Source organism: Klebsiella sp. HMSC25G12 (assembly GCF_001807705.1).
In the GTDB taxonomy this organism is placed as follows: domain Bacteria; phylum Pseudomonadota; class Gammaproteobacteria; order Enterobacterales; family Enterobacteriaceae; genus Klebsiella; species Klebsiella variicola.
This window is the reverse complement of sequence record NZ_KV789900.1, coordinates 46472-100015: the sequence shown is the minus strand read 5'-3', so window position 1 is coordinate 100015 and position 53544 is coordinate 46472. Positions and strand designations below refer to the sequence as shown.

General features: G+C 57.1%; 53 protein-coding genes, 1 tRNA gene and 2 pseudogenes. 31 read left to right on the top strand and 25 right to left on the bottom strand.

Annotated features, from left to right (window positions below; translation table 11 throughout):
- Nucleotides 1–62: 62 nt before the first annotated feature.
- A tRNA-Leu gene (locus HMPREF3096_RS17030) sits at nt 63–149 on the top strand.
- Between the two features lie 21 nt (nt 150–170).
- Here the strand turns inward: HMPREF3096_RS17030 and HMPREF3096_RS17025 are convergent.
- Nucleotides 171–410: a DUF1435 domain-containing protein gene (locus HMPREF3096_RS17025; protein WP_012542928.1), complete on the bottom strand. Its 240-nt coding sequence runs from the start codon at nt 408–410 to the stop codon at nt 171–173.
- A 70-nt stretch (nt 411–480) separates the two neighbouring features.
- Here HMPREF3096_RS17025 and HMPREF3096_RS30950 point away from each other — a divergent pair, with 70 nt between their 5' ends.
- The 3 genes from HMPREF3096_RS30950 to fhuF all read left to right on the top strand — a co-directional run bounded on the left by HMPREF3096_RS30950 (nt 481) and on the right by fhuF (nt 2621).
- Nucleotides 481–651, top strand: coding sequence for a hypothetical protein (locus HMPREF3096_RS30950; protein WP_012542929.1), 171 nt, complete (start codon nt 481–483; stop codon nt 649–651).
- A gap of 23 nt (nt 652–674) precedes the next feature.
- Nucleotides 675–1721, top strand: a complete 1047-nt coding sequence (locus HMPREF3096_RS17020; RefSeq protein ID WP_008807534.1) for a GGDEF domain-containing protein — start codon at nt 675–677, stop codon at nt 1719–1721.
- Between the two features lie 111 nt (nt 1722–1832).
- Nucleotides 1833–2621, top strand: coding sequence for a siderophore-iron reductase FhuF (gene fhuF / locus HMPREF3096_RS17015; protein ID WP_032731594.1), 789 nt, complete (start codon nt 1833–1835; stop codon nt 2619–2621).
- 48 nt (nt 2622–2669) lie between these two features.
- Here the strand turns inward: fhuF and HMPREF3096_RS17010 are convergent, their stop codons facing one another.
- Nucleotides 2670–4013, bottom strand: coding sequence for a PTS cellobiose transporter subunit IIC (locus HMPREF3096_RS17010; RefSeq protein WP_008807536.1), 1344 nt, complete (start codon nt 4011–4013; stop codon nt 2670–2672).
- A 333-nt stretch (nt 4014–4346) separates the two neighbouring features.
- Here HMPREF3096_RS17010 and HMPREF3096_RS17005 point away from each other — a divergent pair, with 333 nt between their 5' ends.
- The gene (locus tag HMPREF3096_RS17005) at nt 4347–4805 is read left to right on the top strand and encodes a YbaK/EbsC family protein (protein WP_008807537.1); all 459 of its coding nucleotides are present in this window, start codon (nt 4347–4349) and stop codon (nt 4803–4805) included.
- Between the two features lie 5 nt (nt 4806–4810).
- On the opposite strand, the gene bglJ is transcribed toward HMPREF3096_RS17005, so the two are convergent.
- From bglJ to pobA, 4 genes are all read right to left on the bottom strand, one after another.
- The gene (gene bglJ / locus HMPREF3096_RS17000) at nt 4811–5485 is read right to left on the bottom strand and encodes a DNA-binding transcriptional activator BglJ (protein WP_022065583.1); all 675 of its coding nucleotides are present in this window, start codon (nt 5483–5485) and stop codon (nt 4811–4813) included.
- Nucleotides 5446–6168, bottom strand: coding sequence for a helix-turn-helix transcriptional regulator (locus tag HMPREF3096_RS16995; protein ID WP_008807539.1), 723 nt, complete (start codon nt 6166–6168; stop codon nt 5446–5448). The genes bglJ and HMPREF3096_RS16995 overlap by 40 nt, the downstream gene beginning before the upstream one ends.
- 264 nt (nt 6169–6432) lie before the next feature.
- Complete coding sequence (locus HMPREF3096_RS16990; protein ID WP_023339552.1) at nt 6433–7314, bottom strand: helix-turn-helix domain-containing protein; 882 nt, start codon at nt 7312–7314, stop codon at nt 6433–6435.
- Nucleotides 7315–7330: 16 nt separating this feature from the next.
- Complete coding sequence (pobA, locus tag HMPREF3096_RS16985) at nt 7331–8515, bottom strand: 4-hydroxybenzoate 3-monooxygenase (RefSeq protein WP_022065581.1); 1185 nt, start codon at nt 8513–8515, stop codon at nt 7331–7333.
- Nucleotides 8516–8796: 281 nt separating this feature from the next.
- Between pobA and HMPREF3096_RS16980 the strand changes: the two genes are divergently transcribed.
- From HMPREF3096_RS16980 to opgB, 6 genes are all read left to right on the top strand, one after another.
- Entirely contained in the window at nt 8797–9573 is a 777-nt protein-coding gene (locus HMPREF3096_RS16980; RefSeq protein ID WP_032731593.1) for a threonine/serine exporter family protein, read from the top strand.
- Entirely contained in the window at nt 9564–10037 is a 474-nt protein-coding gene (locus HMPREF3096_RS16975) for a threonine/serine exporter (RefSeq protein ID WP_012542936.1), read from the top strand. Before HMPREF3096_RS16980 ends, HMPREF3096_RS16975 begins: the two co-directional genes overlap by 10 nt.
- Before the next feature lie 103 nt (nt 10038–10140).
- Nucleotides 10141–10680 (top strand): primosomal protein DnaT, encoded by a 540-nt coding sequence (gene dnaT / locus HMPREF3096_RS16970; protein ID WP_008807544.1) that lies wholly within the window; start codon nt 10141–10143, stop codon nt 10678–10680.
- Nucleotides 10681–10682: 2 nt separating this feature from the next.
- Nucleotides 10683–11420 (top strand): DNA replication protein DnaC, encoded by a 738-nt coding sequence (dnaC, locus tag HMPREF3096_RS16965; protein ID WP_008807545.1) that lies wholly within the window; start codon nt 10683–10685, stop codon nt 11418–11420.
- A gap of 65 nt (nt 11421–11485) precedes the next feature.
- Complete coding sequence (locus HMPREF3096_RS16960; protein WP_023297029.1) at nt 11486–11980, top strand: YjjA family protein; 495 nt, start codon at nt 11486–11488, stop codon at nt 11978–11980.
- Nucleotides 11981–12237: 257 nt separating this feature from the next.
- Nucleotides 12238–14529: a phosphatidylglycerol--membrane-oligosaccharide glycerophosphotransferase gene (opgB, locus tag HMPREF3096_RS16955; protein WP_032731592.1), complete on the top strand. Its 2292-nt coding sequence runs from the start codon at nt 12238–12240 to the stop codon at nt 14527–14529.
- 60 nt (nt 14530–14589) lie between these two features.
- Here the strand turns inward: opgB and HMPREF3096_RS16950 are convergent.
- The 10 genes and pseudogenes from HMPREF3096_RS16950 to HMPREF3096_RS16905 all read right to left on the bottom strand — a co-directional run.
- A pseudogene (locus HMPREF3096_RS16950) lies at nt 14590–15096 on the bottom strand (Rpn family recombination-promoting nuclease/putative transposase); the annotation flags it as partial.
- 199 nt (nt 15097–15295) lie between these two features.
- Nucleotides 15296–16306 (bottom strand): SIS domain-containing protein, encoded by a 1011-nt coding sequence (locus tag HMPREF3096_RS16945; protein ID WP_008807549.1) that lies wholly within the window; start codon nt 16304–16306, stop codon nt 15296–15298.
- Between the two features lie 17 nt (nt 16307–16323).
- Complete coding sequence (locus HMPREF3096_RS16940) at nt 16324–17385, bottom strand: SIS domain-containing protein (RefSeq protein WP_032731591.1); 1062 nt, start codon at nt 17383–17385, stop codon at nt 16324–16326.
- A 12-nt stretch (nt 17386–17397) separates the two neighbouring features.
- Nucleotides 17398–18249, bottom strand: a complete 852-nt coding sequence (locus tag HMPREF3096_RS16935) for a PTS system mannose/fructose/sorbose family transporter subunit IID (RefSeq protein ID WP_012542940.1) — start codon at nt 18247–18249, stop codon at nt 17398–17400.
- On the bottom strand, nt 18227–19006 hold the full coding sequence (locus HMPREF3096_RS16930) for a PTS mannose/fructose/sorbose/N-acetylgalactosamine transporter subunit IIC (protein ID WP_008807552.1): 780 nt from the start codon (nt 19004–19006) through the stop codon (nt 18227–18229). The genes HMPREF3096_RS16935 and HMPREF3096_RS16930 overlap by 23 nt, the downstream gene beginning before the upstream one ends.
- 16 nt (nt 19007–19022) lie before the next feature.
- On the bottom strand, nt 19023–19493 hold the full coding sequence (locus HMPREF3096_RS16925; protein ID WP_012968994.1) for a PTS sugar transporter subunit IIB: 471 nt from the start codon (nt 19491–19493) through the stop codon (nt 19023–19025).
- A 14-nt stretch (nt 19494–19507) separates the two neighbouring features.
- The gene (locus tag HMPREF3096_RS16920) at nt 19508–19930 is read right to left on the bottom strand and encodes a PTS sugar transporter subunit IIA (RefSeq protein ID WP_012542942.1); all 423 of its coding nucleotides are present in this window, start codon (nt 19928–19930) and stop codon (nt 19508–19510) included.
- A gap of 99 nt (nt 19931–20029) precedes the next feature.
- Nucleotides 20030–22795: a sigma 54-interacting transcriptional regulator gene (locus HMPREF3096_RS16915; protein WP_032731590.1), complete on the bottom strand. Its 2766-nt coding sequence runs from the start codon at nt 22793–22795 to the stop codon at nt 20030–20032.
- A 134-nt stretch (nt 22796–22929) separates the two neighbouring features.
- The gene (locus HMPREF3096_RS16910) at nt 22930–24375 is read right to left on the bottom strand and encodes a tagaturonate reductase (protein WP_008807556.1); all 1446 of its coding nucleotides are present in this window, start codon (nt 24373–24375) and stop codon (nt 22930–22932) included.
- 11 nt (nt 24376–24386) lie between these two features.
- A complete protein-coding gene (locus tag HMPREF3096_RS16905; RefSeq protein ID WP_032731589.1) occupies nt 24387–25409 on the bottom strand; it encodes a zinc-binding alcohol dehydrogenase family protein in 1023 nt (340 codons plus the stop codon).
- 136 nt (nt 25410–25545) lie between these two features.
- On the opposite strand from HMPREF3096_RS16905, the gene HMPREF3096_RS16900 reads away from it, so the two are divergent.
- Both HMPREF3096_RS16900 and HMPREF3096_RS16895 read left to right on the top strand, forming a co-directional pair.
- Nucleotides 25546–26460, top strand: a complete 915-nt coding sequence (locus HMPREF3096_RS16900; RefSeq protein WP_008807558.1) for a GntR family transcriptional regulator — start codon at nt 25546–25548, stop codon at nt 26458–26460.
- A gap of 179 nt (nt 26461–26639) precedes the next feature.
- Nucleotides 26640–28001 carry an MFS transporter gene (locus HMPREF3096_RS16895; protein WP_032731588.1) on the top strand — a complete coding sequence of 454 codons (1362 nt, stop codon included), beginning with the start codon at nt 26640–26642 and terminating at the stop codon, nt 27999–28001.
- Between the two features lie 3 nt (nt 28002–28004).
- On the opposite strand, the gene HMPREF3096_RS16890 is transcribed toward HMPREF3096_RS16895, so the two are convergent.
- Nucleotides 28005–28841 carry a GNAT family N-acetyltransferase gene (locus HMPREF3096_RS16890; RefSeq protein WP_032731587.1) on the bottom strand — a complete coding sequence of 279 codons (837 nt, stop codon included), beginning with the start codon at nt 28839–28841 and terminating at the stop codon, nt 28005–28007.
- Between the two features lie 32 nt (nt 28842–28873).
- On the opposite strand from HMPREF3096_RS16890, the gene HMPREF3096_RS16885 reads away from it, so the two are divergent.
- Nucleotides 28874–29407 carry a GNAT family N-acetyltransferase gene (locus HMPREF3096_RS16885; RefSeq protein ID WP_023297021.1) on the top strand — a complete coding sequence of 178 codons (534 nt, stop codon included), beginning with the start codon at nt 28874–28876 and terminating at the stop codon, nt 29405–29407.
- Nucleotides 29408–29435: 28 nt separating this feature from the next.
- Here HMPREF3096_RS16885 and HMPREF3096_RS16880 read toward each other — a convergent pair whose 3' ends face one another.
- From HMPREF3096_RS16880 to HMPREF3096_RS16860, 5 genes are all read right to left on the bottom strand, one after another.
- Nucleotides 29436–30446 (bottom strand): Ldh family oxidoreductase, encoded by a 1011-nt coding sequence (locus HMPREF3096_RS16880; protein WP_032731586.1) that lies wholly within the window; start codon nt 30444–30446, stop codon nt 29436–29438.
- Between the two features lie 11 nt (nt 30447–30457).
- The gene (locus tag HMPREF3096_RS16875) at nt 30458–32059 is read right to left on the bottom strand and encodes an APC family permease (protein ID WP_012542949.1); all 1602 of its coding nucleotides are present in this window, start codon (nt 32057–32059) and stop codon (nt 30458–30460) included.
- 15 nt (nt 32060–32074) lie between these two features.
- Nucleotides 32075–33679 (bottom strand): aldehyde dehydrogenase (NADP(+)), encoded by a 1605-nt coding sequence (locus HMPREF3096_RS16870; protein ID WP_032731585.1) that lies wholly within the window; start codon nt 33677–33679, stop codon nt 32075–32077.
- Between the two features lie 14 nt (nt 33680–33693).
- Entirely contained in the window at nt 33694–34614 is a 921-nt protein-coding gene (locus HMPREF3096_RS16865; RefSeq protein WP_008807565.1) for a dihydrodipicolinate synthase family protein, read from the bottom strand.
- 151 nt (nt 34615–34765) lie between these two features.
- Complete coding sequence (locus HMPREF3096_RS16860) at nt 34766–35590, bottom strand: helix-turn-helix domain-containing protein (protein ID WP_008807566.1); 825 nt, start codon at nt 35588–35590, stop codon at nt 34766–34768.
- A 310-nt stretch (nt 35591–35900) separates the two neighbouring features.
- Here HMPREF3096_RS16860 and HMPREF3096_RS16855 point away from each other — a divergent pair, with 310 nt between their 5' ends.
- The 4 genes from HMPREF3096_RS16855 to HMPREF3096_RS16840 are packed head-to-tail and all read left to right on the top strand — an operon-like array spanning nt 35901 to nt 39457.
- The gene (locus HMPREF3096_RS16855) at nt 35901–36848 is read left to right on the top strand and encodes a 4-hydroxyproline epimerase (RefSeq protein WP_023297019.1); all 948 of its coding nucleotides are present in this window, start codon (nt 35901–35903) and stop codon (nt 36846–36848) included.
- Nucleotides 36845–37954 (top strand): NAD(P)/FAD-dependent oxidoreductase, encoded by a 1110-nt coding sequence (locus HMPREF3096_RS16850; RefSeq protein ID WP_008807568.1) that lies wholly within the window; start codon nt 36845–36847, stop codon nt 37952–37954. Before HMPREF3096_RS16855 ends, HMPREF3096_RS16850 begins: the two co-directional genes overlap by 4 nt.
- Entirely contained in the window at nt 37951–38214 is a 264-nt protein-coding gene (locus HMPREF3096_RS16845) for a (2Fe-2S)-binding protein (RefSeq protein ID WP_023322030.1), read from the top strand. Before HMPREF3096_RS16850 ends, HMPREF3096_RS16845 begins: the two co-directional genes overlap by 4 nt.
- Nucleotides 38195–39457, top strand: a complete 1263-nt coding sequence (locus tag HMPREF3096_RS16840; RefSeq protein ID WP_023322029.1) for an FAD-dependent oxidoreductase — start codon at nt 38195–38197, stop codon at nt 39455–39457. The genes HMPREF3096_RS16845 and HMPREF3096_RS16840 overlap by 20 nt, the downstream gene beginning before the upstream one ends.
- Before the next feature lie 3 nt (nt 39458–39460).
- Here HMPREF3096_RS16840 and hpaR read toward each other — a convergent pair whose 3' ends face one another.
- Nucleotides 39461–39901, bottom strand: a complete 441-nt coding sequence (hpaR, locus tag HMPREF3096_RS16835) for a homoprotocatechuate degradation operon regulator HpaR (RefSeq protein ID WP_002887503.1) — start codon at nt 39899–39901, stop codon at nt 39461–39463.
- 64 nt (nt 39902–39965) lie between these two features.
- Between hpaR and HMPREF3096_RS30945 the strand changes: the two are divergent.
- The 12 genes and pseudogenes from HMPREF3096_RS30945 (at nt 39966) to HMPREF3096_RS16780 (ending at nt 50614) form a co-directional block, all read left to right on the top strand.
- A pseudogene (locus HMPREF3096_RS30945) lies at nt 39966–40130 on the top strand (hypothetical protein).
- 58 nt (nt 40131–40188) lie between these two features.
- On the top strand, nt 40189–40821 hold the full coding sequence (locus HMPREF3096_RS16830; protein ID WP_012969003.1) for a fumarylacetoacetate hydrolase family protein: 633 nt from the start codon (nt 40189–40191) through the stop codon (nt 40819–40821).
- Nucleotides 40818–41582 (top strand): fumarylacetoacetate hydrolase family protein, encoded by a 765-nt coding sequence (locus HMPREF3096_RS16825; RefSeq protein ID WP_008807571.1) that lies wholly within the window; start codon nt 40818–40820, stop codon nt 41580–41582. Before HMPREF3096_RS16830 ends, HMPREF3096_RS16825 begins: the two co-directional genes overlap by 4 nt.
- Nucleotides 41579–43045, top strand: coding sequence for a 5-carboxymethyl-2-hydroxymuconate semialdehyde dehydrogenase (hpaE, locus tag HMPREF3096_RS16820; protein WP_023297017.1), 1467 nt, complete (start codon nt 41579–41581; stop codon nt 43043–43045). The genes HMPREF3096_RS16825 and hpaE overlap by 4 nt, the downstream gene beginning before the upstream one ends.
- A 1-nt stretch (nt 43046) precedes the next feature.
- On the top strand, nt 43047–43904 hold the full coding sequence (gene hpaD, locus HMPREF3096_RS16815) for a 3,4-dihydroxyphenylacetate 2,3-dioxygenase (protein ID WP_002887492.1): 858 nt from the start codon (nt 43047–43049) through the stop codon (nt 43902–43904).
- A 9-nt stretch (nt 43905–43913) separates the two neighbouring features.
- A complete protein-coding gene (locus tag HMPREF3096_RS16810; protein ID WP_008807573.1) occupies nt 43914–44294 on the top strand; it encodes a 5-carboxymethyl-2-hydroxymuconate Delta-isomerase in 381 nt (126 codons plus the stop codon).
- 108 nt (nt 44295–44402) lie between these two features.
- On the top strand, nt 44403–45206 hold the full coding sequence (hpaH, locus tag HMPREF3096_RS16805) for a 2-oxo-hept-4-ene-1,7-dioate hydratase (RefSeq protein ID WP_002887487.1): 804 nt from the start codon (nt 44403–44405) through the stop codon (nt 45204–45206).
- Between the two features lie 10 nt (nt 45207–45216).
- Entirely contained in the window at nt 45217–46014 is a 798-nt protein-coding gene (gene hpaI / locus HMPREF3096_RS16800) for a 4-hydroxy-2-oxoheptanedioate aldolase (protein ID WP_032731584.1), read from the top strand.
- 21 nt (nt 46015–46035) lie between these two features.
- The gene (gene hpaX / locus HMPREF3096_RS16795) at nt 46036–47394 is read left to right on the top strand and encodes a 4-hydroxyphenylacetate permease (RefSeq protein ID WP_004222447.1); all 1359 of its coding nucleotides are present in this window, start codon (nt 46036–46038) and stop codon (nt 47392–47394) included.
- A gap of 9 nt (nt 47395–47403) precedes the next feature.
- A complete protein-coding gene (hpaA, locus tag HMPREF3096_RS16790) occupies nt 47404–48294 on the top strand; it encodes a 4-hydroxyphenylacetate catabolism regulatory protein HpaA (RefSeq protein WP_032731583.1) in 891 nt (296 codons plus the stop codon).
- A gap of 225 nt (nt 48295–48519) precedes the next feature.
- Nucleotides 48520–50082, top strand: a complete 1563-nt coding sequence (gene hpaB / locus HMPREF3096_RS16785) for a 4-hydroxyphenylacetate 3-monooxygenase, oxygenase component (protein WP_002887473.1) — start codon at nt 48520–48522, stop codon at nt 50080–50082.
- A 19-nt stretch (nt 50083–50101) separates the two neighbouring features.
- Nucleotides 50102–50614 carry a 4-hydroxyphenylacetate 3-monooxygenase reductase subunit gene (locus tag HMPREF3096_RS16780; RefSeq protein WP_012542962.1) on the top strand — a complete coding sequence of 171 codons (513 nt, stop codon included), beginning with the start codon at nt 50102–50104 and terminating at the stop codon, nt 50612–50614.
- A 74-nt stretch (nt 50615–50688) separates the two neighbouring features.
- Here the strand turns inward: HMPREF3096_RS16780 and HMPREF3096_RS16775 are convergent, their stop codons facing one another.
- Nucleotides 50689–51399 (bottom strand): transcriptional regulator, encoded by a 711-nt coding sequence (locus HMPREF3096_RS16775; RefSeq protein ID WP_139593048.1) that lies wholly within the window; start codon nt 51397–51399, stop codon nt 50689–50691.
- A 127-nt stretch (nt 51400–51526) separates the two neighbouring features.
- Entirely contained in the window at nt 51527–52150 is a 624-nt protein-coding gene (locus tag HMPREF3096_RS16770; RefSeq protein ID WP_008807579.1) for a hypothetical protein, read from the bottom strand.
- 384 nt (nt 52151–52534) lie between these two features.
- Between HMPREF3096_RS16770 and HMPREF3096_RS31500 the strand changes: the two genes are divergently transcribed.
- On the top strand, nt 52535–53544 hold a 1010-nt coding region (locus HMPREF3096_RS31500), incomplete at its 3' end, for a carbon starvation CstA family protein (RefSeq protein WP_048963796.1).

The window sequence follows — 53544 nt, the reverse complement described above, 5'->3', positions numbered from 1 at the left end:
CGTGGGGGTTCAAGTCCCCCCCCTCGCACCAACGAGGCAATATCCTAAAGAAAGAATACTGTGCGAAGGTGGCGGAATTGGTAGACGCGCTAGCTTCAGGTGTTAGTGTCCTTACGGACGTGGGGGTTCAAGTCCCCCCCCTCGCACCAATATTCTTTTCTCTTCCGGCATTATCCCCCTAGTTTAAAATCCAGAATCATCAGCATTATTCCACCAATCAATGCAACGCAAGATGGCAGCAGGATAAAATGGCGCAGTTGACGATGCCATATCATCGCTGCGGACATCAGCATGCCCACCGTGACCAGCGCCCGCCACACATCGGCCGAGACTCCGGCATACCCGAGAGCGGCAATCAGCACGCCGGGAACCACCACACCCCAACCACTCCCTAATGCCCGCTGCAACATGGTTTCACCTCTTAAAACGATAATGATAACCAATATCATATGATAACATTTATCATTTGTCATTTGCGATGTGCTTTGCGTCTTTTTCTTTACGTTCGCGGTAATGACATACATTCATGAAGGTGATAAATTAAGCGGATTATCGATATATATTAAATATTTTGCTTATTTTGCAAATAACCTTTTTTTGCACATTGTTATCAGACTCTTCATTTTTGGCTTTCATCATTTTGAAATTTAACTACTAATAATGATTCTTCCGATATGACTGCACAAACCTGGCGAGCACACTACGCACAAAAATATCAATATTCCTTACGGCTTTTTTTACTGCTTAATTTCATTTCCTCCTCTCTGTCGCTGGTCAGCCCACTATTTACGGTAGTTCGTTTTACGCTGCCCTGCGCCCTGATCGTGGCCTGCAGCGGGCTGTTGCTGCTCTGGCACTGGAAATGGCCGCAAGCGAAAATAAATATTCCGGCTATCTCGTTGTTATTTGGCATGCTCTGGGCATGGCACGTGGTGGCAAAAGCGATGCTATTGACACCGCCGCATTTTAACTATCTGGTAATCGCCCTATTAAGCATTCTGTTTATCGGCACCATCGCTTTTTCCAATAATATCACTGCCTTTACCCTTCACTCTTTACCGACTTTCCTTATCTGCCTGATAATGTCAGAGGGGGAACAATGGTTGCGCATGACCTACTGTTTTGTGCTGCCTATTGCCGGTATTACCCTGCAAAATATTATCCAGAAGCGCAACGATGCCTTCACGCAAGGATTAATGGATAAACTGATGCAGGAACGCAACACGCTCAACGATCTCAGTATGCTGGATCCCCTGACCGGTTTGTATAATCGCCGCGGGCTGCAGAACCGCCTCGACACCCTGCTGGCGCTGGACGGCGACAACCACTTTGTGCTGCTCCTCGATATCGATCACTTTAAAGCCTATAACGACCACTATGGCCATATGATGGGCGACCAGGCGCTGATTCGCGTCTCTGCCGCGATCCGCAACGCCGTGCGCTCACGCGATATTGTCGCTCGTTTTGGTGGGGAAGAGTTTATGGTCCTGCTGACCAACAGCAGCGAGGAAACCGCCTGGCAGGCTGCCGAACGCATTCGCCAGCGGGTCTATGATCTGAAGATCCCGCATATGTTTAATGAAAGTGTCGCCACCAACGTGACCATCAGCATTGGCCTGACGCCGCTCATTGATGACAACATTGAGCAAGCGCTGGCACGAGCCGATGGCGCACTGTATGAGGCCAAAAATAAAGGACGCAATATTATTCTTGCCAGTTAGCTTTTCCTTCGCGCGCCGCGGTATCGCGGCGCCGACAAACTCCTTGCCATGCCGCCTGCAAACAACTAATATCAGGAATCATTATCATTTAGATTTGTATCTGGAAATCAAATGGCCTGGCGCTCCCTTTCTCTTAGCGACGAACTCATCTGGCGGGCTCCCTTCCCGACGGCTGAACGCGCGCTGGCGGAGAGTCTTCGGGCAAAAATCACTGCCCTGCGCCCTCATCTGCTGGATTTCCTGCGTCTTGATGAGCCTGCCCCGCCGCATGCGTTAACGCTCGCCGAGTGGTCGCAACCCATCGCGTTACGCACCCTGCTGGCCACCTGGTCCGATCATATCTATCGTCATCAGCCCACGCAGCCGCGTGAACAGAAGCCCCTGCTCTCGCTCTGGGCCCAGTGGTATATCGGCCTGCTGGTGCCGCCGCTGATGCTGGCGCTGCTTAATGAACCGCAGGGACTCAGCCTGGCGCCAGAACATTTCCATGTCGAATTTCACGAGAGCGGTCGGGCTGCCTGCTTCTGGATTGATGTGCATAACGATGCCAGGATAGCAGCGCTTCCACCGCAGGCGCGGATAGATGCCCTGGTGATTCGTACCCTGCAGCCGGTTGTTGAGGCGCTGGAAGCGACGGGCGAGATCAATGGCAAACTTATCTGGAGTAATACCGGCTATCTGATCAACTGGTATTTAGGTGAAATGCGCACACTGCTGGGCGATGAGCAGGTCGCCGCTCTGCGTCAGCACTGCTTCTTTGAAAAACAGCTCGCCGATGGTCAGGATAACCCGCTGTGGCGAACGGTGGTGCTGCGTGAAGGGCTGTTAGTCCGACGCACCTGCTGCCAGCGCTATCGCCTGCCGGATGTCCAACAGTGCGGCGACTGCACGCTGAAATAACGCCCCCTACCTCAAAATTAACGGGCGGCCCTTGCCGCCCGTTGCTATTTATGCGGTCTGTTGACTCTCCTGCTCTGCTCGCTCGGCCTCTTCCGCTTCCTGAGCAAGCAGCTGTTTCTCATACACCTTAAAGAACGGGAAGTAGATAATCGCCGACACGCAGGCCAGAACGATCACCAGAACCGCCGCCCGAAAATCCCAGCCCAGCGCCCAGGCGCCGCCAATCGGTGCTGGCGCCGTCCACGGTACCACCGAGATAACGCGGCCAATCAGATCCAGCTTCATTGCTGCCCAGGCCAGCACCGCGTTCACCATTGGCGCCAGCAGGAACGGAATAAAGAACACCGGATTCATGACGATAGGCGTCCCAAAGATAACCGGCTCGTTAATGTTAAACAGGCTTGGCACCACGCTCAGACGGCCAATGGAGCGCAAATGCGCTGAGCGGCTACGCAGATAACAGAACACCAGCCCCATGGTCGCCCCGGAACCACCAACCACTATGAAGAATGTCCAGAACGCCTCCATGAAGATATGCGGCAGAGGCGCCCCCTGGGCCAGCGCCTGCTGGTTCATACCGAGGTTGGTCAGCCAGAACATCTGCAGCATCCCGGACACAATCGCGGCACCGTGGATCCCGGCGAACCACAACAGGTGGCCAATAAGCACCGCCAGCAGAATTGCCGGCAGAGAGTCGGCTGCCGAAACCAGCGGTTTGAAGATGGCCATAATGGCCTGCGGGATCAGCATGTCAAAATGGTGCTGGATAAACAGACTCAGCGGATACAGCGTCAGCACGACCACCAGCACCGGGATCAACAGATCAAAGGAGTTTTTGATCATCGGCGGAACCTGGTCCGGCAAGCGGATCCCAATGTTGTGCGCTTTCAAAAAACGCATCATTTCCACGCAATAGATCGCCACCAGAATTGCGGTAAAGATCCCGGTCCCCCCGAGGCTATCCACCGGCAGCGTGCCATTGGTCTTCGGCGCGGCAATCAGCAAAAAGGCCATGATCGACAGCATTGCGCACATGAAGGGATCGAGCTGATTGGATTTCTCGTAGTGCTTACCGAGGTTATAGGAGATCGCCGCGCAGATGTAGATCGACATGATCCCCATCGTCATATCAAAGGGGGTCAGAATACGCCCCTCAAACTCTTTTGCCAGATCCAGCCAGGCGCGGGCAAAACCCCAGGTGGTATCCGGTGAGAAAGGTGGATAAGCAAACACCAGCAGGAACGATCCGACGATCATAAATGGCATCGCTGAGATAAAACCGTCACGGATAGCCATGACGTGGCGCTGCGATGAGATCCGCCCTGCTATGGGGCTTATGTAATTTTCTACAAAGCGAAATATCAAATTAAACGCAGCATGGTTAGCAGACATAGTAGCCCTCCTGACAGGCTATTGATACTGGCCCAACAACGATTACCCTGCCGTTACGATGACCGCTTTTTGATGCAGCAGGCCGCTGATGGATTACCGGCTATACTGCTCATGACGCAACGATTCATACACGGCTCTTATGTTATAAATAAAGTGAGAAGTGACTGTTCCAGTATTCATCTCTACGCGCACAACCGCAACCGGTTACAGTAACCGGTTACGGTGAATGTGAAGGAGATCGACAAAATAGAAGGAATCTGGATTGTCCGCGCTGTTATTTACACTCCGCCAGGCTTGTGACAGATTTAACCAGGCTTAAATCAGGAGAATCCAATGAGTCTGCAGTCTGTACGGCAGTTTTTTGCCGAACACGCCCCCGATATCGAAATTATTGAGTTAAACCAGAGTACCGCCACCGTCGCGCTCGCCGCTGCCGCACACAACGTTGAGCCTGGACAAATCGCCAAAACGCTGTCGCTCAAGATCAAGGATAAGATTGTTCTGATCGTCGCCAGGGGCGATGCGCGGCTGGATAACAAAAAGCTGAAAGAGACCTTTGGTGCGAAAGCCAGAATGTTAAGCAGCGATGAGGTGGTGACCTGGACCGGTCATCCGGTAGGCGGCGTGTGCCCTTTTGGTCTGGAAAATCCGCTGGCCGTCTATTGCGACGTCTCGCTCAGGCACTATCAGGAGGTGCTACCCGCAGCGGGAGCCATTCACAGCGCCGTTCGTATTGAACCAGAACGATTGGCGCAGCTCACCGATGCGACATGGGTAGACGTGTGTTTATAGCCGCGTTACGCCACCTGTTTAACGGCGTTGTTCGCGCCGCTCATCGGTAAATGCAGCAAGATATCCGCCGCGTTTAATAAACCGATGTCTGAGCGAACCCCGAGCTTGGTCATGGCGTTAAATTTATGCGCGCGGATAGTTTTAATGTTCCGGTTCAGCTGTATCGCAATATCAGAAAGCGAATATCCCCACGACATATACCGAAGGATGGCGTGCTCCGTTGGACTTAGCGGATCGTTGCACGCCTCTCTGTCGCAAAATTGTTCGCTGCCGCTGAGGTGATGATTATCCAGCAACTGTAACAAACGCTCCTGTAACCCGCGTCGCGGCGCGGATTTATTCAGTATGCCATGCAGACAAGCCGGCATAAGATGGCCGATCAGATGCATTTCACTTTCATTATTAGCCAGAATAATTGCCTGGACTTCCGGCCGACACCGCGCCATTTCATGAACAAAAAGCAGACTCTCAGCTCGTGAAGAACGGCTTCCCGAAAGAGAAAAGATAATGGCCGACCAGGAAAACGATGTTTCCGCCGCCCTGAGCATACTGACATTTTTAAACAGATGAATATGATATCGGCTATTATCTTCACGACTAAAGATATAGCGCCAGGCCATTTCCGTCATCACACATTTTTCTACGATGGCGACATGGCGGGTTGTGCTATTTTTTTCCATTCCATTTGCTCCCCGTAAGCTGAATTGATATTCAGCTCTTGCATTCCCTGCACGCTGTTGATCCAGGCATACATTTCAGCATTGCTTCGCAGTGATAAGCGTCGCATTGCGCTATTTTTCTGCGCACTGATGGTTTTATTGCTCTTTTTCAACAGCGCAGCGATCTGATTGATTCCCCATCCCTTTGCCAGAAGACGCAAAACCTTGCGTTCCGAAAGGGTCAGCATCGCCGCAGAGTGGTAGCTTGCGAAATCGCTATCCTCGTCTCCGGTGAACAACGTCCGGCTAATTTGCTCAGCGGCACGACTGCCGGCGCAAATCACCTCAATCAACCGGTTAACCGGCTCACTCTCCGAGATCAGCGAACTTTCAGGGCGAATTAAAAGCTCAACGGCCAATGGATAGAGGCTGTCACTGACCATAAAAACCCAGTGAATATCACGATACTGCGTCATCAGAGAGTAATACCGCTCGCAGACGGCACGGGGATGCGCAATCTCGCCGGAGATATCCGCGACGACCAGCACTGCCCGCCGCAGTTGCAAAAGGGTGAGCTCATCATGAGAACGACAAAAACTGAGTTCGTAATCAGGGAGATTTTCATTAAAGATAACCTTTAACCCTGACTGCATGACGGGAATTTTACTAATAACAACACCAAACTTACCTTGTCCTGGTAACATAACACCTCCGCTTCCTGTCGAAGTTCCTTCGCCTGCCGGCAAACAATCGGCGCTTAACATCATCGCCTTATCATTCTCTGAATGAATATAAAAAGTATATTCATGGCCTGCGTACACGGTATACGTAACGACCGAACCGTGGTCATACCGTGTAAATATTATTGCTGTGTATACTTGCGATTAATATTAGCACAGACGCTCCTGCGCTAATAAATTAGAAAAGATAAAACTATTATTTAGCAAAAATAATTTCAGGCACGTGAGTTATAAAGCATTATCTTTGATTGTTTCTCTAAATGCTTTAGGAGACATCCCGCTATAGCGGCGGAAAAAGCGAGAAAAATAGGCAGCATCACTAAACCCTAAGTAATCAGAGAGTTGTGTTACCGTCATGCGGGTGTACTGCAGATTGCGTCGCGCTTCCAGCATCAGGCGTTGATGCAATACCCCCAGCGCGCTACAGCCATAGAACTCGCGGCATAAATAATTTAAGTGCGTGACCGACAACCCAATTAGCTTCGCATACTCCGCCAGCGGGAGATGCTGCCGATAGTGGCTCTCAATAAGTCGGGAAAAGTGGCGCATCATACTGCGCTTCCGCTCCGCTTTATCTTCCGTGGGCGGTGCGGGGCGGCACTGCCGGTTCAGCCAGACCAGCAGCGTCCCCAGCAACGAGTACAACATCATCTCCCGGGCATCATGCTCTTCGCAATATTCCTCGCGAAGCGCCGAAAATAGCGTATGCATATGCCCCCGGGAACGGCCTACCGGCACGCACTGCGGTACGCTAAGCACATCCAGCGGCCGGCCGAACTGGTTTTCAAACCGGCTCAGCAGCGGCAGCGCCAGGGAGAGCACATACCCTTGTGTCCCGGGTGAAAAATGAAACCCATGAATACAAAGGGCGGGAACCACCTGGATGCAGGACGCCGTCATCACCGCGGTGGCGCCTTCAATTTCGATCTCCGCCCGGCCCTGATGCAGGTAGAGGAGCTGGACCATTTCCGCATGCTGATGAACGCGAATATGCCACTCGTACAGACTGCTACGCTGCAAAATCGACTCGCAGTGCAGCAGGTCCGGCGTTGGCCAGCCGCGCTCTTCGCCATACAGCTTAAATACGGGGACGGCTTGTATGGGCGGCATAATCACTCCTCTTTAGTCAGGTAACGCGTTCCATGGGCAAGCCCACGTAGTTTTCCGCGATGGTGGTCAGCCCGGCGCGGGAGCCAAGGTAGTAGCGGCGGTCGGCGGCCTGCATTTTGGCGTCGAACGCATTCTGGTCCGGGAAATCATGCAGCAGGCGGGTCATAAACCAGCTAAAGCGTTCCCCTTTCCACACCCGATCCAGCGCCAGTTGCGAGTAGGTCGCCAGCAGATCGCTGCGGCCACGATGATAGTATTCACGCAGGATCCGCCACAGGTAGTTAACATCCGATGCCGCCAGGTTTAACCCTTTGGCGCCGGTTGGCGGAACGATATGCGCCGCATCTCCCACCAGAAACAGCCGCCCATACTGCATCGGCTCCACCACGAAACTGCGCAGCGGGGCAATGCTCTTCTCAAGTGAGTGACCAGTCACTAACCTGGATGCCAGGTCCTCCGGCAAGCGGCTTTTCAGCTCCTGCCAGAAACGTTCGTCCGACCAGGCTTCAACCTTATCGCTCAGCGGAACCTGTAGATAATAGCGGCTGCGCGTAAGTGAGCGCTGACTACACAATACAAACCCCCGCTGATGGTGTGCATAAATCAGCTCCGGATTGACCGGCGGCGTATCCGCCAGCAGGCCTAACCAACCAAACGGCCACACGCTCTCGTAGGTTTTGAGAATGTCAGCGGGAATGCTTTGCCGTGACACCCCGTGAAAACCGTCGCAACCGGCGATAAAGTCGCACTCCAGGCGGCAGGTTTCACCTTCGCTGAGGTAGGTGACCGTCGGTCGGTCGCTTTTCGCGTCATGAATAGCCACCTCGCTCACGCCATAGACGATCGGCGCGCCGCTGGCGGCCCGGGCCGCCATCAGATCGCGGGTCACTTCCGTCTGGCCATAAACCATCACACTCTTGCCGTCAGTCAGCTCGCTCAGTGCGACGGGTACCCGCTGGCCATCAAACAGAAACTCCACCCCATGATGCACCAGGCCTTCGGCATCCATCCGCTGCGCCACGCCCGCTTCGCGTAGCAGATCGACGGTGCCGCTTTCCAGAATTCCCGCGCGGATGCGCCCCAGCACATACTGTGGCGTTTGACGCTCGAGGATCACGGTATGGATCCCGGCGTTGTGCAACAACTGCCCCAGCAGCAGCCCGGAGGGACCTGCGCCAATAATCGCGACCTGTGTTTTCATAGGGTTGTCTCACTCTTGCAGGGTTAATTATTTGTATATTTTTTGTTTAATAAAAGTGCTTTCCTGCATTTTTGATAAGTCAGACGGGAAAAAGAAGGGATGAATGGCGGCAAAAATTGCACTTTTCACCAAACTGGCAAAAGTGTGGGATGCTTCAAATTCTGCCGCCCCGCCAGCCGGGACATTTTTGCATATTATTTGATCCCGCCCCCCTCAGCCGCTACGGCGCTTCAGGTTAAAGTATCGACAGATAACCAGACGTCGCGGACAGCAGAGGAATTATGCAGGTTGATCGGTCACAGCAGCGGGCAATCACACGATTGTGCATCCAGTGTGGTCTTTTTTTGTTACAGCACGGCGCCGAAAGTGCGCTGGTGGAAGAGCTATCCACCCGCCTCGGACGGGCGCTGGGAATGGACAGCGTCGAAAGCGCCATCTCGTCTAATGCCATCGTGCTGACCACCATTAAAGATGGCGAATGTCTCACCTCAACGCGTAAAAATGTCGACCGCGGCATCAATATGCATGTGGTAACGGAAGTGCAGCACATTGTGATCCTCGCCGAACATAAGCTGCTCGACTATCGCGATGTCGAGAAGCGCTTTTCGCAGATCGTTCCCTTGCGTTATCCGCGCTGGCTGCTGGTCATCATGGTGGGGCTCTCCTGCGCCTGTTTCTGCAAACTGAATAACGGCGGCTGGGACGGTGCGCTGGTCAGCTTCTGCGCCAGTACGGTAGCCATGTACATTCGCCAGGTGCTGACCCACCGGTCCATGCATCCGCAGATCAACTTCTGCATCACCGCCTTTGTCGCCACCACCATCTCCGGGCTGCTGCTGCGCCTCCCGGCCTTTGCCAGTACGCCGACCATTGCCATGGCCGCCAGCGTCCTGCTGCTGGTTCCGGGTTTTCCTTTGATCAACGCCGTCGCCGATATGTTTAAAGGGCATATTAATACGGGGCTCGCCCGCTGGGCGATCGCCAGCCTGTTAACCCTTGCCACCTGCATTGGCGTGGTGATGGCGATGACCGTATGGGGGCTGCGCGGATGGGCATAATCTCGTTTATTTTCGCACTGGCGGAAGACATGCTGCTGGCGGCAATCCCCGCCGTTGGTTTTGCCATGGTCTTTAATGTCCCCCAGCGCGCCTTGCGCTGGTGCGCGCTGCTGGGGGCGATCGGTCACGGCTCGCGAATGGTCATGATGAGCGCCGGTTTTAACATTGAATGGGCCACCTTTCTCGCCGCGCTGCTGGTGGGCAGCATCGGCATTCAGTGGTCACGCTGGTATCTGGCGCATCCGAAGATTTTTACCGTCGCCGCCGTGATCCCGATGTTTCCCGGCATCTCGGCCTACACCGCGATGATCTCCGCGGTAAAGATCAGCCATTTTGGCTATTCTGAAGAGATGATGATTTTGCTGCTGAGCAATTTTTTAAAGGCATCGTCTATTGTGGGCGCCCTTTCTATTGGCCTGTCGATACCCGGTCTGTGGCTGTATCGTAAGCGCCCTCGCGTCTGACCCCCGGCGTCGCGGTACAGCCGCGACGCTCCTTCCGCGACGGGCTCTGTGCTACTATGTGCAGATCACCCCACTCTTTGCAGTTCAGAGTTGAGATAGAGTTATGTCTTCGCGAATTTTAACCTCCCATTTTAGCGGCCTGGAAGAGTTCCTCCAGCAGCACGCGGCGCTGCTGGCGAAATCAACTGACGGCACCGTTGCCGTTTTTGCCAATAACGCGCCGGCATTCTATGCGCTGACGCCAGCGCGGCTGGCGCAGTTGCTGGAGCTGGAAGCCAGACTGGCGCGCCCCGGCAGCGACATCGCCCTTGACCCGCAGTTTTTCGAGGAGCCATCCGCGGCGCCAGTTGCGGTGCCAATGGGCAAATTTGCCATGTACGCCGACTGGCAGCCTGACGCCGATTTTCAGCGCCTGGCCGCGCTATGGGGCATTGCCCTGAGCCAGCCAGTCACGCCGGAAGAGCTGGCTGCCTTCGTCGCTTACTGGCAGGCGGAAGGTAAAGTGTTTCACCACGTGCAGTGGCAGCAGAAGCTGGCGCGTAGCGTGCAAATCAGCCGCGCCAGCAACGGCGGACAGCCGAAGCGCGATGTGAACAGCGTGAGCGAACCCGACAGTCATATTCCGCGAGGTTTCCGAGGATGAGCATGAAAAACGTGGGCGACCTGATGAAGCGTCTGCAGAAAATGATGCCGGCCCATATCGAACCGGCGTTTAAAACCGGCGAAGAACTGCTGGCCTGGCAAAAAGAGCAAGGCCGGCTGCGTTCCGAAGCGCTGGAGCGGGAGAATCGCGCGATGAAAATGCAGCGCACCTTCAACCGCTCAGGGATCCGCCCGCTGCATCAGAACTGTTCCTTTGATAACTACCGCGTCGAGTGCGAAGGACAGATGAACGCCCTCGCCCGCGCACGTCAGTATGTGGAAGAGTTCGATGGCAATATCGCCAGCTTTATCTTCTCCGGTAAACCGGGGACCGGCAAAAATCACCTGGCGGCAGCCATCTGCAACGAGCTGCTGCTGCGCGGGAAGTCGGTCTTAATCATCACCGTGGCCGATATTATGTCGGCGATGAAAGATACCTTTGGCAACCGGGAAACGAGCGAAGAGCAGTTACTGAGCGACCTCAGCAAAGTCGACCTGTTAGTGATTGATGAAATTGGTATGCAGACGGAGTCTCGCTATGAGAAGGTCATTATCAATCAGATAGTTGACCGTCGTTCTTCATCCAAACGGCCTACCGGGATGCTCACCAACAGTAATATGGAAGAGATGAACAAGCTGCTCGGCGAGCGGGTAATGGACCGTATGCGGCTGGGGAACAGCCTGTGGGTTATCTTCAACTGGGAAAGTTACCGGCACCGCGTCACTGGCAAGGAGTATTAAGAGATTTCCGGACGATGACGGCGTTATACTAAAGCGATTATTCAGTCACGCTTATGAGTCCGTCTATGAAATCGTTTAAAAATGGCTTACTTGCCGCTCTTGCCGCCAGTGCATTTACCCTCGCCGGCGCTCACGCTGCCTCCTGGCAGGATTCTCTTAACAGCGCCGCCAGCCAGCTTAGCGGCAGCAGCACCCAGGCTGGCAGCGGCGGCATGTCCGTCTCCTCGCTAACCAGCCTGCTCAGCGGCAGCAGCCAGTCTCTGACCGCCAGCAGCATGAATAATGCGGCCGGGATCCTGTCATATTGCGCGCAACAGAAACTGGCCTCCGTGACCAGCGCCGATAACGTCAAAAACCAGGTGCTGGATAAACTGGGACTCAGCACGCCGGAAAAACAGAAACAAGACACCAACTATCTCGATGGCCTGCAGGGCTTGCTCAACAGTAATAACGGCCAGCAGCTGGACCTGAATACGCTTGGCAACAGCTCGCTGGCGAAACAGGTGAAAACCAAAGCCTGCGATCTGGTCTTAAAACAGGGCGTTAACTTCCTCTCCTGATATGTACTGCTCATGCCGCGTTTGTTGCCTTCGCGACGGCAGCGCGGCCTGAAACGGTTTTTTTACCCTTTTTCCCTCTCCGCTTCCCCGCCACACCCGATGCGACACCGATCAAAAAAGGCAACATCTAAACCAATTCTGAATAACTGCACAGTTTCATGACGCTAGAATTGCAGCAAGATGGCGCTGCAATTACAGTGTGGCGTGAAAAGTAATCTATTCTGCCAGCCGACAACTGGCGCTAATGAGGATGAGCTGTGTCAGAGTTGTTATCCATCGCCTTATTTTTAGCTTCGGTGGTGCTGTATGCCTGGAAAGCGGGTCGTAACACCTGGTGGTTTGCCGCCACGCTCACGGTGTTAGGTCTGTTCGTGGTGCTGAACATCACCCTCTACGCCAGCGACTACTTTACCGGCGACGGCATCAACGACGCGGTGCTCTATACCCTGACCAACAGCCTGACTGGCGCCGGGATCGGCAAATACATTCTGCCGGGCGTCGGGGTGGGCGTCGCGCTGGTTGCCGTCTTTGGCGCGCTGGGCTGGGTGCTGCGCCGCCGTCGGCATCATCCTCATCACGTCGGTTACAGCCTGGCGGCGCTGCTGCTGGCGCTGGCCTCCGTGGATGCCAGCCCGGCCTTCCATCAGATCAGCGAGCTGGTGAAATCGCAGTCACGGGAAGGTGACCCGGACTTTGCCGCATACTACAAAGAGCCGTCGAAGCGTATCGACAATCCACAGCTGAACCTGGTCTATATCTATGGCGAAAGCCTCGAGCGTACCTATTTTGATAACGACGCCTTTCCTAACCTCACCCCTGAGCTCGGCAAAATAAAAGATCAGGGCCTCGATTTCAGCAATACCATGCAGCTCCCGGGGACGGATTACACCATCGCCGGTATGGTCGCCTCGCAGTGCGGCATTCCGCTGTTCGCGCCGTTTGAAGGCAACGCCTCGGCCTCGGTCTCCAGCTTCTTTCCCCAGAATATCTGCCTTGGCGATATCCTGAAAAACTCCGGCTATGAAAACTATTTTGTGCAGGGAGCCAACCTGCGCTTTGCCGGCAAAGACGTGTTTCTCAAATCCCACGGCTTCGATCACCTGTACGGGGCGGAAGAGCTCAAAACTACGGTAGCGGATCCCGCCTATCGCAACGACTGGGGCTTCTATGACGACACCGTGCTCGATGAGACGTGGAAAAAATTCGAAGAGCTGTCACGCTCCGGTAAACGCTTCTCGCTGTTCGCCCTGACGGTGGATACCCACCACCCCGACGGCTTTATCTCGCGCACCTGCGAGCGTAAACGCTATGACGTGGACGGTAAGAAAAACCTCTCCTTCAGCGCCGTTAGCTGCAGCCAGGAACATATCGCCGCGCTGATAGAGAAGATTAAAGCCTCACCCTATTTCAAAAACACGGTCATCGTGGTCTCTTCCGATCACCTGGCCATGAAAAACAGCGCCTGGGATTACCTCAACAAGCACGATCGCAGCAATCTGTTCTTCGTCCTGCGCGGCGATAAACCGCAGCAGGAGACCCTGGCGGTGAAACGCAACACCATGGATAACGGCGCGACGGTGCTCGATATTCTCGGCGGCGATAACTATATCGGCCTCGGGCGCAGCAGCCTCTCCGGCCAGTCGCTCTCCGGTATTTTCATGAATATGAAAGAGAAGGTCCTGGCCTGGAAACCGGACGTGATCCGCCTGTGGAACTTCCCGAAAGAGATGAAAAACTTCACCATCGATTCGCAGAAGAACATGATCGCCTTCTCCGGCAGCCATTTCCGTCTGCCGCTACTGCTCAGGGTATCAAACCAGCGCGTTGAACCGCTGCCGGAGAGCGAATACTCTGCGCCGCTGCGCTTCCAGCTGGCCGATTTCGCGCCGCGGGATAATTTCGTCTGGGTCGATCGCTGCTATAAAATGGGGCAGCTGTGGGCGCCTGAACTCGCGCTCTCTACCGACTGGTGCGTCTCGCAGGGGCAGCTGGGCGGTGAGCAAAAGGTTCAGCACGTCGATAAGCCGCAGTGGCAAGGCAAAACCGCTTTCAGGGATACCCTTATCGATATGGAGCGCTATAAGGGGAACATCGATACGCTAAAAGTCGTCGACAACGATATTCGCTACAAGGCCGACAGCTTCGTGTTTAACGTCGCCGGCGCCCCGGAAGAGGTCAAGCAGTTCAGCGGCATTTCGCGTCCCGAGTCCTGGGGTCGGTGGTCCAATGCCCAGCTGGGCAGCGACGTGAAGATTGAATATAAAGAGCCGCTACCGGAAAAATTTGATCTGGTGATCACCGCCAAAGCTTACGGCCCAAACGCCAATAAGCCGATCCCGGTGCGGGTAGGTGAAAGTGAGCAAGTGCTTACGCTGGCCAATGATGTGACCACTACGACGCTGCATTTCGACAACCCGTCGCGCAGCAACACCCTGACCATCACTCCGCCGGACCCGCAGTCTACCAACGAGGGCAATATCCTCGGTCACTCCCCACGTCAGCTGGGGATCGGCATGGTGGAGATCAAAGTGGTGAAAAGCGAAGGCTAAAACCATCCTGCCCGGCGGGTTTCCGCGCCGGGCAACGGTTGCCGTGGCAGGGCGTTAACCCTACAGCGGCTGTAGTTCATCAGCCGACAGTCCAGTGATTTTCTGTACCATCTCTTTGTCGAGGCCATTTTGTAACATACTGCCGGCAATGCGCAGCGCCTCGCGCCGGCTTCCTTCCTGCAAGCCCTCCTGGTGCCCTTCTTCCCGGCCTTCTAGTCGACCTTCTTGCCGACCTTCCTGCTTAAGCTTTTGCGCGATAGACATCAGTGTCTCCTCATACTGTGGCAGACGGCGGGCCAGCCGGCGGAGAAACACGCCCGGCTCGGCCGTATTACCGTACTGCAGCATATAGTGAAACAGCATTCTCAACTGCCGACGGTGAGTGTATCCCAGCATCACAACGGCCGCCAACGACTCCGTTATGCCGCTGAGATCGCGCTGGCGAATATGTTTTTGCATCAGCTCCAGCAGGGCGACCCGCCGATGCTGCACGAGGTCATCATCTGGCATCACCGTAACGTCGATCAACGTAAACGGACAGCCATACAGCGTCTTCGCCGTCTCCGGGTGGCGAAGAAATCGTTTAAAGACCGCATCGTGCGGCGTCGAGGTCATCCGTTTTTTCATGGCCATCCGCTTGCCTGAAAGAGAAGGAAAGCCGGACTCTACCACCGGTTTTTACCCGAATGGATTTGACGATAATTTTCTGGGAAGCGCCTCGGAGAATAGCATGGCGGCCAGCCCGGCTGGCCGCCATCAACACAGCTTAGTAATCAAACTGACGGTAGTAACGGCGGATATTGAGGTCGTGGCCGGTATGGTGTTCAAAGTGGGCCGCCAGCCGATCCACCAGCAGGGTGGACACCACGCACGGCGCCATAATCCAGCGGAACGCGTCATCAATGCCGTTCAGCGGATAGTCGCGCGGGTCGATCACCACCAGATGGTCAGTTATCTTTTCGGCAAAGCGTTCGACGCGCTCGTCCAGCGCCCGGCATTTCCCCTCTCCTTTCACCAGAAACAGCGGGACCTCTTTTTCCAGCAGCTCCAGGGTGCCGTGGAAAAATTCAGCCGAGCTCACGGATTTCGTCCGCTTCCACTGCATCTCTTCGAGAATACACATTGAGAACAGGTAAACCTCGCCCCACATTTCCGCGCCGCCAATCCACATCATATAGTCGCAGTCATGGTATTGTGCGGCAATGCTATCCGCCTGGAGATCGAACTGGCGCTTGGCCTGCAGGAGATTTTCCGGCAGTAATTCGAGCTGGCTGGCAAATCGCGCATAATTTTCAAACTCGCCGTGACGATAAATAACGCGGAAGAATAACCAGTACAGCAGCATATATTCATATTCCACACCGTTCTTGTGGCACATCGGAATATGCCAGCTGGCGGCGGCGGCCAATGGCGAGTCGGCATGACGGGTAATAGCCACCACGCGGATCCCCTGCGCCTTGCACCACTCGGCAATAGCCACCGACTCTTTGGTATCACCGGATTTAGATAACGTAACGACAACTGCATCTTTATTTAATTTTTTATGTCCGCGATGAATTAATTCGGCCGCCTGCTCAAGATATACCGGCACACTGGTTAATTCTTTGGCAAACTCATTAATGGCCATCATCGGTGCCAGAGAACCGCCTACCGAGGCAAAAAATAATGCGCTGCAGCCGCTGTCATAAATATCATCGGCCACGGTTTCAGCCTGTTTACGCGCAGCGATGATCTCGCGAGCACTGGTCAGGTACTCGTCCTGATTAAAACCCAACATAGTTTTCTCCTGAATATTCAGATTTTACTTTTTAATACGTGGTCAAAATCGTCAAAAATACGTTTAGCCAGATCGATGCCTTTCAGTCCGGCGGTATGCCAGGCCAGCATCTGGACGGGAACAATCAGCAACAGCGGCGCCAGGTGATGCTCGCACGGACAGTTTAGCGCCAGCGTCTGCGCATCCTCGTCATCGCTCAGCGTTAGCGTAAAAGCCCGGGCAATGGACGGCGCCATATAGTCCCGCAGCGCCCGGGTTCGCGCATCCGGCGCATCTTCAATAAACAGCATCACATGGCGGGCGTTGGCTTCCAGATAGGGACCGTGCATATAGGCTTCCAGCTCAAAGCCGCTGGAAGGCACGCGCACCGTTTCAGTAAATTTGGTTTCAAATTCCTTCGCCACGCCAACCAGCGCACCGTAGCCGGTGGCGACAAAGCGCTCCCCGCTCCGCAGCGTTTCGCTATACCGGTCGATAAAGCGCGAGGTGCGGGCGATAACATCCGGGATCGCCGCAAGCAGCCGCTGGAATTCAGCGAGATAGTGCTGCTCCTCCACCTCGCTGCCTTTCCCCTGCTGACGAGCAATGATCAGCGCTATCAGCAACAGATTCAGCACCGTCGCGCTAAAACCGCGGGTCACAAACCCTACGCTCTCGATCCCGGTATTGATATCCAGAACGCCATCGCAAGCGCGGGCTATCGGGCTTTGCGGGTCGGAGGTCAGGGCAAATACCGGCAATCCTGAGGCCTGTACCTTACGCATCGCCTCCAGCGTTGACGCGCTTTTCCCGCTCTGTGAAATCGCCACCACCAGATCGGTATGCGGGTCGATCGCTTCGTAATGGGTAAAGTTGTACGGCTCTTTAATGTCAACCAGCACGCCGAAGCGTTGTTCAAAGAAATAGCGCGCGCACAGCGCGGCATTCAGCGACGATCCGGTCGCCAGCAGCAAAATTCGGCGTACCGGGTGCTGGCGGGCAAAGGTCTCAATCGCCGCCAGCTTTTGCCGGTAGCCACGCAGGATCTGCGCCAGGCAGGCCGGCTCTTCACTGATATAGGTCATCATTGTTGGTCGCATAGCTCACTCCCGTTAAAACAATCCGATCCACGAACCCAGAATGCCTACCAGCGCCATGCCGCCAATAATTGAGAGCGGTTTAACTTTCCGTCCCAGCAGCCAGTAGACGATGCCAAAACTCACCAGCGGCAGCATGCAGGGCAGAATGTCATTGATAATGTCCTGCACCTGAGTTTTGGCTTCTCCGGCACCAAAGGAGAGAGGGATGGTGATATCGATCATTGAGGCGGTCATCGCCCCGACCACCATCAGGCCGATAATCGACGCTCCGTAGGTCAGGCTCTCCATCATTCCGCTCTTCTGGATCCGCTGCAGGACCCCGGTTCCCAGCACGTAGCCCCAGCGGGTAAAGCACCAGCGCACCAGAATGTGCGGCACGTTAAACACCAGCAGAAACAGGATCGGCCCGAGGATGTTGCCCTTCAGCGCCAGGCTGGTGCCGATCCCGGTGGCGATCAGGCGCAGCGTCCCCCAGAAGAAAGAGTCCCCCAGCCCGGCCAGCGGCCCCATCAGCGAGGCTTTGACGTTATCAATCGCAGTGGCATCCATGTTTTTCTGCTGGCTGTTTTTCTCCTCCATCGCCGTGGTGATCCCCAGCAGCAGGGTGACGATATGCGGCGTGGTATTGAAAAACACCAGATGACGTTTCAGCGCCCTGGCTAGCTCCTCTTTGCGCGGATAGAGCTTTTTCAGCACCGGAATCAGTGCGTAAACAAAGGCGAGATTCATCTGCCGCTCATAGTTCCACGAGAACTCCATCTGGAAGGAGCGCCAGAACACCCGGCGTAAATCTCGTGGCGTAATCCGGGTTTCTTCCTGCTCCTGCGGTTGCAGGGTCTCTTCAGAAATCGTCTTCGTCGTCATCGCTGACTCCTTGTTCTGTCGTCGTACGAGGTGAATTCAACGCGGTGACGTTAACCATGACCACCGCCACGATGGCGCCGAGAATGGCGATGCCGGTCACCGGGATTTTCAAATAAGCCATTAGCACAAAGCCGAGGAAAAAGTACGGCGCAACTTTCTTGTTAATCAGCAACCTGGCAAGCATCGCGAAGCCGAGCGCCGGGATCATGCCGGTGGCGACGCTGAGCCCGTGTTTGATAAATTCCGGGATGGTATCGAGCAGGGATTTCACCGCGTTGCTGCCCACCAGGAATGAAACGGTCACCACCGTGGCCAGCATCAGCGACAGCCCGAAGCCGGCAATCAGATGCATCCGCTCAATGCCCCGCGTATCCGCCCGTTCCGCATACCCGTCCGCCTTCTGGCTGAGCATCGGGATAAACATCCCCAGATAAACGTTTTTCAGGATCAGGGTCAGGGTGGCGATAGGTAGGCCGAGCAACAGCGCCGTTTCCGTGCCCGCGCCGGAGGTGATGGCGAACGCCACGCCGAGAATACCGCCCGTCACCACGTCGGGCGGGATCGAGGCACCAACGGAGAAAGAGCCGATAAACGCCAGCTCCAGCGTCGCGCCCATAATGACGCCGGTCTGTACATCCCCCAGCACCAGTCCGGTCAGCAGCCCGGTGACGATAGGCCGGGAAATCAGCGACGTCCCTAAGGCATATTCCGATTGCGCGATAAACGCCACCAGACCCAGTAAGAGAGCCTCTACCATAATCTGTCCTCCGGAATTACACGCATTCCGTAAAAAGCTGTTTGCGATCGTTCGGGACCTGGCGAATCTCCACCTCGACGCCCTTCCCCACCAGTTGTTGTAGCTGCTCTATTTCTGTCGGCAGTAAATTAATCGCCTTAGAGATATTTTTACTGCCCTCTTTAGCCTTAATTCCACCGAGATTTATGCTTTTTATTTCCCCGATAGCGCTGGCAATACGCCAGGCGTCATTGACCGATTCCACGACAATAAATAAATTATATTTATCGGTCACCCCACTTTTTATCGCCTCAATAGCATCATTGATATTTTTAATCACCAGTTTTACCGAGGGCGGTTTGGCAAGCTTAATGGTGGTTTTCCGCAGTTCATCTTCAGGGACACTGTCGTTGGCGATCAAAATGCAATCGGCGCCGACATATTGGGTCCAGGAAAAGGCCACCTGGCCGTGAAGTAATCGATGGTCTACCCTTAATAACGTAATCATCATGCTTCCTCATTTCAGAAGTCTTTATCCATAGTCATCGCACTGGCAATCGTTTGATTGCAGTACTGAATGCTCTCTTTGGCGCTGGTTAATGCTTCAGTAATTAATTTTTCAGTATTCTCTTCCGCTGCGGAAATCAGCAAGTCAATAATTAACGGCAGATTTAAACCTGATAATAAATGGAAGTGTGGGCGTGATAAAAAACGCACAAACTCGTTATTCACACTACCGGCGAAAATATCCGTAATCACTATCAGCTCATCCTGTGCCGGGAAACGCGCCAGTAGCGCCTCCACCTGCTGCGTGAGATCGGACTCCTCTTCTACATAGGCGCACAGGGTATGAATATCCGGCTGTTTACCGAGGATTAGCTCCACGGAGTTCAGCAAACCGTTAGCAAAGGTGCCATGGCTGGCAAAAATATAGTGTCGTTTCATCCTTACCTCGAAAGCGCATTCCACTGCTTTCTTAATTGCAACCGGCGTGCCAGAAACAGTGGCGCGCTGGTTAGCGCAAAGACGAACGGACTGAGGGAACTAAAACTCTTGATCTTCCTGAATAAATTCCGTTTCCCGCGTCAGGATATCATGAATGTAGCAGAGCTCGACGACGGGGATTTTGACACTATACCCGCTCTCTATGACACTAAAAGCCTCGCGGAGCGTCGCCAGCTCGCTCTGCGGACACTGCCTTCCGGAATAATGGGATGGCGACGCGTTGCGGATCAGGCGCTCTATCAGACAGCTGATATGCACATACAGCGCCACCTTGCGATCGTTGGGCACGTCGCAGCCGGCCAGATGCTCATAGCGCAGTAAAAACTGCTCGACCTGATTGATGACCTTTGCGGTATCGAGGATCGTCACCGACTCGATCACCCGGCGCAGCGAGAAATTTTTCAGGATCAGGTTATTGATCTCGCTGACTTGTTCAGAGGAGGTCAGCTCGCCGAAGATACGCATCAGCGGACGGCTGCCCTGGCCGGAAATCAGCGAATCCAGCGAGATCCACGGCAGATCGGCAAGCTGCGGATCCAGGGTACCGACGATCGCCAGCACCTCATAGCGGCTGAGCATCGGTTGCCGCCGCGCGGGATCGGCGAGCGTTTCCACATCACAGGCCACAATATCGATCCCCAGCGCTTCAGGAATGCTGGCTTTTAACAGCGCCGACAGATTCGCTGCCGCGCCCAGACCGGTCGCGCAGGTCGTAAGAATCGCCCGCGGTTTATCGGTTTGCGGGTAATAGAGCTGGTGCTCAACCGCAAGGTCATCGCCGATGTCGCGGACGATATCTTCCAGCATAACGCCCTGCAAAATGCGCTCCCCAACGTACATCGCCATCCCGGTCGAGACGTTATTAATTATCGCCATCGGCGTACTCAGCCGACGATTAAAATGGCGATGAATGGCGTTCAGCGATCCCATATCGACCAGAATGATCAACCCTGACGCCAGAGCGTGGCTCTCAATATAGGCCATCACCTGGTTAGCAATAGCCTCCGGCGTCACGTCGAGCGGCATATCGAATGACTCAAACAGCTGGCTTTTCAGCAACCGGTTCGCCACGTTGGCGATGCTGCTGGCGGTGGCGTAACCGTGGGCGAGGATAATTGCCCGGGTCACCTGCTGCTGGCTGATGGCGCCATTTTTCTGTAACCACAGCACCAGCAGCAGCAGGTCAATGCGCCGGGGTTCAATGTCCAGCTTCAGCGCCAGCGCAGCGAGGATCTCTTCGCAAAAGCGATACAGCAGCGGATATTTCTGCGCCAGAAAATCCTCCAGCAGGCGGCTTTTCTCGTTGCTCATCGTGGAAGGCCCCTGCCGGGAACGATGTATCAGGTAGTGGCTTAAAGCGTAGATACAGTTGCCGTTAAACTGGATATTGAAGCGCTTTTCAAGGCGATAAAACTCCTCCCGCACCTGATGCGTTATCAGCAGCAGCATATGCGAACTATTGGCATCGTGATTATCGAAAATCAGCCGATCGAAGAGGGTTTCAATCTCCTCGCCCATGCTTTTTTGCGCCTCTTCCCAGAGCGTTTTTTTACTCTGCACCGCCTCATACAGCGCGAGAACGCGGCACTGAGTATCGTAAATCAGCCCCTGAATCGGGTCGCGCGCGCGAAGCAGCCAGACCAGGCTGGTCTGCGGCTCGATAAGCAGCGGCTCCTGCTGGCCCATCGCTTCACTGAGCGCTGGCGTCGCAGCCATGATATTTTCCGGCAGATCGTGCAGCGTCACGGTAAGCATCTCGCTGCCCGGACACCTGGCCCAGGCCGACGCCACGGCGTATTTCACCACATTCTTCAGCTCACCGACGTTACCGCGATAAACATAGTGCGTCAGCACCTGTAGCAGCCGGGGCGTCAGCTGCAGCCGGGTAGCCAACGTGCGCGCCTCCTGCCAGAAAAACTGCAGCGTGAGCGCGTCTTTTTCGTGGCGGCTGCGGGTCTGTAAATCAGGCAGGCTAACGAGGATCGGGATACGACGAATAAAGGTGGTCAGAAACGTGCTGTGAATATCTTCGGTGGTGGCAAACACCAGCCTCAGCGAAATCGGCATCCCCTGCGCCGTTTCCCCCACCCGATAGATCTCCTTACGGTCCAGCCAGGTGAACAGCTTCTCCTGCCCCTGCGCATCCAGGCGGTGGACTTCGTCGAGAAACAGCACGCCGCCGTTTGCCGCTTCAAACGCCCCGGCTTTATCGCTCTGCGCGCCGGTAAACGCGCCTTTGACGTAACCAAACAGGTTGGCGGCCAACAGCTCCGGGTTGCTGGCATACTGGGCGCAGTTAAAGCTGACAAAAGGCGCATCGGGCGGCAGCAGCCCCTGGGCGATAGCAAACTCATGCATCAGCTCCGCCATATAGCTCTTGCCAGTTCCGCTGTCGCCAACGATCAGCAGCGGAAGCCCACCGTTAGGATAAAACAGCGCGGTTTTCATCTGTTCGATAGGCTTGCGCAGGCTACCGTCATGGCCGGTCAGCAATGAGAAATGATCCGCCTGCTCCGGCTGCCGGTCGCTCTCTGCGAGCAGCTCCGCCATGCTGGCGTACTCGCTGCGGGAAAGAGGGAAGAACTGCTGGCAGAAGGCGGCCTTATGCAGGAAATAGACTGGTCGAGTATTGATCTTCACCAGCACATCCTGGGCCACCAACTGATTCAGATAGTGGCTGGCGGTATTTCTTTGCATCGCAAAAAGCCGGGCCAGGTAGCCAGCGGTGAAGACCTCGCTCAGGTTATCCGGATCAAAAAAATCGGTCTGATTTTGCAGAAAAGCCAACAGTTCCGTTTTACGCATGACATCCCCCTCTTCACCTTACAGAGGCTTATGATGCGGGAAATCCACCAGGCGTTGGCGCTAAATTCACTTTTTGCGGTTCGGAGCACAAAAAAAACGGCGCCCAAATCCGCGGACGCCGCATAACAAAACCGTTACAGCCGCGCCAGGGCCTCCCGCATTCCTGAGCGCAAAATCATTTCCAGATAGCGCGTGACCTGGTCGGAAAGGCCGGGAATAGCCGTCAGATCCTCGCCCCAGTGCGCGTTATCCTGTAAAACCTCCAGCACCAGTCCATGCAGCGGGCTCCCGTTCGCCACCTGCTTCCATCCTTGCGAGAAGCGGGTTAACCAGACGTCATCATCCTGCAGCGGATACACCTGTCCGTCGCGCTGGCCGCGATAGAAGGCGATAAGCGCCGCCAGGGCAAACGTTAGCCGCGGCGGGATCGCGCCGTGCTGGCGGATTGTCGTCAGCAGCTGCGGCAGGATCCGGGTGCGGAACTTAGTCATGCCGTTCAGGGCGATGGCGAGCAATTGATGGCGAATATAGGGATTAAGAAAGCGCCCGGTGACCGCATCGGCAAACTGACGAAGCTCCTCGGCCGGTAAATCGAGCGCCGGGATAATCTCTTCATCAATCGTCTGCTGTACATAATGGCGAATGGCTTCGTCCTGCATCGCTTCGCCAACGGTATCCACCCCGCACAGCCATGCTACCGGCACCAGCGCGGTATGCGCACCGTTAAGAATGGCAACCTTGCGCGCTTTATAGGGCCGGATATCCTCTACGATGCGGATATTAAGCGGGTAGCGATCCAGCCGCAGCGTTTCCGCCAGCGCCTGCGGACCCTGAATGACGAATAACCAAAAGTATTCGGCGGTATCAAGGAAAGCATCATGGTAGCCCAGCTCCGCTTCCAGCTTTTCTGCTTCATCACGCGGGTAGCCGGTGACGATGCGGTCAACCAGCGTTGAACAAAACGTATTGGCGGTCTCAACCCAGTCGCGAAAAGCCGCGGGCAATTGCCACTCTTTGGCGTAGCGTAGCACCAGCGCCTTCAGCGCTTCGCCGTTGTAGTCGATCAGCTCGCAGGGGATAATCGTCCACCCCTTATCCGCAGCGCCATTGAAATGGCGGAAACGTTCGAGCAGCAGTTGGGTCAGCTTCGCCGGGAAGCTAACCGGCGGCTTATCGTCAAGCCGGTCTCCGGCATGATAGCTAATACCCGCTTCGGTAGTATTTGAAAATACGAACGCGATCGCCGGATTACGAGCCAGCGCCAGATAGCTGGCAAAATCCTGCCAGGGATTGAGCTCGTTATTAACGGAGCGAATAATCCGCGATTCGCTCACCGCCTCGCCGCGTTCATTCAACCCACGAATGATCGTGGTATAGAGTCCGTCCTGGGTATTTAACGACGGCGGAAACGCGGTGTTGATCGGGCGAATAATGGTCACGCCCGCCGCCAGATCGGTTTGCTCATTCAGCAGATCCAGCTGCCAGTCAATAAATGCCCGCAGGAAGTTGCCCTCGCCAAACTGAATCGCGCGCGTCGGGTACTGCGGCCCGGGAAAATCTTGTCGGTTTAACGATTTCATAAGCTTACCTGCTAAAAATGAATAACGCCTTTGATCAGCTGACGATTGTTAATCACTTCGCTTTCGTAAATGTCCGCCAGCGACCTGAAATCGTAACGGTGGGTCAGCATCATCCTGGCGGTGATTTTCCCCTCGGCCATCAGCCGCCCAACTTTGGCAAAATCCTCTTCCGTCGCATTACGACTGCCCATCATGGTCGTCTCTTTCTTATGAAATTCCGGGTCGGAGAACTGCAGTTCCCCCTTAAACAGACCAACAAAAATGATGCTGCCGCCGTGACGGATTAAATTAACGGTGTTATTCATCGCCTGCTGATTTCCCGTCGCGTCAATCACTTTCTGCGCCAGAGAACCGCCAAACGTGGCAGACAGTTGCTCGATAAACAGCGGATCGGAGGGATCGAGGGTGGTCAGGCCGAGATGCTGTGCCACATGATCGCGCCGCGCCGGGCTGGTATCCGCCACCACCACCTGCGCGCCGTCAGCCTTAGCGATCGCCGCCGCCCCAAGGCCGATGGGGCCCGCGCCAACCACCAGCACCTGCTCCCCTGCCCGGATAGCGGCACGACGCACCGCGTGGGCGCTAATGGCGAATGGCTCAATCAACGCCACGGCTTCAGGGTCGACGTCATCCACCACCAGCAGATTGTTTACCGGCACGCAGAGATACTCGCTAAACCCGCCGTCCCGATGCACGCCGATCACCGAAATCTTCTCGCAGCAGTTTGTCCGGCCGTTCAGGCAGGCCGGACACTGGCGGCAGGCGACATAGGGAATCACAGCAACCTGTTGGCCGCTCTTCAAATTAAGAATATTTTTACCCAGCCCAATTATCTCACCGCATATTTCATGTCCAAGAACACGCGGATAACTAAAAAAAGGCTGATTGCCGCCCCATGCATGAATGTCTGTCCCACAAATCCCCACAGCCTTTATTTTAATGAGCACTTCATCATCGCCGGGAATGGGAATCTGGCGTTTTTCCCAGTGTAGTTTTTTAGGTTCCTGACACACTAAAGTATTCATCGACGTCATAATAATTGCCTCCGTATTTGTTGGCTTAGATATCGATGAAAAATAGAAACAGAGTGAAACTCATTGCAAAATCTGTGAAATGTCGCGCACAAAACTGTTTTAAATCCGGCTTTAATGGATAAAAAAGGAAAACGTTATGAGTCGCTCACAAAACCTACGTCACAATGTTATTAACCAGGTCATCAACGATATGGCGCGCGGCTTTATCCCCTCGCCGCTACCCTCGCAAAGCGCACTGGCGGAGATGTATAACATTAGCCGCACCACGGTGCGCCATATCCTTTGCCACTTATGCGAGCGCGGCGTCTTGAGCCAGGTCAATCACGACTACCAGATCCTTCGGCAGCCGGAAGTACAGGACGGCTTCGATGGTTCCAGCGCCTCGCTGACCGAACAAAACCGTCTCTTTGAACAAGCGTTTTTCACCATGATTAACCAGCGTCAGCTACGCGCCGGGGAGCGGTTCTCCGAACTGCAACTGGCGCGTGCCGCGGGCGTCAGCCCGGTCGTGGTCAGAGAATTTTTACTGAAATTCAGCCGCTACAACCTGATTGAAAGCGAAAAGCGCGGCCAGTGGAACATGAAAAAATTTGAGCAATCCTGGGCCGAGCAACTGTTCGAATTGCGGGAAATGCTGGAAACCCACGCACTTCAACATTTTCTTAATCTGCCGGACAGCGATGCCCGCTGGCTGCAGGCCAAAACCCTGCTCGAGCGCCACCGCACCCTGCGGGACAGCATCGGCAACAGCTTTCGTATGTTCTCCCAGCTCGATCGTGATTTTCATTCGCTGCTGCTTTCCGCTGCTGATAATATATTTTTTAATCAATCACTTGAAATTATTTCCGTGATCTTTCACTTCCACTATCAGTGGGATGAAAGTGACCTTAAACAGCGCAATATCATCGCCATTGATGAACATATGACGATCCTGAGCGCACTCATCTGTCGCAGCGATCTGGATGCCAACCTGGCGCTACGTAACCACCTGAACTCCGCGAAGCAATCCATGATTAACTCTCTCAAGCAAAGTGAATCGCTGGCACATTAAGTACCGATTAAAAACAGAAAATGATTAGCAACAGCACAAATCCAAAAACGTAATCCGGCGCCCTCAAAAAGGTTATTTATGCTGAAAACAAGTCGACTTACTTTACTGTGAAACAGGTGGGTGATGTTTACCCCCTTCGTTGTCACTTGGTATTCAAACATAATAATCAGGAGTCAGGCGTGGAATCACAAAATATAACCATAGACCCGCAGACCGACTTTAAAAAGGGGGAAGCGGAAAACCTTTCAGTTCCCTTAGAAAATACACTACAACGTAGTTCTCGTATTAAAAAGATTCAAACAACGGCAATGATTCTGTTATTTCTGGCGGCGGTGATTAACTACCTCGACCGAAGTTCATTGTCCGTTGCGAACTTAACGATTCGCGAGGAGTTAGGGCTTACCGCCACTGAAATCGGGGCGCTGTTATCGGTTTTCTCTCTGGCCTATGGCATTGCGCAACTGCCCTGCGGGCCGTTGCTGGATCGCAAAGGTCCACGCATCATGCTGGGGCTGGGGATGTTTTTCTGGTCGCTATTTCAGGCGGTCTCCGGGATGGTGCACAGCTTTACCCAGTTTGTCCTGGTGCGTATCGGCATGGGGATCGGCGAAGCGCCGATGAACCCGTGCGGCGTCAAGGTGATCAACGACTGGTTTAATATTAAAGAGCGCGGCCGCCCAATGGGCTTCTTTAACGCCGCCTCGACGATTGGCGTGGCGATCAGCCCGCCGATCCTTGCCGCGATGATGCTGATGATGGGCTGGCGCTGGATGTTTATTACCATCGGCGTACTGGGGATCTTTGTCGCTATCGGCTGGTATATGCTTTATCGCAACCGGGAGGATATCCCCCTCACCGCCGAGGAGCAGGCCTACCTTAATGCCGGAAGCGTCAACGTGCGCCGCGACCCGCTGAGCTTTGCCGAATGGCGCAGTCTGTTTAAAAACAAAACCATGTGGGGAATGATGTTCGGCTTCAGCGGCATCAACTATACCGCCTGGCTATATCTGGCATGGCTGCCGGGTTACCTGCAAACGGCGTATAACCTCGATCTGAAAAGTACCGGGTTTATGGCCGCCATTCCTTTCCTGTTTGGTGCCGCCGGTATGCTGATCAATGGCTACGTCACCGACTGGCTGGTCAAAGGCGGCATGGCCCCGATCAAAAGCCGCAAGATCTGCATTATTGCCGGGATGTTCTGCTCCGCGGCGTTTACGCTGATCGTGCCGCATGCCACCACCTCAATCGCGGCGGTGCTGTTAATCGGTATGGCGTTGTTCTGTATTCATTTTGCCGGAACGTCCTGCTGGGGATTGATCCACGTCGCCGTAGCATCAAGAATGACGGCTTCCGTCGGCAGTATTCAGAATTTCGCCAGCTTTATCTGCGCTTCATTCGCACCGGTGGTGACCGGATTTATTGTCGATACCACCCATTCCTTCCAGCTGGCACTGGTTATATGCGGCTGTGTGACCGCTCTCGGCGCACTGGCCTACATTTTCCTGGTTCGCCAGCCGATTAGTGACCCGCGTAACGACTGAATCTTAACGCCCTGCTGACCGCAGGGCATTCATCGTTGCGCTCATTTCATACTGCTGCAGCGATAGCGGCGCATATCCCGCCGCGGCAAACAGCGGTGTAAACGTTTCCGGGACCGTCACCGAAGTTCCCACACCCGGGAACTGCTGCGCCAGCGTCACCAGCAGCTCACGCGCCAGCCCCTGACGGCGGGCGGCGGGCTCCACCCACAAAAATTGCAGTACAGGCCGTGAGCCCGCCGTTGTTAGAACCGCGAAGGCGCGCTGTTCCAGCGTCACGACCTGACATGGCAGGGTGGCGAAGGTGAGCGGATCCAGCAGCCAGGGGAGCTGACTGTTACTCTCGTCAATGGCGCGCCGTAGCAGGGCCAGGGTGGGATAAAGCTGTAATACGCCCGCTACCGGAGCCAGAGGTTCATTGCTCAGGTAGCCGCAGAGCCCGTAGCGTCGCGTAAAGCCCAGCGTCTGATATAGCGCGACGGCCGCATGGTTATCGCGGATCACCTCCAGAGATACCATCTCAACCCCCTGCTGTTGCAGGAGCATTAGCAGATCTTGCATCAGTTCCCGGCCCAGGCCTTTGCCGCGCCAGGCCGGGCGCAGGGCAAAGGCCGCCAGGCGAGCGGCACTTCCCCGGCGGGCGACAATCGCGATCGCCGCCGGTTCATCTCCGGCCAGCCAGACGCGGGAATCGATCAGGCTCATCCCCTCGGCGCTGAAACGCTGTACAAATCCCGCCACCGACTGGGTAACAGGCACCAGATAGGCTTCAAAACAGGCGTTGAGAATATCCGTTAACTGCACGCTGCTGAACTGCGTGGCGGGAACGGCGGTCAGCTCCATACTTTTCTCCCGAAGGCTGCTATGCTGAGGTGATGAAAACTAACACTATAACTGCCGGTGCCGTATTACGCCTGACTCAGGAGAGCGATATCGCCCTTCTGCCCGCCATTGAACGTTCTGCCGCCCAGGCATTTCGCCAGATCCCCTCTCTCGCCTGGCTGGCGGACAGCGAGGTGATTAGCGTTGCGCGTCATCATGATTATCTGGAAACCGAGCATAGCCTGCTGGCGGAAGCCGCCGGGCAGCCGATTGGCTTTATTCTGACCGAACCGCTCGACGATGCATTATTTATCGTCGAAGTCGCCGTCCATCAGAACTGGCAGCATCAGGGCATCGGCCGGATGCTGCTGAAGCAGGTTATTGAGGGCGCACAGCAGATGGGCTATCCGGCGGTAACCCTCACCACCTTCCGCGAGGTGCCGTGGAATGCGCCGTTTTATACCCGTCTGGGATTCACCATGCTCGATGAGCTGACCCTGCCTGCCGGACTGGCGGCAAAAAGGGAACAGGAGACCCGGCACGGCCTGCCGCCCGAGTCGCGCTGCGCCATGCGCCTGTCGCTCTGATGGTCGGCCCGCCGCGCTCCGCGCTTTACTATGGCCGCAAGGCGCAAATCTCATCATGCAATGAACGGCTGATGGTAACCCCCTGCTGCTCACTCTGCTGACGGCAGGCGAAACGCCGCTCGCCCGGCAGCCGCGCCCCCTGATCCTGCATCGCATTGAACAGCGTTTCGGCGCGCGCCAGCTGCTCTTGTGCCTGCGCGCCGAGAAAGCGCTGCGGATCCAGCGCCAGGATAAGCTCGCCGCCGTAGGGGAGCCCACCCGCGCCGTTATCCCACACCAGCGATTCGGCGCTGGTCATATCGCCGATAAGCGGCCCGGCCAGCAGCTCAACCATTGCCGCCAGCGCCGAGCCCTTATGGCCGCCAAAGGTTAACATCGCGCCGTTCAGCACCTCCGCGGCATCGGTCGTTGGCTGTCCCTGACTGTCGATTCCCCAGCCTTCCGGTAGCGCTTTGCAGGCACGCTGATGCAGCTGGATCTCGCCGCGCGCCGCGGCGCTGGTCGCCATATCAACAATAAACGGCGGTTTGTCCCGCCGCGGCCAGCCAAAGGCGATAGGGTTGGTGCCGAACAGCGGACGCGTGCCGCCCGCCGGGGCGACCCAGGCGTGGCTTGGCGTGCAGGCCAGCCCCACCAGCCCTGCCTCGGTCAACGGCTCAATATCGGCAAACAGCGCGGAAAAATGGACGCAGCGGTTAATCGCCAGCGCCGCAATGCCGTTTTGCCGCGCCTTCTCCAGCAGCAGCGGCAGCGCGCGCTCGTAGGCCAGCAGTGAAAAAGCGCCCCCGGCGTCCGCCCGCGCAATCGCCGGCGCCTGGTCATGGATCTGCGGCTCGGCATCGGGCGATACCTTACCTTTGCGCAGGGTATCGACAATGCCCAACAGCCGCCACAGGCCGTGGGAAGCGCAGCCATCGCGTTCCCCGGCGGTCACATTGCGGGCAATCGCCGCCGCGTGGTCGGCGCTAAATCCATTGGCGCTGAGTACCTCCAGCGCCAGGTCATAAGCTTCAGGTAACGATAGAGTTACCGACTCCATACTGTTCTCCTTTACTCTTCTTCGTCTCCGCTAAAGTTAGCCTGCGGCAGGCAGCTGCGCGCGCCCCAGTAGTAAATCCCCAACGACATCGCCGCCACCAGCACCGTATCCCAGGGGTGACCGATAACATTAAGCCCGCCGAAGCTGCCCAGCCAGGAAAAGAGGATAATCAACGCATAAAACACGATCAGCCACAGCGAAGACTTCACCTGCTGCGCCAGGCTCACGGTATGTTCCGGCACCTTACCTTTGCACATCACGTAGACGACAAACATCACGATTTGCAGCCCCAACAGCCACGAGAGCGTATTCCAGCCGGACCAGTAGACAATCAGCGCCGAGATCATAAACGATACCGGGCCGATGATGCCGAAGGCGCGCACGCGGAACGGCCGCGGCAGATCCGGCGCGTTGCGGCGCAGCCCGGCAGCGGTCACCGGAGCGATGGCGTAGCTCAGCACCAGGGCCGCCGACACCACGCTAATCAGCTGTTCCCAGGAGGGGAACGGCAGCGTCCAGAAGATTGAAAGCCCGAAGGTCAGCCACAGCGCCGGACGCGGAATCCCGGACGCTTTATCGATATGGGTAAAGGCTTTAAAGAAAGTACCCGCCTTCGCCCAGCCGTAGATCACCCGCGGCGTCGCGTTCATATAGATATTGCCGGTGCCGCTCGGGGAGATGATCGCATCGCTTATCACCATAAAGGCCAGCCAGCCCATGCCGAGGGTAATGGCGATATCGCGATACGGCAGCGAAAACTGTTTGCTCACCTCGGCCCAACCGCCGTTCAGCATTTCGGTGGGGATACTGCCAAGGAACGCCAGTTGCAGCAGCACGTAGATAATCGTCGACAGCACCACTGATAAAATCAACGCAATAGGGATAGTCCGCTGCGGCTTTTGTACTTCGCTGGCCACCGAGATAATCGGCGTCAGTCCCAGATAAGCGAAGATAATTCCGCCCGCGCTGATCGCCGCTTCCACCCCGGACATGCCGAATGGCGCAATCCCCTGCGCGTGCAGGTTCTCCGGTTTAAAGAAGGCGAACAGCGTCACCACCACCAGCAGCGGCACCAAAAACTTGAGCACGCTGATGAAGTTGTTCGATCGGGCGAAGGTCTTAACGCTGTAGTAGTTAAGCGCAAAGAAGAAACAGAGCAGCAGGAACTGCACCACCCACCCCAGCAGCGTCGGCGAACTGGAGCCCGGCTGGGTCAGCGCCGGAAACCAGGCGGCGGCATATTGCCGGGCGGCGACAATTTCAATCGAGATCAGGCTGGAGAAAGCGATCAGGGTGATGAACCCCAGCAGATAGCCCATCAGCTCGCCGTGGGAAAAGACCGGGTAGCGAATAATGCCGCCGGCGCGCGGCAGCGCCGCCCCCAGCTCGCAGTAGACAATCCCCAGCAGCAATACTGCAAAGCCGCCGATCACCCACGAGGCGATCCCGGCCGGACCGGCGATGGAGGCCACGTGGCTGGCGGCGAATAACCATCCGGAGCCGAATATCGCCCCCAGGCCGATAAAGGTGAGATCGGTCAGGGTCAGCTGTTTTTTAAACTTACCCGACTCAGCAACGCGGGTTTGACTGTTATGCGTAGTGTGAATGGTCATGGTGATGCCCTTGCGTCAATGAGAGGAGGAAATCGCTTCCCGGGTCCACTGGCCGTTGACCAGGCGCAGCAGGTTCAAAGGGTTCGCATCCTGCAGCGCCGGCGGTAACAGGGCAGCCGGCGCGTTCTGCAGACAGACCGGGCGCAGAAAACGCTCAATCGCCCGGCTGCCGACCGAGGTCCCGCGTGCGTCGGTGGTCGCCGGCCACGGGCCGCCGTGGACCATCGCATCGCACACTTCCACGCCGGTGGGATAACCGTTAAACAGCACCCGTCCGGCCTTCTCACAAAGCAGCGGTAGAAGACTCGCCGCCAGCGGGCCATCATCCGCCTCGGCATGCAGCGTCGCGGTGAGCTGACCCTGCAGCGCTTTCACCACCGCCTGCAGCTGGGCCACGTCGTCCACTTCCACCAGTAGCGATAACGGGCCGAAAACTTCGGTCTGCAGCAGCGTATCCTGCGCCAGCAGATCTTCGACCTGAGCCTGCCACAGCAGGGTCTGCGCCTGCCCGGCGCCGGCGGCGATGCCGCTCGCCAACTTCTCGATACGCGGGTGCGCCGCAAGCGCCGCCACGCCCTGACGGTAGTGCTGAAGGGTCGGCGCATTGAGCAACACCTGCGGCGTGGAGCCCGCTACCGCCGCGCACAGCGCCGACTTAAAGCGTTCCAGCCCGGCGCCGCGCAGCGCCAGAATCAGCCCCGGACGGGTACAGAACTGGCCACCGCCGAGGGTAAATGACGCCACCAGCTCGTTTGCCAGCGCTTCGGCCCGCGTCTGCAGCGCCTGCGGCAGAATAATCAATGGGTTAATCGCCGACATTTCAGCAAACAGTGGAATTGGCTGCGGGCGCTGCTGCGCCAGCTGATACAGCGCCTTACCGCCGGCTAACGAACCGGTAAAGCCAACGGCCTGAATCGCCGGATGACGGACCAATTCGGCGCCGATATCGGTCCCGAAAATCATATTGAATACGCCGCCGGGTAAACCGCACCGTACCACCGCCCTGACGATCGCCTCGGCGGTCAGCTCGGCGGTGGCCATATGGCCCGGATGGGCCTTCACCACCACCGGACAGCCAGCCGCCAGCGCCGAGGCGGTATCGCCGCCGGCGGTGGAAAAGGCCAACGGAAAGTTGCTGGCGCCAAACACCGCCACCGGCCCTAACGCCTGCTGATACTGGCGCAGATCCGGGCGCGGCAGCGGCTGACGGTCGGCTAAGGCGGTATCAATACGGGCGGCGAAGGTATCGCCGCGCAGGATCACGCCAGCAAACATCCGCAACTGGCCGCTGGTGCGCGCCCGTTCTCCCTGTAGCCGCGCCAGCGGCAGCGCGGTCTCCTGCCCGGCGATAGCAAAAAACGGCTCGCCCAGCGCGTCCAGTTCATCAGCAATGGCGTTGAGAAAGCGCGCCCGCTGCTGCGGCGTGGTTTGTGAATAGACGGCAAAGGCCTCCTGCGCGGCTTCTGCGGCCTGAGCGGCTTCCTCACAGGAAGCCGGATAAAAGCGGTGGCCGGTGGCTTCGCCGTCCACCGCCCGCAGGCTCAATAGCGTCGCCTCACCGCTGGCAATACGGCGTCCGGCGATAAACTGCCGTCCCGCCATGGTCTGAGATGCATTCATATTGACTCCTGTGCTCAGAGGCCGACATCCGGCAGCGTCGGACGAGTGGCCAGCGCCTGTTCAACGATCGCCACCACCTGCTGGCGCGTTTCGCCTTCCAGCGCCAGACGCGGCGGACGGGTAATGGCGCTACCGCGGCCCAGCAACTCTTCACACAGCTTGATGCACTGCACCAGATCCGGACGCGCATCGAGATGCAGCAGCGGCATGAACCAGCGGTACAACGCCATCGCCTCTTCGTAACGCTGCTGGCGGGCGAGACGGAATAACGTTTCCCCTTCGCGCGGGAAGGCGTTGGACATTCCGGAGATCCAGCCTTCCGCGCCGACGGCAATACTTTCCACCACCACGTCATCCAGCCCGGCAAACAGCACGAAGCGGTCGCCAACGGTGTTACGCAGGTCGATAAAGCGGCGGGTATCGCCGGAGGAGTCTTTAAAGCAGACGATGTTGTCGCAGTCGGTCAGGGTGGCGAGAATGTCCGGCGTCACGTCGTTTTTGTAAATCGGCGGGTTGTTGTAGACCATAATCGGCAGGTCGGTAGCGCTCGCCACGCTGCGGAAGTGGGCCGCGGTTTCATGCGGTTTTGAGGAGTAGACCAGCGCCGGCATCACCATGATCCCGTCGACGCCGACGCGCTCCGCCTCTTTCGCCATTTTCTGGGCGAAGGCGGTAGTGAACTCGGCCACCCCGGCGATGACCGGAATTTTGCCGCCGGCGGCATCCTTCGCCACCTCGATAATCTGCAGTTTTTCATCGGTGCTCAGCGAGGTGTTCTCCCCTACGCTGCCGCACACCACCAGCCCGGAAACGCCATCTTTCACCAGGTTTTTCATCACCGCGTGAGTGGCGTCTAAATCGAGGGAGTAATCGCTACGAAACTGCGTGCTGACCGCCGGGAATACGCCGCTCCAGTGAATCGCTTTTTTGCTCATGCTCGGTTCCTTGTCGTCATTTTGTTAAGTCGAAGTGAATGAATGGTGAATATTCACTGACAGATTGACGTGTCGCGGAACCGGCGGCTTGTCGGTTTTCCCTCAATACGATGACGAAATTAGCACAGTCGGCAAAAGTGTGAGCCAGCGTTTATCCGAGCAGCGTGAGGCGAAAATCGCGCGGCGTCGAGCCGGTCATCGCCTTGAACTGGCGGCTAAAGGCGCTGTGATCGGTATACCCGCACTGCAGGGCGATATCGGTAATCGGCGTATCGCCAGCCAGCAGTTCGGTCGCTTTTTCCAGCCGCACTTTGTGGATCATCTGCCGCGGAGTGAGATGAAAGATCCGTTTGCAGTAGCGTTCGATCTGCGCAATCGACATCCCGCTTAAGGCGGTTAACTCTTCCATGGCGATCGGCCGGTGATAATGGCGGCGGATATGATCGTCGACGATCGCCAGCCGCTGCCACGCCGGATGGCGGGCATGAGCCTCCTGCAGATCGTGCGAGATCCCGGCCATGCCGATCACCTGCCCGCGGACATCGCGCAGCGCCAGTTTCTGCGTCAGGCACCAGCCGCGCTCGCGGCCATTGTAGAGATGCATTTCCAGCTGATCGCGCAGGGTCACACCTTCGCGCAACACCCGCAGATCCTGTTCGGTATAACCCTGACCCAGCGCGGAAGGAAAGACATCGGCGGAGGTTTTGCCCAGCAGCGAGGAGACGCTTTTGAAACCACAGCGGCGGGCCAGCGTCAGGTTCGCCAGCAGATAGCGCGCCTGACGATCTTTGATAAAAAAGACCACATTAGGAATGGCATTGAGCAGGGGCGCAATCAGCGCCAGCGCATTCAGCAGCGCTGGCATATTTTCCGGCCGCTGGCGCGCCAGCCCTTCGCAGATCTGGCTCAGCTCATCGACGGCCAGCTCAGGTTGGTTAACCGCGCGCGGCGGCGCCGCATCAGAAACACCGATCATAAGGCCTCCTCATGGTAAGTGACCGAAGGATATTTATTCACTTTCCGTTAACACCTCAAGCAGCATCCCTCGGTTTTGCGATCCTGGATCCGCTTTACGCCTTCCCCTGATTTAGCCACTGGCGCAATGGTCACTTTCGGTTTACCACAGCATTAAGCAAATGATTAATAATAAATAACTATGTGAAATAGAAATATACCGCGCTCATGACTGTGCAGATTTCGTCATTTTCTCTGACGAAAGCGCTCAAGCAGGTCGGGAAAGGTTGCGCCAGCATGATGAAACATGTTGTTAACTTCCGGAGAGCCTGATGACCGCGCCACGCCCCCCTGTTACGTTGAGAGCTATTGATTCACATACCGGCGGCGAACCGACCCGCCTGATCGTTGACGGATTCCCCGATCTCGGCGGCGGCAGCATGGCGAAGCGCCGCGACCGCTTCGCCCGCGACTTTGACCATTGGCGTCAGGCGGCCATTCTCGAACCGCGCGGTAATGACGTACTGGTCGGCGCGCTGCTGTGCAAACCGGTCTCGGCGGCGGCTACCGCTGGCGTGATTTTCTTCAACAATGCCGGTTTTCTGAATATGTGCGGCCACGGCACAATCGGGCTTATCGCCTCGCTGGCCTGGCTTGGGCGTATCCAGCCCGGCGTACATCTGATTGAAACACCGGTCGGCGACGTAAGCGCTACGTTGCACGACGATGGCAGCGTATCGGTGCAAAACGTCCCGGCCCGCCGCTGGAAAAAACAGATCCGCGTTGAGACCGCGCATGGTCCCGTCATCGGCGATATTGCCTGGGGCGGCAACTGGTTTTTCCTGATTAACGACCACCCGTTCGCCATTACCCCCGAACATATTCCACAGCTCACCGCCTACGCCTGGGCAGTGCGCGAGGGGCTGGAAGCCGCGGGGATCCGCGGCGACGACGGCGGCGTTATCGACCATATCGAACTCTTCGCCGATGACGATACCGCCGACAGCCGCAACTTCGTACTCTGTCCGGGAAAGGCCTGGGATCGCTCGCCGTGCGGTACCGGCACCAGCGCCAAGCTGGCCTGCCTGGCGCAGGATGGCAAGCTGCAGCCGGGGGAAATCTGGCGTCAGGCCAGCATCATCGGCAGCCAGTTTACCGCCAGCTACCAGCGCACCGCGGAAGGCATCATCCCAACGATCCGCGGCGAAGCCTGGGTGTGTGGAGACAACCAGTTGATCCTCAACCCTGACGATCCCTTCTGCTGGGGGATCGCGCCGTGAAGCAGTGCGACGTCATCGTGATCGGCGCCGGGATCATCGGCGCCGCCTGCGCGTGGCAGCTGGCGAAGCGGGGGCAGAGCGTGACGCTTATCGATGACGGTCAGCCCGGCGCGACGGCGGCCGGTATGGGCCATCTGGTGTGCATGGATGACGACCCCGCCGAGCTTGCCTTGTCGGCATGGTCGCTGGAACGCTGGCGCGCTATCACGCCACGGATGCCCGACCATTGCGCCTGGCGCGGCTGCGGCACGCTGTGGCTGGCGGAAAGCGAAGAAGAGATGGCCGTGGCTGGCGACAAACAGCGGCGGCTGGCCAGCTATCAGGTGCCCAGCGAACGCCAGACCCCGCAGCAGATCGCCGGACGCGAGCCGCTGCTGCGCGGCGGGCTGGCGGGCGGCCTGTGGGTGCCAGGCGATGGTATCGTCTACGCGCCAAACGTCGCCCGCTGGCTGATGGCCGATGCCGGAGACCATCTCACCTGCCTGCACGACAGCGCGCAGGCGATTACCGAACCGCAGGTGCTGCTCGCCAGCGGCAAACGGCTACAGGCGCGGGCCATCGTGGTGGCCTGCGGACTTGAAGCCAACGCGCTGTTAGCGGAAAACTGGCTGCGACCGAAAAAAGGCCAACTGGCGATTACCGATCGCTACCGGCCGCGGGTGCATCACCAGCTGGTTGAGCTGGGTTACGGCGCCAGCGCCCATGGCGGCGGCACCTCGGTGGCGTTTAACCTTCAGCCGCGGCCAACCGGCCAGCTGCTGATTGGCTCTTCGCGTCAGTTTGATAACCGTGAGCGCGAGTTGGATCTGCCCTTGCTGGCGCAGATGCTCGATCGCGCCCGCCATTTCGTGCCGGCGCTGGCGACGTTGAATATCATCCGCTGCTGGAGCGGCCTGCGCGCCGCCTCGCAGGATGGCAACCCGCTGATCGGCCCGCATCCCACGCGCCGTGGCGTATGGCTGGCGCTGGGCCATGAAGGGCTGGGCGTCACCACCGCTCCGGCCACAGCTGAACTGCTGGCGGCGCAGATCCTCGATGAACGCTGCCCATTGGCGCCCGACGCCTGGCTCCCGGCCCGTTTGTGTCAACAGGAGGCGATTGCATGAAGGCCACGCTCACTATCACCATTGATGGCGAAGCGCTGACGGTGCCGGAAGGCATTAGCGTGGCGGCGGCGCTGGCGTTGACCGGCGACCCCACCACCCGCCAGGCGGTTAACGGCGAGCTCCGCGCGCCGTTTTGCGGCATGGGCGTCTGCCAGGAGTGCCGGGTCACCGTCGATGGCCTTCGGGTGCTGGCCTGCCAGACCCTGTGCCGGGCCGGTATGCAAATAGAAAGGAGCCACGATGAACACGCTGCGCTGTGACATTTTAATCCTCGGCGCCGGCCCCGCCGGCATGGCGGCCGCGCTCTCCGCCGCCGCCTGCGATAAACAGGTGATTATTCTCGACGATAACCCCGCCCCTGGCGGACAAATCTGGCGCGCCGGTCCGCAGGCGACGCAGCCCGCCCTGGCCCGGCGCTACCGCGACGCCATCGCCGCGTCTGCCGCCATCCGGGTAGTGAACGGCGCGCGGCTGATTGCCCGCCCCTCCGCGCACAGCGTGCTGTTTGAAACCGCCGACGGCGGCGGCGTGGTTTGCTGGCAGAAACTGATCCTCTGCTGCGGCGCGCGCGAGCTGTCGCTGCCCTTTCCCGGCTGGACCTTACCCGGCGTGACCGGCGCGGGCGGCCTGCAGGCGCAAATCAAACAGGGCCTGTCGCTGAAAGGAGAAAAGGTGGTGATTGCCGGCAGCGGTCCGCTACTGCTGGCGGTGGCGGATACGGTGAACAAGGCTGGAGGCGACGTGACGAATATCATTGAACAAGCGCCGCTCCCGGCGCTGCTGCGCTTCGCCGGCGGGCTGTGGCGCTGGCCGCAGAAGCTGCGCCAGTTAGCGACGCTGGCCCCGAAAGGCTATCTGAGCGGCGCGCAGACGATCCGCGCTCACGGCGCAACGCGGCTGGAAGCCGTTACGCTTCGCCAGCGCGGCGTCGAGCGGACTATCGCCTGCGATCGGCTGGCTATCGGCTACGGGCTGATACCCAATATCGAGACGGGGCTGCTGTTTGGCTGCGCCACGGCACAGGAGGCGATCCAGGTTAACCGCTGGCAGCAGACCAGCGTCGCGGATATCTATGCCGCCGGCGAGTGCACCGGTTTCGGCGGTAGCGAGCTGGCGCTGGCGGAGGGCGAAATCGCCGGGTATGCCGCCGCCGGGGCCAGCCAGCAAGCGCAGGCGTTATTTACCCGCCGCGCCCGCTGGCAGCGTTTCGCCGAAGCAATCAACCGTACCTTCCGGCTGACGGAATCCTTGAAAGACGCCGCAACGCCGGAGAGCCTGCTGTGCCGCTGCGAGGATGTACGCTGCGGCGATGTGGCGGCCGCCGGAGGCTGGCCGCAGGCCAAACTTACCCAGCGCTGCGGAATGGGCGCCTGTCAGGGGCGCACCTGCGCCGCCAGCGCCCGCTGGTTGTACGGCTGGCCGCTGCCGCAGCCAAGAGAACCGCTGGCCCCCGCCCGCGCGGAAACGCTTATTGCCCTCGCCCGGCCGAGCGCCGAGCCGTAACCGCTACTCTTCTTCATCACCGCGCCCGGCAGGGACGCCAAGCGCAATAAACTCCTCCAGCAGCGAGGTCAGTTGCTGCAGCTTTTCCGTGGTGAACTGGGCCTCCAGCAGACGATAGGTTTCTTCCACCTCGGCCTGAGCGCTTTCATACAGCGCGGTTCCGGCAGGCGTCAGCGAGACGTACAGCTTGCGCTGATCGTTAACCGGCTTTAAGCGCAGCACCAGCCCATCCCGCTCCATGCGCGTCAAAATCCCGGTCAGGCTGGGGCGCAGGATGCAGGCGCGAAAGGCCAGATCGTGAAAATCCATCGACGGACGTTCGGCGAGAATTCGCACGATCCGCCACTGCTGTTCGGTGAGATTGTGCCGTTTGACGATCGGCCGAAAGTAGGCCATCGCCGCCTCACGCGCCTGCAACAAGGCAATGGTTAATGAATCATGCATAGTATCCCCTCTACAGCCTCATCCAAAACTTATTAACAACTTAATAATTAGCTTTAATCCTGCCATGTACAACCGGTTTCTGCACCTGAAAAGTACCAGCCCCTTCCTGAAAAACAGTCAACTCATTGATTAAAAACCAATAAGTTATTGATGTGTAAATATTGTGTTAATCAGATCACAAAACATTCACTTCCAGTTGCTAAACCTGGCCGCAAAGCATAAAAGATGATCATTAACATATTAATGAAATGCATTTAAATCCGAAATCAGTACCAGAGGAGTGGTGAATGAAAGGTACCATCTTCGCCGTTGCGCTCAATCATCGCAGCCAGCTCGACGCCTGGCGCGAAGCGTTTCAACAGGCCCCCTACAAGACGCCGCCGAAAACCGCGGTCTGGTTTATCAAGCCGCGCAATACCGTGATTGGCGACGGCGAGGCGATCCCCTATCCGCAGGGCGAGACCGTACAAAGCGGCGCGACGGTGGCGCTGATTGTCGGCAAAACCGCGCGTAAAGTGGCGGCGGCAGAGGCAGCGAACTATATCGCCGGCTACGCGCTGGCTAACGATGTGAGTCTGCCGGAAGAGAGTTTTTATCGCCCGGCGATCAAGGCGAAATGCCGCGATGGCTTCTGCCCCGTCGGCGCGCTGTCGGCGGTGCGTAACGTCGATAACCTGACCATCATCACCGAAATCAACGGCCGCGAGGCGGATAGCTGGCATACCGGCGATCTGCAGCGTAACGCCGCGCAGCTGCTGAGCGCCTTAAGCGAGTTCGCCACCCTCAATCCCGGCGACGCGATCCTTATCGGCACGCCCCACTCTCGCGTCACGCTGCGCCCCGGCGACCGCGTACGTATTCTCGCCGACGGATTCCCGGCGCTGGAAAACCCGGTTGTCGCAGAAGGAGAGCTGGCATGAAACAGGCACGCATTGAATGGCAGGGACAGGTACGCGACGTGCTGGTCGATGAACGCGACCAGGTGCGCCTGAACGATGGCACGGTATTGAAAGAAGGCGAATTCCGCTGGCTGCCGCCCGCCGACGGCACGCTATTCGCGCTGGGGCTCAACTACGCCGACCACGCCAGCGAGCTGGAGTTTAAACCGCCAACCGAGCCATTGGTGTTCATCAAAGCGCCGAACACCTTTATTGGCCACCAGCAGCAGTCGGTACGCCCGGATAACGTCGAATACATGCACTACGAAGCCGAACTGGTGGTGGTGATCGGGAAAACCGCGCGCCGCGTCAGCGAAGCCGAGGCCATGGACTATGTCGCTGGCTATACCGTGTGCAACGACTACGCGATCCGCGACTATCTGGAAAACTACTACCGCCCGAACCTGCGGGTCAAAAGCCGCGACACCCTGACGCCGATCGGCCCGTGGATCGTCGCCAAAGAGGCGATCCCGGATCCGCATAATCTGGCCCTGCGTACCTGGGTCAACGGCGAACTGCGCCAGCAGGGCACCACCGCCGATCTGATCTTCAGCATCCCGTTCCTCATCGCTTATTTAAGCGAATTTATGACCCTGCAACCGGGCGACATGATCGCCACCGGCACGCCGAAAGGGCTATCCGATGTGGTGCCGGGCGACGAGGTGATCGTTGAAGTCGAGGGCGTGGGCCGCCTGGTCAACCATATCATCAGCCAGCAAGCGTATGAGGAGACACTGTCATGAAAAAGATTAACCATTGGATCAACGGTAAAAACGTTGCCGGCGCAGACTATTTTCATACCACCAACCCGGCCACCGGCGAGGTACTGGCTGAAGTCGCCTCTGGCGGCGAAGCCGAGGTTCACCAGGCGGTAGCGGCGGCGAAAGAGGCCTTTCCGAAGTGGGCTAACCTGCCGATGAAAGAGCGCGCGCGCCTGATGCGCCGCCTGGGGGATCTGATCGATCAGAACGTCCCGGAGATCGCGGCGATGGAAACCGCCGATACCGGCCTGCCTATCCACCAGACCAAAAACGTGCTGATCCCGCGGGCGTCGCATAACTTCGAATTTTTCGCCGAAGTGTGCCAGCAGATGAACGGCAAGACCTATCCGGTCGATGACAAGATGCTTAACTATACCCTCGTGCAGCCGGTTGGCGTGTGCGCGCTGGTGTCGCCGTGGAACGTGCCGTTTATGACCGCGACCTGGAAGGTGGCGCCGTGCCTGGCGCTGGGGAATACCGCGGTGCTGAAAATGTCCGAGCTGTCGCCGCTGACCGCCGATCGTCTGGGCGAGCTGGCGCTGGAAGCCGGGATCCCGGCTGGCGTGCTCAACGTGGTGCAGGGCTATGGCGCCACCGCCGGCGACGCGCTGGTGCGCCATCATGATGTGCGCGCCGTCTCCTTCACCGGCGGCACCGCCACCGGCCGCAACATCATGAAGAACGCCGGTCTGAAAAAGTACTCTATGGAGCTCGGCGGAAAATCGCCGGTGCTGATTTTTGAAGACGCCGATATTGAGCGCGCGCTCGACGCCGCGCTGTTCACCATCTTCTCGATCAACGGCGAACGCTGCACCGCCGGTTCGCGCATTTTCATTCAGCAGAGTATTTATCCGGAGTTCGTCAAGCGCTTCGCCGAGCGCGCCAACCGCCTGCGCGTGGGCGATCCGACCGATCCGAATACCCAGGTCGGCGCGCTGATTAGCAAGCAGCACTGGGAGAAAGTGTCCGGCTACATTCGCCTCGGCATCGAAGAGGGCGCCACCCTGCTGGCCGGCGGCGCGGATAAACCGTCCGACCTGCCGGCGCATCTGAAAGCCGGCAACTTCCTGCGCCCGACGGTACTGGCGGATGTCGACAACCGCATGCGCGTCGCCCAGGAAGAGATTTTTGGCCCGGTCGCCTGCCTGCTGCCGTTCAAAGACGAAGCGGAAGGGCTGCGCCTGGCGAACGATGTGGAATACGGCCTGGCGTCGTATATCTGGACCCAGGACGTCAGCAAAGTGCTGCGTCTGGCGCGCGGTATTGAAGCCGGGATGGTGTTCGTCAACACCCAGAACGTGCGCGACCTGCGTCAGCCGTTCGGCGGCGTGAAGGCCTCCGGCACCGGCCGCGAAGGCGGCGAGTACAGCTTTGAAGTGTTCGCCGAAATGAAAAACGTCTGCATCTCGATGGGCGACCATCCGATCCCGAAATGGGGAGTCTGATATGGGTAAGTTAGCGTTAGCAGCAAAAATCACTCACGTGCCGTCGATGTATCTGTCTGAGCTGCCGGGGAAAAACCACGGCTGCCGCCAGGGCGCGATCGACGGGCATAAAGAAATTGGCAAGCGCTGCCGTGAAATGGGCGTCGATACCATCATCGTGTTCGACACCCACTGGCTGGTCAACAGCGCCTATCACATCAACTGCGCCGACCATTTTCAGGGCGTCTACACCAGTAACGAACTGCCGCATTTTATTCGCGACATGACCTACGACTACGACGGCAACCCGGAGCTGGGCCAGCTTATCGCCGACGAGGCCGTAAAGCTCGGCGTACGCGCCAAAGCACACAATATTCCGAGCCTGAAGCTGGAGTACGGCACCCTGGTGCCGATGCGCTACATGAACAGCGATAAGCATTTCAAAGTGGTATCTATCTCCGCTTTCTGTACCGTTCACGACTTTGCCGACAGCCGCAGGCTGGGCGAAGCGATCCTCAAAGCCATTGAGAAATATGACGGCACCGTAGCGGTGCTGGCCAGCGGTTCGCTGTCGCACCGCTTTATCGATGACCAGCGCGCCGAAGAGGGCATGAACAGCTACACCCGCGAGTTTGATCATCAGATGGATGAGCGCGTGGTGAAACTGTGGCGGGAGGGCAAATTCAAAGAGTTCTGCACCATGCTGCCGGAGTACGCCGACTACTGCTACGGCGAAGGCAACATGCACGACACGGTGATGCTGCTCGGTCTGCTGGGTTGGGATAAATACGACGGCAAGGTGGAGTTTATCACCGAGCTATTCGCCAGCTCCGGTACCGGCCAGGTTAACGCCGTGTTCCCGCTGCCGGCGCAGGCGTAAGGAGGCCCCATGCCGCATTTTATCGCCGAGTGTACCGACAATATCCGTGAACAGGCCGATTTACCGGGCCTGTTCGCCAAAGTCAACGAGGCGCTGGCCGCCACCGGTATCTTCCCGATCGGCGGTATTCGCAGCCGCGCCCACTGGCTGGATACCTGGCAGATGGCCGACGGCAAGCAGGATTACGCCTTCGTGCATATGACCCTGAAGATCGGCGCCGGGCGCAGTCTGGAGAGCCGTCAGGACGTGGGAGATATGCTGTTCGCGCTGATCAAAGCCCATTTTGCTGCGCTAATGGAGAGCCGCTATCTGGCGCTGTCGTTCGCCATGGAAGAGCTCGACCCGACGCTGAACTACAAACAGAACAACGTGCACGCGTTATTTAAATAATGTGCAAATTGCCCGGTGGCGCTGCGCTTACCGGGCCTACAACGGCCATGAATTTGTAGGCCGGATAAGCGAAGCGCCATCCGGCAATACAATGCCACAGGAATCACTATGCTCGATAAACAGACCCGCACCCTGATTGCCCAGCGGCTGAACCAGGCCGAAAAACAGCGTGAACAGATCCGCGCGATCTCGCTGGATTATCCGTCGATCACCATTGAGGACGCCTACGCCGTCCAGCGCGAGTGGGTCGAGATGAAGATCGCCGAAGGCCGCGTGCTCAAAGGCCACAAGATCGGCCTGACCTCTAAAGCGATGCAGGCCAGCTCGCAGATCAGCGAGCCGGACTACGGCGCGCTGCTCGACGATATGTTCTTCCACGACGGCAGCGATATTCCCACCGACCGCTTTATCGTGCCGCGTATTGAAGTCGAGCTGGCCTTCGTGCTGGCCAAACCGCTGCGCGGCCCGAACTGTACGCTGTTTGATGTCTACAACGCCACCGACTACGTTATCCCGGCGCTGGAGCTTATCGACGCGCGTTGCCACAACATCGACCCGGAAACCCAGCGTCCGCGCAAAGTGTTCGACACCATCTCCGATAACGCCGCCAACGCCGGGGTGATCCTCGGCGGCCGGCCGATTAAACCGGATGAGCTCGACCTGCGCTGGATCTCCGCCCTGCTGTATCGCAACGGCGTGATTGAAGAGACCGGCGTCGCCGCGGGCGTACTCAATCATCCGGCCAACGGCGTGGCCTGGCTGGCCAACAAACTGGCGCCATACGATGTCCAGCTCGAAGCCGGGCAGATTATCCTCGGCGGCTCCTTCACCCGCCCGGTCCCGGCGCGCAAGGGCGATACCTTCCACGTCGACTACGGCAACATGGGCGCCATCAGCTGCCGCTTTGTTTGAGGAGAGCAACATGAACAACGCATTTAAAGAGGCGCTCAAGGCCGGCCGTCCGCAAATCGGCCTATGGCTTGGGCTGTGCAGCAGCTACAGCGCCGAACTGCTGGCCGGCGCGGGCTTCGACTGGCTGCTGATCGACGGCGAACACGCGCCCAACAATGTACAAACGGTGCTGACCCAGCTTCAGGCCATTGCGCCCTACCCCAGCCAGCCGGTGGTTCGTCCGTCGTGGAACGATCCGGTACAAATTAAACAACTGCTGGACGTCGGCGCGCAAACCCTGCTGGTGCCGATGGTGCAGAACGCCGAAGAAGCGCGGCTGGCGGTCAGAGCCACCCGCTACCCGCCTGCCGGCATTCGCGGCGTCGGCAGCGCGCTGGCCCGCGCCTCACGCTGGAATCGCATTCCGGATTATATCCACCGGGCCAATGACGCCATGTGCGTACTGGTGCAGATTGAGACCCGCGAAGCGCTGAAAAATCTGCCGCAGATCCTCGATGTCGAAGGGGTGGATGGCGTGTTTATCGGCCCGGCGGATCTCAGCGCTGATATGGGCCACGGCGGCAACCCACAACACCCGGAAGTGCAGGCCGCCATTGAAGATGCCATCCAGCAAATCCGCCAGGCCGGAAAGGCGCCGGGGATCCTGATGGCCAATGAACAGCTGGCGAAACGCTATCTCGAACTGGGCGCGCTGTTCGTCGCCGTCGGCGTCGATACCACCCTGCTGGCCCGCGGCGCAGAAGCGCTGGCGGCCCGTTTTACCCACACCGCAACCACCACAACCGATAACAATAAATCCGTCTATTGAACGGATAATGTGGAGCGCAACATGACTACCTCTACCCTGCAACACAATGATAATAAAGCCGTTGAAGTAGAAAACCGGGTGATCAAAAAGCTGTTCCGCCGCTTGATTACCTTCCTGTTTGTTCTCTTTGTTTTCTCATTTTTGGATCGAATTAATATCGGCTTCGCCGGTCTGACGATGGGTAAAGATCTCGGCCTGACCTCCACCATGTTCGGCCTGGCGGCGACGCTGTTCTACGTCACCTACGTGCTGTGCGGGATCCCCAGCAATATCATGCTGGCGAAAGTTGGCGCGCGCCGCTGGATCGCCGGGATCATGGTGGTCTGGGGGATCGCCTCGACCTGCACCATGTTCGCCACCAACCCGCATACGCTGTACATCCTGCGCATGCTGGTCGGCATCGCCGAGGCCGGTTTTCTACCGGGGATCCTCGTCTATCTGACCTGGTGGTTCCCGGCCTACCATCGCGCCCGCGCCAACGCCCTGTTTATGATCGCCATGCCGGTGACCATGATGCTCGGCTCGATACTTTCCGGCTATATCCTGGCGCTCGACGGCCTGTGGAACCTGAAAGGCTGGCAATGGCTATTTCTGCTGGAAGGCCTGCCGTCGGTGGTGCTCGGCGTCGTCACCTGGTTCTTCCTCAACGACACGCCGGATAAAGCCAACTGGCTGGATAACGAAGAGAAACAGGCGCTGAAGGCGATGATCGATCGCGAACGGGAACATGCGGCGATCGTCCCGGCTTCGCCGCGTTCCACGCTGCGCGAAGTACTGACGCCAGCGGTGCTGATGTATACCCTCGCCTACTTCTGCCTGACCAATACCCTCAGCGCCATTAATATCTGGACGCCGCAGATCCTGCAGAGCTTCAACACCGGCAGCAGCAACATCATGATTGGCCTGCTGGCGGCGATCCCGCAGTTCTGCACTATTTTCGGCATGATCTGGTGGAGCCGCCGATCCGATCGCCGCAAAGAGCGCAAGATGCATACCATCCTGCCCTACCTGTTCGCCGCGGCAGGTTGGCTGCTGGCTTCGGCAACGCACCACAGCCTGATCCAACTGATCGGCATTATTATGGCTTCGGTGGGATCCTTTACCGCGATGGCCATTTTCTGGACCACCCCGGATCGGGTGATCAGCCTGCAGTCGCGCGCGGTGGCGCTGGCGGTGATCAACGCTATCGGCAACGTCGGCTCTGCCGTCAGCCCGCTGTTGATCGGCATTTTGCGCGATACCACCGGCAGCTTTAGCTCCGGGCTGTGGTTTGTCGCCGGATTACTGATCGTCGGCGCGCTGGTGCTTACCCGCATTCCAATGAGCCAGCGTGAGGACGCCGCCGCCGCGCCGGGCTTAGCGGCGCAAAAAGGCCACTAAGGAGCGGGTATGTGCCAGCATTCCATCGCCAACATCGACATCAATAAAGATTACGACGAGAGTCTGGGTACCGAAGAGGTGCACTACCAGTCGTTTTCCCGCATGGCGGCCTTTTTTGGCCGCGACATGCAGGCGCATCGTCACGACCGTTATTTCCAGATGCACTACCTTGATACCGGGCAGATTGAGCTGCAGCTTGATGACCATCGCTATTCGGTGCAGGCGCCGCTGTTTGTGTTAACGCCGCCCTCGGTGCCGCACGCGTTTATTACCGAGTCCGATAGCGATGGCCATGTGTTGACGGTCCATGAGGAGCTGATCTGGCCGCTGCTGGAGGTGCTTTATCCCGGCACGCGGGAGACCTTCGGCCTGCCGGGGATCTGTCTGTCGCTGGCGGATAAACCCGACGAGCTGGCGGCGCTGGCCCACTACTGGCAGCTGATTCGTCGGGAATCTACCGCCCAGCTGCCCGGGCGGGAACACACCCTGGCGCTGCTGGCGCAGGCGGTATTTACCCTGCTGCTGCGCAACGCCAGGCTCGACGATCATGCCGCCAGCGGCATGCGCGGCGAGCTGAAATTATTCCAGCGCTTTAACCAGATGATCGACAGCCACTTCCATCAACACTGGACGGTACCGGATTACGCCAGGGAGCTGCATCTGACCGAATCGCGGTTGACCGATATCTGCCGCCGCTTCGCCAACCGTTCGCCGAAGCGGCTGATATTCGACCGCCAGCTGCGCGAGGCGAAGCGGCTGCTGCTGTTTTCCGATAGCGCGGTCAATGAGATTGCCTGGCAGCTGGGGTTTAAAGACCCTGCCTATTTTGCGCGCTTTTTTAGCCGCCAGGTCGGCTGCTCGCCCAGCAGCTACCGGGCGCAAAAAGTACCTGTGTCGTAATACCCCGGCGGCGCTGCGCTTGCCTGGGCTACAGACCACAGGGCGGGTCAGCGCCGCGCCACCCGCCAAAAGCTGCCGAGATCACAAAATTTAATCCCGCCTGAAAAGTACCCGCCGTTGTCGCAAACGTCCCTTCACGACAAGCGCAATAACCGCTTCAATTAAACAACAAAAACAAAACATATATTTAACATTATTTTTCCGATAAATACTGAAGAGGCCCCTATGAAACCTGAAGATTTCCGCGCCGACGCGAAACGCCCGTTAACTGGCGAAGAGTATTTAAAAAGCCTGCAGGATGGCCGCGAAATTTATATCTACGGCGAGCGCGTGAAGGATGTCACCACGCATCCGGCCTTCCGTAATGCCGCGGCTTCTGTCGCTCAGCTGTACGATGCGCTGCACAAACCGGAGATGCAGGATTCCCTGTGCTGGGGCACCGATACCGGCAGCGGCGGCTACACCCATAAATTCTTCCGCGTGGCGAAAAGCGCCGACGACCTGCGCCAGCAGCGCGACGCCATCGCCGAGTGGTCGCGCTTAAGTTACGGCTGGATGGGCCGCACCCCGGACTACAAAGCCGCTTTCGGCTGCGCGCTGGGCGCCAACCCGGCGTTTTACGGCCAGTTCGAGCAGAACGCCCGCAACTGGTACACCCGCATTCAGGAAACCGGCCTGTACTTTAACCACGCTATCGTCAACCCGCCGATCGACCGCCACAAGCCGGCTGATGAAGTGAAGGATGTCTACATCAAGCTGGAAAAAGAGACCGATGCCGGGATCATCGTCAGCGGCGCGAAAGTGGTCGCCACCAACTCAGCGCTGACCCACTACAACATGATCGGCTTCGGCTCCGCACAGGTGATGGGCGAGAACCCGGACTTCGCGCTGATGTTCGTCGCGCCGATGGATGCCGAAGGCGTCAAGCTTATCTCCCGCGCCTCCTATGAGATGGTCGCCGGTGCGACCGGCTCCCCGTACGACTATCCGCTTTCCAGCCGTTTCGACGAGAACGACGCGATTCTGGTAATGGATAAAGTGCTGATCCCCTGGGAGAACGTGCTGATTTACCGCGACTTTGACCGCTGCCGTCGCTGGACCATGGAGGGCGGTTTCGCCCGCATGTATCCCCTGCAGGCCTGCGTACGCCTGGCGGTAAAACTGGACTTTATCACCGCCCTGCTGAAACGCTCTCTGGAATGTACCGGCACCCTCGAGTTCCGCGGCGTACAGGCCGACCTCGGCGAAGTAGTCGCTTGGCGCAACATGTTCTGGGCGCTTAGCGATTCCATGTGCTCGGAAGCGACGCCGTGGGTCAATGGCGCATGGCTGCCGGATCACGCCGCGCTGCAGACCTATCGCGTGATGGCCCCGATGGCCTACGCCAAGATCAAGAACATCATCGAGCGCAACGTCACCAGCGGCCTGATTTATCTGCCGTCCAGCGCCCGCGATCTGAACAACCCGCAGATCGACCAGTATCTGGCGAAGTACGTGCGCGGCTCCAACGGTATGGATCACGTTGAACGTATCAAGATCCTCAAACTGATGTGGGACGCGATCGGCAGCGAATTCGGCGGTCGCCATGAACTGTATGAGATCAACTACTCCGGTAGCCAGGATGAAATTCGCCTGCAGTGTCTGCGCCAGGCGCAGAGCTCCGGCAATATGGACAAAATGATGGCGATGGTCGACCGCTGCCTGTCCGAGTACGACCAGAACGGCTGGACGGTGCCGCATCTGCACAATAACGCTGATATCAACATGTTGGATAAGCTGCTGAAGTAATTCACAGCGGGAGGTCATAATGCAATTAGATGAACAACGCCTGCGTTTTCGCGATGCCATGGCCAGCCTGTCGGCGGCGGTTAACGTTGTCACCACCGAAGGCGAAGCCGGTCGCTGCGGCATTACCGCCACGGCGGTGTGCTCGGTGACGGATACGCCGCCATCGGTGATGGTTTGTATCAACGCCAACAGCGCGATGAACCCGGTGTTTCAGGGTAACGGCAAGTTGTGCATCAACGTGCTGAACCACGAACAGGAAATCATGGCCCGTCATTTCGCCGGGATGACCGGGGTGACGATGGAAGAGCGGTTTGCCCTCAGCGGCTGGCAGCAGGGCGCGCTCGGACAGCCGGTGCTGAAGGGCTCGCTGGCCAGCCTCGAAGGCGAGATAAGCCAGGTGCAAACCATTGGTACCCACCTGGTGTATCTGGTGGAGATCCGCAATATTACCCTGAGCCCGCAAGGGCACGGTCTGATTTACTTTAAACGCCGTTTCCACCCGGTGATGATGGAAATGGAAGTGGCAGTCTAAAATCCGCGCCCAGGTTTACTTATCGCCCGATGCGTAAACCTGGCGCTTAATATGCGTCATCTCACCCGCCAGCCTTATTCAACAGCGCGACATGAAGCCCAATCAAAACGTCCACCGCCGCGGAAATTTTGTTCCCGGTAGTCAGCAGGTAATGTTAAGTGCCAGCCTTTTCGCCTGGCGGTACAGGCAATAACCGGAAATTGAGAATAATCTATAGCGTCACGAATAAATTGTTGTTTACCTATATTTGTTAAAAAGGCATCTCCCCGATTCCAGATAGCTTTTTTTAACTTGATATTCCAGGTCTGATAGCTTTCGCCAGCAATTGTATAACCTTCACCTTCAGGCGCTTTTTTGGTCCAGTCAATCTCGCCGCCATCGTATAAATATTGCCATACAGCATAGCGCTCAAGGGTAAACTGGCTGGGTAAAGTACTGACATTTTTAGAATCGATTTTATCGAGTAATTGCGAATTCGCTAACAGTAGCGCCATGGCTTTATGCATGTAACCCAACATAATATCGGGACGTTCGGGCACTCCCTCTTCTGCTTCAAACAAAGAGATATAAGCGAGATAGAGCGCATCATCACGCACTTTTTGACCGTTCGCCGCGGCGTTGGCGACGATTTTCGCCGCCCGATATTGTAAACTTCCCCAGGATTCCTCACCGCTAACAGGCCTGTAGCGATTATTGTATTTTTCTCCCGTCAGGTAGCCCTGAGCTGCGTTTAAATCGTTAGCGTTTAACGCCGATTTAGCGCGCTGATGGTCGGATAAGGTCATTATATTGCGCCCCGTATTTCTGGCAATATAATACGACTGACGACAATCAGAAAGGAGCATAACCATAATGACCATGGCAATAATTCTAAAAAAAATCTTATATATTCTCACCGTGAAGTCCTTTAATTTATTTATAAATATAATGTTTGGAAACTTGTCTCGGTTCGATGTATAGCAAAACGGTTACCCGACCTTTTTTATAAGTACGTTGCCAGGTAGAACAATTTGTTATTTTATTCAGATCTAATCTTTTACTATACCACTCCTGCTGTTTTGCAATGCAGGCGGAAAGACTTTGATAGAATTTCCCTTTGTCTGCAATGAACTCTTCTTTGATTGTCGCTGGCCCATATTCTCGATCAAGGACCTTAACTTCCTCATTATATAAGGCGAGTGCTTCCCGGCCATCATCAACTTTATAGGCCTGCTGACTGGAATCAACATCAGCGCTAACAAAAACACTTTTCAGCCCTTTATTCTTATCGAAATAAAGCTTCATCTCCTGATATTTCAATGCCCCCACTTCCTGGGGAGTCAGCGTTGAGATAATCAGATCCGGGTCTTTTCCGGCATAATTGATATCTGATACCTCAAGAGAATATAAAGGCGTGTTTCTGGCTTCATCGTAACTCATCCCCCAGCGCAAATTATAAGGGGCTGCCGGCTCATCAACAGCCTGATGTATCTCTCTTGCATGAGCAAATGTTAAATAAAAAGCACTGGCGACGATCATTATCTTTACAAATTTCATAACACGAATTCCCTTTGCTAAACGCTATCCATACGACATGACAAAGCCAGCATAATATCAAAATACCTCTATTTGAAATAAAGATAGTAATCTGCGGGTGATAAAAACCGTTATCCTCAGTTTGAAAGCATATCTTTGAGATGCGCAGAATAATATTGTGAACTTAATCACACATTTACGCGCTCTCGTACTCATATCTAACCGCTTACCCCTTCCAGTAACCGCTTAACCCCCTATACAACCACTCACCGATTTACCCAACTTTACGCGCGCGCTGTTCTGGCAAGATCGGAGGCAGCCTAGCTAATCAATACCTCCATCAACCCTTACTTAAAACCAGACGGCTTCGGCCAATTATTCATCTAATTAACGCCAGGTTTTACTATGGATACCAAAAAACTATTCAAGCACATACCCTGGGTGATTCTCGGAATCATCGGGGCATTTTGCCTCTCAGTCGTCGCGTTGCGCCGCGGTGAGCACGTCAGTGCCCTGTGGATCGTCGTCGCCTCGGTTTCTGTGTACCTCGTCGCCTACCGTTATTACAGCCTGTACATCGCGCAGAAGGTGATGAAGCTTGACCCAACGCGCTCGACGCCGGCGGTCATTAATAACGATGGCCTGAACTATGTGCCGACCAACCGCTACGTGCTGTTTGGCCACCACTTCGCCGCCATTGCCGGCGCCGGCCCGCTGGTTGGCCCGGTGCTGGCCGCGCAGATGGGCTATCTGCCGGGCACCCTGTGGCTGCTGGCCGGCGTGGTGCTGGCGGGCGCGGTACAGGACTTCATGGTGCTGTTTATCTCCTCACGGCGTAACGGCGCCTCGCTGGGCGAGATGATCAAGCAGGAAATGGGGCCGGTTCCGGGCTCTATCGCGCTGTTCGGCTGCTTCCTGATTATGATCATCATCCTCGCGGTGCTGGCGCTCATCGTGGTGAAAGCGCTGGCGGAAAGCCCGTGGGGCGTCTTTACCGTCTGCTCGACGGTGCCTATTGCCCTGTTTATGGGGATCTACATGCGCTTCCTGCGCCCTGGCCGCGTGGGTGAAGTGTCGGTTATCGGTATCGTGCTGCTGGTGGCGTCCATCTGGTTTGGCGGCATCATTGCCCACGACCCATACTGGGGCCCGGCGCTGACCTTTAAAGACACCACCATCACCTTTACCCTGATTGGCTACGCGTTTATCTCCGCGCTGCTGCCGGTATGGCTGATTCTGGCGCCGCGTGACTATCTGGCCACCTTCCTGAAAATCGGCGTGATCGTCGGCCTGGCGCTGGGGATCGTTATCCTCAACCCGGACCTGAAAATGCCGGCGGTGACCCAGTACATTGATGGTACCGGCCCGCTGTGGAAAGGCGCGCTGTTCCCGTTCCTGTTTATCACCATCGCCTG

What these genes read in the sequence shown, in the direction of transcription:
- HMPREF3096_RS17025 (WP_012542928.1), bottom strand. Translation starts at nt 410, where the DNA reads ATGTTGCAGCGGGCATTAGGGAGTGGTTGGGGTGTGGTGGTTCCCGGC.
- HMPREF3096_RS17020 (WP_008807534.1), top strand. Translation starts at nt 675, where the DNA reads ATGACTGCACAAACCTGGCGAGCACACTACGCACAAAAATATCAATAT.
- fhuF (WP_032731594.1), top strand. Translation starts at nt 1,833, where the DNA reads ATGGCCTGGCGCTCCCTTTCTCTTAGCGACGAACTCATCTGGCGGGCT.
- HMPREF3096_RS17010 (WP_008807536.1), bottom strand. Translation starts at nt 4,013, where the DNA reads ATGTCTGCTAACCATGCTGCGTTTAATTTGATATTTCGCTTTGTAGAA.
- HMPREF3096_RS17005 (WP_008807537.1), top strand. Translation starts at nt 4,347, where the DNA reads ATGAGTCTGCAGTCTGTACGGCAGTTTTTTGCCGAACACGCCCCCGAT.
- bglJ (WP_022065583.1), bottom strand. Translation starts at nt 5,485, where the DNA reads ATGGAAAAAAATAGCACAACCCGCCATGTCGCCATCGTAGAAAAATGT.
- HMPREF3096_RS16995 (WP_008807539.1), bottom strand. Translation starts at nt 6,168, where the DNA reads ATGTTACCAGGACAAGGTAAGTTTGGTGTTGTTATTAGTAAAATTCCC.
- HMPREF3096_RS16990 (WP_023339552.1), bottom strand. Translation starts at nt 7,314, where the DNA reads ATGCCGCCCATACAAGCCGTCCCCGTATTTAAGCTGTATGGCGAAGAG.
- pobA (WP_022065581.1), bottom strand. Translation starts at nt 8,515, where the DNA reads ATGAAAACACAGGTCGCGATTATTGGCGCAGGTCCCTCCGGGCTGCTG.
- HMPREF3096_RS16980 (WP_032731593.1), top strand. Translation starts at nt 8,797, where the DNA reads ATGCAGGTTGATCGGTCACAGCAGCGGGCAATCACACGATTGTGCATC.
- HMPREF3096_RS16975 (WP_012542936.1), top strand. Translation starts at nt 9,564, where the DNA reads ATGGGCATAATCTCGTTTATTTTCGCACTGGCGGAAGACATGCTGCTG.
- dnaT (WP_008807544.1), top strand. Translation starts at nt 10,141, where the DNA reads ATGTCTTCGCGAATTTTAACCTCCCATTTTAGCGGCCTGGAAGAGTTC.
- dnaC (WP_008807545.1), top strand. Translation starts at nt 10,683, where the DNA reads ATGAAAAACGTGGGCGACCTGATGAAGCGTCTGCAGAAAATGATGCCG.
- HMPREF3096_RS16960 (WP_023297029.1), top strand. Translation starts at nt 11,486, where the DNA reads ATGAAATCGTTTAAAAATGGCTTACTTGCCGCTCTTGCCGCCAGTGCA.
- HMPREF3096_RS16945 (WP_008807549.1), bottom strand. Translation starts at nt 16,306, where the DNA reads ATGTTGGGTTTTAATCAGGACGAGTACCTGACCAGTGCTCGCGAGATC.
- HMPREF3096_RS16940 (WP_032731591.1), bottom strand. Translation starts at nt 17,385, where the DNA reads ATGCGACCAACAATGATGACCTATATCAGTGAAGAGCCGGCCTGCCTG.
- HMPREF3096_RS16935 (WP_012542940.1), bottom strand. Translation starts at nt 18,249, where the DNA reads ATGACGACGAAGACGATTTCTGAAGAGACCCTGCAACCGCAGGAGCAG.
- HMPREF3096_RS16930 (WP_008807552.1), bottom strand. Translation starts at nt 19,006, where the DNA reads ATGGTAGAGGCTCTCTTACTGGGTCTGGTGGCGTTTATCGCGCAATCG.
- HMPREF3096_RS16925 (WP_012968994.1), bottom strand. Translation starts at nt 19,493, where the DNA reads ATGATTACGTTATTAAGGGTAGACCATCGATTACTTCACGGCCAGGTG.
- HMPREF3096_RS16920 (WP_012542942.1), bottom strand. Translation starts at nt 19,930, where the DNA reads ATGAAACGACACTATATTTTTGCCAGCCATGGCACCTTTGCTAACGGT.
- HMPREF3096_RS16915 (WP_032731590.1), bottom strand. Translation starts at nt 22,795, where the DNA reads ATGCGTAAAACGGAACTGTTGGCTTTTCTGCAAAATCAGACCGATTTT.
- HMPREF3096_RS16910 (WP_008807556.1), bottom strand. Translation starts at nt 24,375, where the DNA reads ATGAAATCGTTAAACCGACAAGATTTTCCCGGGCCGCAGTACCCGACG.
- HMPREF3096_RS16905 (WP_032731589.1), bottom strand. Translation starts at nt 25,409, where the DNA reads ATGACGTCGATGAATACTTTAGTGTGTCAGGAACCTAAAAAACTACAC.
- HMPREF3096_RS16900 (WP_008807558.1), top strand. Translation starts at nt 25,546, where the DNA reads ATGAGTCGCTCACAAAACCTACGTCACAATGTTATTAACCAGGTCATC.
- HMPREF3096_RS16890 (WP_032731587.1), bottom strand. Translation starts at nt 28,841, where the DNA reads ATGGAGCTGACCGCCGTTCCCGCCACGCAGTTCAGCAGCGTGCAGTTA.
- HMPREF3096_RS16885 (WP_023297021.1), top strand. Translation starts at nt 28,874, where the DNA reads ATGAAAACTAACACTATAACTGCCGGTGCCGTATTACGCCTGACTCAG.
- HMPREF3096_RS16880 (WP_032731586.1), bottom strand. Translation starts at nt 30,446, where the DNA reads ATGGAGTCGGTAACTCTATCGTTACCTGAAGCTTATGACCTGGCGCTG.
- HMPREF3096_RS16875 (WP_012542949.1), bottom strand. Translation starts at nt 32,059, where the DNA reads ATGACCATTCACACTACGCATAACAGTCAAACCCGCGTTGCTGAGTCG.
- HMPREF3096_RS16870 (WP_032731585.1), bottom strand. Translation starts at nt 33,679, where the DNA reads ATGAATGCATCTCAGACCATGGCGGGACGGCAGTTTATCGCCGGACGC.
- HMPREF3096_RS16865 (WP_008807565.1), bottom strand. Translation starts at nt 34,614, where the DNA reads ATGAGCAAAAAAGCGATTCACTGGAGCGGCGTATTCCCGGCGGTCAGC.
- HMPREF3096_RS16860 (WP_008807566.1), bottom strand. Translation starts at nt 35,590, where the DNA reads ATGATCGGTGTTTCTGATGCGGCGCCGCCGCGCGCGGTTAACCAACCT.
- HMPREF3096_RS16855 (WP_023297019.1), top strand. Translation starts at nt 35,901, where the DNA reads ATGACCGCGCCACGCCCCCCTGTTACGTTGAGAGCTATTGATTCACAT.
- HMPREF3096_RS16845 (WP_023322030.1), top strand. Translation starts at nt 37,951, where the DNA reads ATGAAGGCCACGCTCACTATCACCATTGATGGCGAAGCGCTGACGGTG.
- HMPREF3096_RS16840 (WP_023322029.1), top strand. Translation starts at nt 38,195, where the DNA reads ATGAACACGCTGCGCTGTGACATTTTAATCCTCGGCGCCGGCCCCGCC.
- hpaR (WP_002887503.1), bottom strand. Translation starts at nt 39,901, where the DNA reads ATGCATGATTCATTAACCATTGCCTTGTTGCAGGCGCGTGAGGCGGCG.
- HMPREF3096_RS16830 (WP_012969003.1), top strand. Translation starts at nt 40,189, where the DNA reads ATGAAAGGTACCATCTTCGCCGTTGCGCTCAATCATCGCAGCCAGCTC.
- HMPREF3096_RS16825 (WP_008807571.1), top strand. Translation starts at nt 40,818, where the DNA reads ATGAAACAGGCACGCATTGAATGGCAGGGACAGGTACGCGACGTGCTG.
- hpaE (WP_023297017.1), top strand. Translation starts at nt 41,579, where the DNA reads ATGAAAAAGATTAACCATTGGATCAACGGTAAAAACGTTGCCGGCGCA.
- hpaD (WP_002887492.1), top strand. Translation starts at nt 43,047, where the DNA reads ATGGGTAAGTTAGCGTTAGCAGCAAAAATCACTCACGTGCCGTCGATG.
- HMPREF3096_RS16810 (WP_008807573.1), top strand. Translation starts at nt 43,914, where the DNA reads ATGCCGCATTTTATCGCCGAGTGTACCGACAATATCCGTGAACAGGCC.
- hpaH (WP_002887487.1), top strand. Translation starts at nt 44,403, where the DNA reads ATGCTCGATAAACAGACCCGCACCCTGATTGCCCAGCGGCTGAACCAG.
- hpaI (WP_032731584.1), top strand. Translation starts at nt 45,217, where the DNA reads ATGAACAACGCATTTAAAGAGGCGCTCAAGGCCGGCCGTCCGCAAATC.
- hpaX (WP_004222447.1), top strand. Translation starts at nt 46,036, where the DNA reads ATGACTACCTCTACCCTGCAACACAATGATAATAAAGCCGTTGAAGTA.
- hpaA (WP_032731583.1), top strand. Translation starts at nt 47,404, where the DNA reads ATGTGCCAGCATTCCATCGCCAACATCGACATCAATAAAGATTACGAC.
- hpaB (WP_002887473.1), top strand. Translation starts at nt 48,520, where the DNA reads ATGAAACCTGAAGATTTCCGCGCCGACGCGAAACGCCCGTTAACTGGC.
- HMPREF3096_RS16780 (WP_012542962.1), top strand. Translation starts at nt 50,102, where the DNA reads ATGCAATTAGATGAACAACGCCTGCGTTTTCGCGATGCCATGGCCAGC.
- HMPREF3096_RS16775 (WP_139593048.1), bottom strand. Translation starts at nt 51,399, where the DNA reads ATGACCTTATCCGACCATCAGCGCGCTAAATCGGCGTTAAACGCTAAC.
- HMPREF3096_RS16770 (WP_008807579.1), bottom strand. Translation starts at nt 52,150, where the DNA reads ATGAAATTTGTAAAGATAATGATCGTCGCCAGTGCTTTTTATTTAACA.